The sequence below is a fragment of the Amycolatopsis sp. cg9 genome, from assembly GCF_041346945.1.
GTDB lineage: Bacteria > Actinomycetota > Actinomycetes > Mycobacteriales > Pseudonocardiaceae > Amycolatopsis.
Window position 1 is genome coordinate 8,161,922 of record NZ_CP166850.1, and the last position, 54,788, is coordinate 8,216,709.

Genomic DNA, 54,788 nt, shown 5'->3' on the forward strand with positions numbered 1-54,788 from the left:
TGGCCGGTTCCAGGTACGCGGCCTGCGCCGCGACCGTCGGGTGCTCCAGCAGGCCGAGCAGCGGAACGTCCACGCCGGACTCCGCGGACAGCCGTTGCTGGACCCGGCCCAGCAGCAGGGAGTGCCCGCCGACGTCGAAGAAGGCGTCCTCGGTGCCGAACCCGTCGTACCCCAGCACGGCGGACCAGATCGCGTGCACCCGCCGCTGCGCCGCGGTCATCGGCCCGGCCGGGACGGGCGCGGGCGGGCGCGGATCCGGAAGCGCTTCCTCGTCGAGTTTTCCGGTGACGGTGAGCGGGAACGCCGGGACGGCGACGACCGCGGACGGTACCGAATGCCCGGGCAGCACGTCGGCCAGCGCGGCCCGCAGCGCCGCACCGTCGGTTTCCCCGGCCGGCACGACGTAGGCGAGCAGCTCGCCGTCCCGCACGACGGCGCGGGCTTCCGCGACCCCCGGCTGTTCGCCGAGGCGGGCTTCGACCTCGGTCAGCTCGACCCGGAACCCGCGCACCTTCACCTGCCGGTCGAGGCGGCCCAGGCAGACGGTGTTCCCGTCCGGCCGGACTTCGCCGAGGTCGCCGGTGCGGTAGCTGCGGACGCCGTCGCCGGTGGTGCCGAACGCCGGGCCCGGCTGGTCGAAGTAGCCGTCGACCAGGTACTCGCCGCTGACTTCGAGCTCGCCGCCGTCGAGCACGGTGAGCGCGTAGCCGGGCAGCGCGGTGCCGATCGGCAGCGGGCCGGTGGCGTCGGCGGGAACGTCGGCGGCGGTCAGCCGGTACTGCGCGGCGAAGGTCACCTCGGTCGCGCCGTACCCGTTGACGTACACGCAGCCGGCGGCGAAGCGGCCGCGGCGGACGTCGGCGTAGGTGGCCTGCTCGCCGCCCAGCAGGACGGTCCGCACCGACGGCAGGTCGCCGTCGAGCGCGTCCAGGAGGTAGCGGTAGACCGTCGGTGTCGAGTGGTAGACGGTGACCTGGTGCCGCGCGAGCTCGCGCGCGGCGTGGGCGACGCCGTGGGCGCGGACGTCCACCGGCACCACGGCGGCGCCGGTCAGCAGCGCCGGGTAGAGGTCCGGGATCGCGGCGTCGAAGCCGAAGGAAGCCAGCAGGCTGAGCCGGTCGGCGGCGGTGATGCCGAGCGTCGCGATCTGGTTGTCGACCACGTGCAGCAGGTTGCGGTGGGTCTGCGCGACCGCCTTCGGCGTGCCGGTCGACCCGGAGGTGAACAGCACGTAGGCCGGCGCGCCCGGATCCGGGTCGGGCACCGGCAACGGCGCGGTGTCCGGACCGGACCGCACGACCCGCGCGGAAGCGGTGCGGCACAACGCTTCCGCCAGGTCGAGGTGCCCGGGATCGGCGAGCACGGCCGACACGCGGGCCGCCGCGACCTGGTGGGCGAGGCGGTCCCGCGGGAACGTCGGGTCGAGCGGGACGTACGCGCAGCCCGCGGCCAGGGTGCCGAGGATCGCGGCGATCGCGGCGGTCCCGTGCCCGGTGAGCACGCCGACGAACTCACCCGGCCGGACCCCGGCGTCGAGCAGCCGGGCGGCGTGCCCGCCGGCCAGCCCGGCCAGCCGCGCGTAGCTCACCGCCGAGTCGTGCTCGACGACCGCGATCCGGTCGGGCGACTGCCCCGCGATTCCCGCGAAACGTCTGATGCAGCCGTCTTGCGTCATCGCCGGGTGTCGGCTCCCGACGGCGAATGGGCGCGCGGAAACCACGGCGGTGACGTCGACTTCATCTCACTCCCCAGTGCGATTCATGGCGAAGAATCACGCAAGGTTAAGGCTCAAGTCGCCGCGTGGGGATACGCAATCCGCAGAGTTCAGCCGAATGACCTATCGATCCTGGACCAGACGCAGGAGTTTTCCACGCGATCCACGCTCGGCGCGAGCCCACCCGCCACTGTGGACACCTGATCCACTACTGCACGTAACCACTGGCGAATTGTTCCCTTTGCCGGTCGGATATTCACCGACAATCCATTTCACGAAATCGATCCAGAATCGAGCGCACGCGCGACGCGGGCCGCGGTGTCCACACTGGACTGCGGGTTCTGTCCGGTGACGAGGTTCCGGTCGGCGACGACCGTGCTCGACCACGGCGCGCCGGGCGTCACGTCGGCTCCCTGCGCGCGCAGCCGGGCCTCGACGAAGAACGGCGCCCGCTCCCCCAGGCCGCCTTGGCGCTCTTCCTCGTCGCTGAAGGAGGTGATCGCGCGCCCGGCGAAGGCGAACGTCCCGTCGGGCCGGCGGGCGGCGAGGAGCCCGGCGACGCCGTGGCACAGCGCCGCGACGAGCTTGCCCTCGTCGTCCGCGGCGGTCAGCAGCCGGCCGAGCGCGGGATCCGCCACCAGGTCGGCCATCGGCCCGTGGCCGCCGGGCAGGTAGAGCGCGTCGTAGCCGTCGACGGTCGCGTCGGCCAGCTTCAGCGGCGAAACCAGGCCTTCGAGCGCGTCGAGGTGGGCGCGGTACCTCGCGCCGGCCGCGGGATCGACGCCGCCGCGTTCGTCGAAGCTGATCGGGTCGGCGACCGGCCGCCGCCCGGCCGGGGTGGCGATGTCGACGCGGTGCCCGGCCTCGGTGAGCACCCGGTGCGACTCGGCGACCTCCTCGGCCCAGAAGCCGGTCGGGTGGTCGGTGCCGTCGGCCAAGCGCAGCCGGTCGGCGGCCGAAACGATCATGAGAATCCGTGCCATGTCCGGGTTCCTTGTCCGCGGGACCCGGTGCCCCGCACGCCGGGAACAACCGCGCCGGCCCGGCGGGTAGTCCGTACCATCCATAACGACGCTTATGGAAGGTGGCTTGCGTGCCAAGTCTGGATCTGCTCAGCACGTTCCTCGCGGTCTACCGCCGCGGCTCGCTCTCGGCCGCCGCGGCGGAGCTGGGCCTGACCCAGCCCGCCGTCACCGGCCAGCTGTCCCGGCTGGAGAAGGAGCTGGGCGAGCCGCTGTTCACCCGGTCCCGCCACGGGGCCGCGCCGACCGTCCGCGCGGTCGAGCTGGCCGCGCGCATCGGCACCCGGATCGACGAACTGCGGGGCGCGCTCACGGCGGGCCCGGAGGACGCGGTCCCGCTCGACCGGGTGGCGCTCGGCGGCGCGAGCGACGCGATGGCGACCCGGGTGCTGCCCGCGCTCACCCCGCTCACCACGCGCGGGCTGCAGCTGTCGGTGACGCTCGGCCTCGCCGAGGAACTGCTGGCCGCGCTCACCGCGGCCCGCCTCGACCTGGTGGTCTCGTCGGTCCGGCCCCGCGACCGCGCGCTGACCGCGACGCCGATGATCGACGAGGAGTTCGTCCTGGTCGCCGCCCCGGCGCTGGCCAGCGGCATCGACCCGGCGCGCCTGGCCGCCGACCCGGTCGGCGCGCTGGCCCAGCTGCCCCTCGTCGCCTACGCCGACGAGCTGCCGATCATCCGCCGCTACTGGCGCAGCGAATTCGGCAGGCGCCCCCCGAACCGGGTCGCGGTGGTGGTCCCGGACCTCCGCGCGATCCTGGCGGTGGTCGTCGCGGGCGCGGGCGCGACGGTCCTCCCCCGCTACCTCGCGACGGCGGCGCTGGAGGCGGGCTCGGTGGAGCTGGTCCACGAACCCGAGACACCCCCGCTGAACACGTGGTACCTGGTCACCCGCACCACCCCACCCCGGCCGGCGGTCAGCCTGGTCCGCGACCGCCTGCTCCAGCGCGCCCAGGCCTGGGGCTCGCTCTAGCCCGCCGCGCTCCGCTCCCGCTGCCTGCTCCCGATTGCCCTGCCGCGCTCGCTCTCGCCGCCCGTCCGGGTTGCTCCCGGTTGCCCTGCGCTCGCTCCCGCGGGGCTCGCTCCCGCTGCCTGCTCCCGGTTGCCCTGCGCTCGCTCCCGCCGCGCTGCCGCGAATGACTCATTCGCGGCGCCGGAAGTCCCCGATGAGTCGTTCGCGACCTTCCACTCGCAGTCCGGCCGCAGCCGCGCTCGCTCCTGGCCGCCCGCCAGGCTCAGCCGGAAAGCCGTGAATGCCACGTCGAGAGCCGTTACGTCTCTCGATGTGGCATTCACGGACCGCGGGGCCGGCGCGGCTCAGCCCGCGTTGGCCAGGAAGTTTCCGCCCGCCGGAGCGCTCGCCATCAGGCACGCGTGGCAGGGCATGCCGCGCAGGCCGTCGAGCACCTCGGCCTCGCCGGGGAAGATCGACTCGCCGCACAGCGCCGTCAGGTGCGCCGGAACCGGGCCGGCGGGGACGGGGATCAGGTGGCAGACGCGTCTGCTCTCGCCGACGACACCTCGGCGAAGCCGCACCAGCGCGAGCATCCCACCGTTCTCACCCATAGCGGAAAGGTAGGCCGAACGGCCGATCACGGCTTCGTGCTCGCGACCCAACGATCATCGCCACCGGTGGTCCGCGGCACCAAAGTCACGCCGGGGACAGCACCGCCGCGCCGAGCCGCTGGCACAGGTTGAGCGCCAGCTCGACGTCCAGCCGTCCCTCGCCGAGCCCGCGCGGCAGCAGCTCCTGGGCCTTGCGGACGCGGTACTGGACGGAGTTCTTGTGCATCGTCAGCTCGGCGGCCGCCGCGGTGTAGCTGCCGCCCGAGGCGAGGAACACCCGCAGCGTCTCGCGCAGCCGGCCGCAGTTCTCGTCGTCGGCCGACATCGGCCCGAGCGTGCTCGCGACCCACAGGCGCGCCGCGTTGAGGTCGCTCGTCATCAGCGCCACCGTGCCGACCTCCCGGAAGGTCAGCACGCGGTCGCAGTGGTCGCCGGCGGCGAGCGCCAGCGCGTGCACGCGGCGGGCCTGCTGGTGGGTGTCGCGGAAGCCGTCGACGCCGGTGCCGGGGTCGCCGACGGTCATCCTTACGCCCGGGTCGGCGTCCGCGAGCGCCGCGTCGAGGTGCTCGCGGCGGACCGACGCGACCGGCAGCCACGCCCACGCGCCGGCTTCGTCGCGGGGCACGAACAGCGGGCGGCCCGCACCGCCGGCGCGTTCCAGCACCGCGACGGCGACCGACTCCAGGTGCGACAGCACGTCGTGGGCCTCGGATGCGTGCCAGACGACCAGCCCGACGTGCGTGCCGCGCAAGCGGTAGCCGATCACCGCCTCGGCCGCGTCGACGTCGGGCGAGCCGCCGTTCTCGCCGAGCAGGTCCAGCACCTTGGCCGCCCGCGCGGCACTCCGGTTGAGCAGCCAGCTGTCACGTTCGTCCTGGTAGACGCCGACGAGCTGGCGGACCACCCGGGTGATGAACTCGTAGGCGACCTTGAGCAGCCGCCGCATCATCGCCCCGAGCAGGGCCGCGTCGTCGACCACGCGGATGCACTCCTGGAACCCGAAGTCGAGCATCGCGGCCTGGCCGAGGTCGTACGCGCGGATCAGGTCGAACACCGGTGTGCCGCGCTGCGCCAGCCGCCGCGCGTACTCCATCGCCGCGGCCGGCGGCTCGACGGTCGCCGGGTCGATGCCGTGCCGGAAGATCTGCAGGGCGGTCTCGATGTTCTGGTAGACGCTCGCCGAGAGCAGGCTGACCATCCGCTCGTCGTCGTTGACCAGCTGCGGCAGGTCGGCGGCGTACAGCTGGACCAGTTCCCCGGTGAGATCGCCCGCGCGGTCCGCGAGGGTGGCGGCGATCTGCCGGATGCGCTCCGAGACGACTTCTTCGTCCACCATGGAGCCACTCTACGGGGTCGTGGATCAAGCTAATCGAGGAACACGTCGATCAAGTCGAACGTCGCACCGGGAGCCTGCAGCGCCGGCATGTGCCCGGCGCCCGGCACGACCTCGAACCGCGCGTCGGCGAACGCGGCCGCGTAGGCCTTTCCGAAGGCCGGCGGCACGACGGTGTCGTCCTCGCCCCAGATGAGCAGTGCCGGGGTCCGGACCCGGGCCAGCCGGCGCAGCAGCTTCGGGTCGGCCAGGCCGGGGCCGGCGTAGGTCCGCAACGCGGCCAGGTCGGCCGGGTCCGGCCCCGGCGCGCCGGGCGGCGGCTGCGGCATCCGCACCGGGACGCCCTCGACCTCGGGGCCGATGGCGTCGAGCAGGACCAGCTTGCCGAGCCGCCGGCCGCGGTCGCGCACGGCCAGCTCGGCCGCGACCCAGCCGCCGAAGGAGCTGGCCACCACGGTGACACCGGCGAGGTCTTCGTCCTCGAGGAGGTCGAGGTAGGCCAGTGCGAGGTCGTCGACGCCGGTGCACCAGTCCGGACGCGGGGTGCCCGACCAGCCCGGGTGCGTCGGGGCGAGCACGCGGGCGCGGGGCGCGAAGTGCTCGACGACCGGGGCGACGCCACGGGGCCCGGCGCCGCCGTGCAGCACCAGCACGGTCCGGTCGCCGGCACCGGTGTCGAGGAGGTCGAAGACCATGGCCGTTCCTTTCGTCAGTGACCTGCGGCGAACCGGGTCATCTGCTCGACCATCGCGGCGGGCGCGCCGGGGGCGAAGCAGGCTTCGAGGTTGTCCGCCGAGTCCCGGGCGGCCGATTCCGCGCGGGGGAACATCGCGGCTTCGTAGGCCGAGAGAGCGCTTTCGACGTCGTCGTGGTCCGCCAGCGCCAGGGCCAGTTCGGCGGCGTCGAGCATGGCGAGGTTCGCACCCTCACCGGCGAAGGGCGACATCACGTGTGCGGCATCGCCCAGGAGTGTCACACCCGGGACGCGGGCCCAGCGGTGCCCCACCGGCAGCGCGTGGATCGGCCGCGGGATGAGGCCGGCGTCGGCTTCCGCGACGAGCGCCCGGAGCCCGGCGTCGAAGTCCGCGAAGACGTCGAGCAGCCGATCCCGCTCGGCCAGGTCCGCGGCCGCGGCGGGATCCCCGGTCTCGACGGCGGCGTACACCCGGATCCACCCGCCGCCGGTGCGCTGGGCGATCAGCCCCTTCCCCGCGGCGAGCGCGAACATCGACCCGGACCCGACCAGCTCCGCCACCGCCGGGTGCCGTTCGTCCACATCGGACAGCCGGGCTTCCACGAAGGACAGCCCGGAGTAGGCGGGCACGGCGTCCGACAGCAGGGGCCGGACCTTCGACCAGGCACCGTCCGCGCCGACGACCAGGCCGGCCTCGACGACCTCGCCGGTGCCGAGGGTGAGCTTCCCCGGCGACACCGCGGTCACCTTGGCGCCCCAGCGGACGACGCCGGCCGGCAAGGACTCGGCGAGGAGCCGTTTCAGGGCACCGCGGTCGACCTCGGGCCGGGTGCCGCCGCTCGCTTCGGCGGTCTCTTCGAACCGGACGACGCCGTCGCGGTCGAGGATCCGCAGGGCTTCGCCTTCTTCCCTGGCGATCGCGCGGAACCCGTCGAGCAGGCCGGCTTCGGCCAGCGCGCGCAGCCCGGACTCCTCGTGCAGGTCGAGGGTGCCGCCTTGGTCGCGGCTGACGGGCGTGGCGTCCAGCTCGTACACGGTCGCGGCGATGCCGCGGGTGTGCAGGACGCGGGCCAGGGTGAGGCCACCCAGGCCCCCGCCGGCGATGGCGATCTCGGGCATCAGGACTCCTCGGGGTCGGGGCGCGGGGTGGCGAGCGCGCCGTTGAGCAGCGCGTCGAACGCCCACCTGGCGCGGACGGGGCCGGGGCCGGACACCAGGTCGGCGGCCAGCGCGGCGATGTGCGGGTGGGTCCGCGGCGACGCCGCCGCGACGGACTCGACCATGACCTCGTGCTCGCGGGCGGCGCCGGGCTTCTCCCGGCGGCTGCCGTGTTCGACGGCGGCCGCGGTGGCGCTCAGCAGGAGCACGTCGACGGCCCACGCGGCCTGCCCCGGGGCCATGCCGCCCTCGTCGAGCAGCGCCAGCACGGCCTCGACGAGCGCGAAGTAGTTCGGCCCGCTCAGCCGCGTCACCAGCGCGACCCGGGCCAGGCTGGGGTGCGCGAACAGCACCGCCCGGTAGGACTCCAGCACCGCCCACAGCCGTTCGCGCCAGTCCCCGGCACCGTCGAGCTCGACCTCGGCGAGCAGTTCGTCGAGCACCGCGGCGTGCAGCTCCTCGGTGTCCTTGACGTAGACGTAGAGCGACGCGGCGCCGGTGTCGAGCTCCTTGGCGAGCCGCCGCATGGTGACGCGCTCGACGCCCTCGGCGCGCAGCACCGCGACCGCCGCCGCCACGATGCCTTCGCGCGTCAACGCCGGTTTCGCCGGGCGCTCCCGCCGGTTGTAAGTGCTGTCCGGAGCCATGCCACCACCATAACGAACATGTTCGTGACGAACACGTTCGGGTGAGGTGGATCACGGTCAGGCTACGGTGCGCTCCTCAGAAACTTCTCAGAACAATGGCGGTAACCCGATTAATTCCGAAACATTCCCGAAACACGGAACGGACCACTTCGCAAACTGGTCTGGACCATTGGGCCACGATCACCCTGACGGCGGTTTTACGTTGCCCACAGCCGGAAACTCCAGTGAATCACTTTACTTAAATGTGCTTAACCGACCTTAGTACCTTGTGACGAGTGACGGACGGACGGTATATCTGAGCGAACCGAATTCGCAGCGGCCGGTCCCTCCCCCGGCCGGTTCGATGCCGCCCGCACCGACACCGGAGGCACCATGCACCGCCTGAACCCGGCCCGCGAGCACGTCATCGGGCTGTACCGCATCGTCATCGGCTTCCTGTTCGCCTGTCACGGCCTCAAGACCCTGTTCGGCCTGTTCGGCGCGAAGGCCCCCGCGGCCGTCGGCGCCTGGCCGGGCTGGTGGGCCGCGCTGATCCAGCTCGTCTGCGGCGTGCTCGTCTGCGTCGGCTTCGGCACGCGGGTCGCCGCCGTGCTCGGCTCCGGCTCGATGGCCTACGCCTACTTCACCTCGCACGCCCCCGACGGCCTGTTCCCGATCCAGAACGGCGGCGAAGCGGCGACGCTGTTCTGCTGGTCGCTGCTCATCGTCGCGTTCGTCGGCCCCGGCCGCTTCGCGCTCGGCAACCTCAAGACCCGGCAGCGGGAAGCCCAGCCGGAACGGGCCGGCGTCACGGCCTGACGCACGAGCACCCGGCGGCGCCGCCCGCCGCCGGGTCGCTCAGCGGGAGATCCCCACGCCGCTGCGCGCGTCCGGACCGTACTTCGCCAGCTCGCCCGCGAGGTCGAGCCGGCCGATGGCCGCGCTCTTCGCGCGGTCGTCGTCGGTCAGCAGCTCGCGCGGGATGATCCAGACCACCTCGAACTCGATGCCGCTGGGGTCCTTGGCGTACAACGACTTCGTGGTGCCGTGGTCCGACGACCCGACCAGCGCGCCCGCCTCGCGGAGCCGGCCGGCGACCCGCTCGAGGTCGCCGAGGGTGTCGACCTCCCACGCGAGGTGGTACAGGCCCACCGACGTCTGGCCCGCGCCGGAATCCTCGGCGTGGGCACCGATTTCGAAGAGCCCGAGGTCGTGGTCGTTGGTCGAGCCGGGCGCCCGCAGGAAGGCCGCGCCGCGGTGGGCGTCGCCGCCCTCGATGTAGCCGAAGCCCAGCACGTCCCGGTAGAACGCGACGCTTTCCGCCAGGTCCCGGACGTAGAGCACGGCGTGGTTCAGGCGAAAGATCGACATCGGGACTCCCGCGCGCGGCACGCAATAGATTGAAGTTTCAACTTCAGGCTACCACGAACGGCGTCACCCGGAACCGGCCGAGCCAGGCCGCGCAGCGCCCGCCGGCCCACTCTCAGTAGGTCCGGTGACCGACCGGGCGACAAACCTTCGACACCGCATCGAGGCCCTGGTCAGGTGCCCCCGCGGTTCGTAGGGTGATTCCACCGCAGGACACCGTGTCAGCTGTCCCGCGGGCGGTGGCACCCCCGGATCCGACCTTTCCCCGAAGCCAAGTCCGGGGGCCCACCGCGCTCCTCAGCTGATCGTGCCGCTCTCCCACCACCAGCTCTGCGAGCCGTAGGCGTACTCGACGCGGCTGTCGACGTGCTGGTGCGCGTCCGAGAGCGTGTAGCGCTCCAGCCCGGAGAAGCCGCAGGCCTCGGCCAGCACGTAGACCTGGCGGGTGCTGAGCCCGCTGACGTAGATGTCGGCCGCGACGCCGTAGAGGTGCATGCTGTTCGACGCGCCGCCGACGGACTGGTTGTGCGCGATGCTGCGGAAGCCGGACGAGATCGTGATCGCGCGCCCGCCCGCCTTGAGCCGCAGGGCTTCCAGCTTGTACATCAGCCGCCGGACGTTCTCCTGCACCGTGGCCGAGCCGACCTTTCCGCCACCGAAGCCGGCACCGTCCTTCGAGGTGAACTCGCCGAATTCGAAGTGGGCGGTCGAGCCGTCGGCCGACTCGAGGGCGTTGAGCGCGGCGAAGTCGTCGGCGTCCGCGATCCCGTTGGCGGGCAGGTGGTTCGCGGCCTGGAAGCGCGTCAGCGCGGCCGCCGTCCCGGGCCCGAAGTCGCCGTCGACGGCGACGCAGGTCTGCTTCGGACCGTCGGCGGCCCAGCCGGCGACGCGGATCTGCAGTTCCGTGACCGCGGCCCCGGTCGAGCCCGACCGCAGTGACGACGGCCACGAGTAGGCCGAGGCGACGCCGGGGAAAGCCGCCGTCGCGGCGATGCCGCCGGCGAGGACGATCCCGGTCTTGAGCAGGGTGCGGCGGTCGAACGTGGTCACGAAGGCCTCCGGGTGGTCGGCGACGGGGCCCGCAGCAGACACCGGGCGCCCAAAGATCCGCCAACCACCGGCCCGGCGCCCCATCCCGGCAGACGGCCAGGTGGTGAATTCTCCACCTCCCCTTGCGCACCGTTAGCTTAGCTCTAAGCTATCATTCTTAGCGCTAAGCAATCTGATCGAAGGAGCACCATGCGCATCACCGTGTTCGGCGCCGCCGGCACCGTCGGCCGCCGGGTCGTCGCCGAAGCCGTCACCCGAGGACACGAAGTCACCGCGATCGCGCGAAACCCGCGGCGCGCCGAGGGATTGCCCGTCCCCGTGCGCCCCGGCGACGCCGCGAACCCCGGGGACGTGGCCGCGCTGAGCCGCGGCCAGGACCTCGTGATCACGGCGACCCGCCCGGCGCCCGGCCGGGAGGACGAGCTCGTCGAGGCCACCCGCGGCCTGCTGAACGGCTTGACCGGGACCGGCGTGCGCCTGCTGGCCGTCGGCGGCGCGGCCACCCTGATCACCCCGGCCGGCACGACGGTGCTCGACGCCCCGGACTTCCCCGCGGAGCTGCGCCCGATCGCCGCGGCGTGCCGGGCGCAGCACGACGTGTACCGCGCCGACACCGCCGTCGACTGGACCTACGCCAGCCCGCCCGCGCTCCTGGAGCCGGGCGAGCGGACCGGCCGCTACCGGCTGGGCGGCGACGAGCTGCTCGTGGACGCGGACGGCCGGTCGGCGATCTCGGCGGAGGACTTCGCGGTCGCACTACTGGACGAGGCGGAGCGGCCGCGCCACCACCGGACCCGCTTCACGGTCGCGTACTGAGCCACCGCGCCGGCTCATTTACATACATACACCATGTATGTAACCTGGTCTCATGACGAAGCGGAGTGAAACCCTGGGTCAGGAGCGCCGCGTCCGGCTGCCCGCCGGCGAGGTGCGGTACTTCGAACGGGGCTCGGGCGCCCCGGTGGTGTTCGTCCACGGGGTGCTGACGAACGCGGAACTCTGGCGGAAGGTGGTCCCCGACATCGCCGCGGCCGGGTTCCGGTGCCTCGCTCCGGACCTGCCGCTCGGCTCGCACGACCTGCCGATGCGCGCGGACGCCGACCTCTCCCCCGCCGGGAACGCCGACGTCATCGCCGACTTCCTCGAGGCGCTCGAGCTCCGCGACGTCACGCTCGTCGCGAACGACACCGGCGGCGCGCTGACGCAGATCATGCTCAGCCGCCGTCCGGAGCGGGTCGGGCGGGTGGTGCTCACGCCGTCCGACTGCTTCGAGTACTTCTTCCCGCCGATCTTCAAGCCGCTGCCGCGGATCGCGCGGGTGCCCGGGTCGATGGCCGTACTCGGGCAGCTGCTGCGGATCCGGGCCCTCTACCGGCTTCCGCTGCTGTTCGGGTGGGTGACCAAGCGGCCGCTGCCGGACGCCGTCGCGCAGGCCTACCTCGGGAAGCTGCGGAAGTCGGCCGGGGTGCGGCGGGACCTGCGCAAGCTGCTCGAGGAGGTCCACCCCCGGCACACGCTGGAAGCGGCCGAGAAGCTGCGCACCTTCGACCGCCCGGTCCTGCTGGCGTGGGCGCCCGAGGACAAGCTGTTCCCGATCCGGCTGGCCCACCGGCTCGCCGCGCTGCTGCCGGACGCGAAACTCGTCGAGGTGCCGGACTCCTACACCTTCATCGCCGAGGACCAGCCCGCCGCGCTGGCCCGCCACATCGTCGAGTTCGCGGGCGTCATGGCAGATTAGGCGGGTGCGACGTACCCAGCAGGACCGTTCCGCCGGCACGAAGGCCGCCTTGGTCGGCGCCGCGCGCGAACTGTTCGCCGCGCGCGGCTACCAGGCCGTGCCGGCGGACGAGATCACCCGCGCGGCCGGGGTCACCCGGGGCGCGCTGTACCACCACTACGGCGACAAGCAGGGCTTGTTCCGCGCCGTCGTCGAGGAAATCGAACGCGAGCTGACCGAAGAGGTCGAAGTGGCGTTCGACGGCGCCGCGGACCCGCTGAGCGGGATGCTGCAGGCACTCGGCGTCTTCCTCGACGCCTGCCTGCGCGAGGAGGTCCGCCGCATCTCGCTCACCGACGCCCCGGCGGTGCTGGGGTGGGAGGTCTGGCGCGAGATCGAGGCGGAGTACGGCCTCGGCCTGCTCGTCACCGTGCTGGAGCAGGCCAGGGCGGACGGGCTGATCGTCGACCAGCCCGTCCGCGCCCTGGCCCAGCTCGTGCTCAGCGCCGTGATGGAAGCGGCGCGGATGATCGCCGCGGCGGACGACCCGGCGCTGACCCGCGAAGAGGTCCAGCGGGTGCTGGGCGGCTGGCTCGGGAGCCTGCTGCGGACCTAGCGCGTCCGGTAGGTGCTCAGCACCGCGGGACCGACCGCCGTGCTGGAGACCAGCCGCAGGTCCGCGGGCGCCGCACCGTCGAAGAGCCGCCGGCCCGTGCCCACCAGGCTCGGGAACACGAGCAGCCGGTACTCGTCGACCAGCGCACGCCGGCCGAGCTCCCGCGCGATCCCGATCGAGCCGATGACGATCAGGTCCCCCTCGTGGCGCTCGGCCGTCCCGTCGAGATCTCCCCGCAGCAGCGAGGAGTTCTGCCACGCCGACACGTCGGTCAGCGTCCGCGAGACGACCAGCTTCCGGGCCGCGTTGAGCCGGGCGGAGAACGGGTCCGTGCGGCCGGGCCAGAGCTTCGAGAACAACTCCCAGGTGGTGCGGCCGAGCAGCAGCGTGCCGGTTTCGAGCAGCGAGCCGAGCCGGAACTTGTCCCCGGCCACCGCCTCGGGCCCGTGCCGGAACGCCCAGCCGCCGGTGGCCGTGCCGCCGGAGCCGTCCGGGTCCTCCACGACCCCGTCCAGGGTGACGAACTCGGTCACGATCACGCTCATGGCTGCTCCCGGTGGTTCCCGCCGCGCCCCCTTGGCGCGGCCTCACCGGTACTTACCGGCGGCGGCCGCCTGATTCATCGGCCGCCGCCGGAAGACTTTCCTACGCCGTGACGAGCGACAGGCCGTAGGTCTGCAGGATCTCGTTCACCGGCTGGAACCACGTCTCGCCGCCCGAGCTGCAGTTGCCCCAGCCGCCCGAGGTGACGCCCTGGGCCTGGTCACCGGTGATGAACGAGCCGCCGGAGTCGCCGGGCTCGGCGCAGACGTTGGTCCGGGTCATCTGGTAGACCGCGCCCTGGGAGTAGTTGACGGTCTCGTTGAGGCCGAGCACCGTGCCGCAGTGCCAGTGCGTGGTCGAGCCCGAGCGGCACACCGACGTGCCGACCGGCGCGACCCAGGAGCCGCGGACGAGCGCGTCGCTGACGGTGCCCCAGCCGAGCACGACCGGCGCGGTCCACCAGCCGTTGCCGATGCGGATGAACGAATAGTCGTTGCCGGGGAAGGAAGAGCCGGCGAAGCTGCCCATCGCCGAGCCGTCCCAGCCGACGACCGAGCTGCCCGCGCCGCCGCAGTGGCCGGCGCTGACGAAGCCGCCCTGCACCGAGAACCCGATGGAGCAGCGGGTGTTGCCGTTGATGTAGTAGGGGTCGCCGCCGACGGTGCCCGCCGAGAACGGCTGGGCGGCCGGCGCGCTCGCCACGGTCACCGGGCCCGCCTTCGCGGCGCGGGCCAGGAAGGCGTCGACGTCGGCGCCGCGCGCGCCCGGCCGCACGGTGACCACGACGCTGCCGGCCCGCGGGTCGACGCGCCAGCCGCTGACGGCAGCCGGGGCGGGGTCGGCCTTGGCGGACGCGTCGATCGCGGCCTTGGCGGCGTCGAGCTTCGCCGCGCTGACCCGGGCGGTGGTGGGTTCGGCGCCGGCTTTCCGGACGGCGTCGGCGGCGGCCGGGTCGGTCACGCCGACGACGAGCTTGCCGAGCGCGGGGTCGAACCACGCGCCGCCGAACGCGGCACCGGCGGCCTGCTGCGCGGCGGGCATGATCCGCGCGGCGGACGTTTCCTGGCCGAGCCGGGTTTCGGCCTGGGCGGCGGTCAGGCCGAAGTCCCGCTGCATGGCGGCGATCAGCCCGGGCGACGCGACGGCCGGGCTCAGCGAAGCGGAGGCGAGGGAAGCGGTCAGGACGGCGGCGCCGCCGAGGGCGATGGCGATTCTTCGACGCATGGGGACTCCTCCAGGGCCGGGGGAAAGAAACACACCGTCCGCCGAGTGTGCGGGGCGCTGCGCGGCCGGTCCAGATTTGTCCGGTCTTCTGTCCGGAATTCGCGGGAGCGAACGTCTGTCCATTGCGGACAGAATGGATAGTTCTCCTGCGGTACAACAACTTCCGGGCACGCGAAGAAGCACGAACCGGGCTCACCCGTCCGCGCCGACGAAGGTCTGGACCAAGTACAGCACGGCGGGACGGGCACCGGCGCGAACCGGAGACCGCGGGGCAGCGAACGTGCACGACCGTCCCCCGCCGTTGACAGCTCACACACTCACGACCAGAATCGTATTTCCTATAGGATTCTGCGCCAGGGGGATCGTTGACTGTCGTCACGCACGCCGAGGCCTTCCTCGTCGACGTCGCGGTCGAGCAGGTCCGGACCGACGCCGTGCAGGCGTTCGCGTCCCAGGAGACCGTGTTCGTCGAGCTGACCACGGCCGACGGCGGCCGCGGGCTCGGCTACTCCTACACGATCGGCACCGGCGGCAGCTCGGTCGTCGCGCTGCTGCGCGACCACCTGCTCCCCCGGCTCGCCGGCCGGGACTCGCGGCTGGTCGAAGCGATCTGGCGGGACCTGTTCGCCGCCACCCGCGCGACGACCGTCGGCGCGATCACCTCGCTCGCGCTGGCCGCCGTCGACACCGCGTTGTGGGACCTCAAGTGCCGGCGCGCCGGCGAACCGCTGTGGCGCGTCGCCGGCGGGTACTCCCCGCGCGTTCCGTTGTACGACACCGAAGGCGGGTGGCTGCACCTGAGCACCGAGGAACTGGCCGCGGGCGCGAAGGCCGCCGAAGCCGCGGGCTGGGGCGGGGTGAAGGTCAAGATCGGGAAACCGGGCGGGCGCGAGGACCTCGACCGCCTCACCGCCGTGCGCGAAGCCGTCGGCCCGCGGTTCGACCTGATGGTGGACGCGAACCAGTCGATGACGGCCGCCGAAGCCGTCCGCCGGGCGGCGGCGTTCGCCCCTTTGGACCTCTTCTGGCTGGAAGAGCCGCTGCCCGCCGACGACGTCGCCGGGCACGCCCGGCTCGCCGCGTCGACCCCCGTGCCGATCGCCGTCGGGGAGTCGCTGTACTCGCTCGGGCAGTTCCGCGACTACCTGCACCGCGGCGCGGCGTCGATCGTGCAGCCGGACGTCGCCCGGATCGGCGGGATCACGCCGTGGCTCAAGGTCGCCCACCTCGCCGAGGCGTGCCACGTCGAGGTCTGCCCGCACTTCCTGATGGAACTGCACGTCAGCCTGACCGCGGCCGTCCCGAACGGCCGCTACGTCGAGCACATCCCGCAGCTGCGCGCGATCACCCGCACCGAAATGACCGTCGAGAACGGGCACGCGGTCGCACCGGAAACGCCCGGGCTCGGAATCGACTGGGACCGCGACGCGATGGACGACCGCCGCACCGTGTGAAATCCCGGAACCGCGCGCACGACACCGTCCGGCCACCCGGGAAAATGGGTGACCGGACGGTTCCGTGCCCGAATCAGATTTCGTCGACCTGGTAGGTGACCACCCGCGCCGGCACCAGCAGCGCGCCCGAACATTCCGCGACCGCCGGGCCGAACCCGTACGGCACGAATTCCCCGGCCACGAACCAGAAGGCGGAGCCGTTCGCGCAGTGCGCGATCACGCGGTAGCCGTACCCCTCACCGGGGAAGCAGCTGACCGAAACGCCCTGCCCGAAGAGGGTTCCGTAGCGCTCGCCGAAGCAGCCGGGTGGCGCGAAGTCGCCGCCGGCCGCGGCCGCGGGCACGACCGTCAGACCGAACAGCGAAAACAAAGCGACCCCGAGAACCGCCAATTTCCTTCGCATGACCACTCCTCAGCGCGGAGAAACCCGACGTTAAAGAGCGTAGAAGTGCGGAAGAATTACCGGCAATTCATCGGGCCGGTGAATCCGCGCGCAGCGGAAAGTCACGACGCTGCTCCATCCGGGCTAGCCCGCGACCCTGGACGGATGGCGCAATTCCCCGGCGGCCGGCCGGGAAGTTCAGCGCGCGAACGCCGTCAGGAAGCGGTCGCGGAACGAATCCATCTTCCACACCGGGGCCTGCGCGGCCGGGCGCAGGCCGTCCGTCCAGCCCCAGCCGGCGATCCGGTCCAGCACCTTCGGGTCCTTCGCCACGATCGTGATCGGCACGTCGTGCACCGCGCCCTGCGGGGTCACCACCGGCGGCTGGTGGTCGCCGAGGAACACCAGCACCGTGTCGTCGCCGCCGTAGTGCTGCACGAACGAGATGAGCGTCTTCAGCGAGTAGTCGGTGGCGTCCCGGTACGCGTCGCGGATCTTCGCGGGGTCCTTCCAGACCGACTCCGGGGCCTCGCCCGCCGCGGGCATCGGGGCGAACACCGAGCCGTCGCCGACCTGGTTCCAGTCGACGAGCCACGGGCGGGGTGACCACGGGGCGTGGCTGGACACGAGGTCGACCTCGGCCATCACCGGGCCGCCCCTGGCGAGTTCCTTGCGCTGCAGCATCGAGAGCGTGAACTGGTCGGGCATGGTCGCGTAGGCGAAGCCCGGGCCGTGGTAGCCGATGCCGCGGGCGTCGTAGTAGGCGTCCGGGTGGTAGAACTTCTGCCCCTCCGGCCAGTCCTTGGTGTGCGCGGGCACGTCCCAGACGGTCCGCCAGCCCGCGCGCTGGAACGCGCCGCCGAGGGTGAGCCGGTCGCTGGCGAGGAGGTCGTTGTAGCGCTGCTGGTTGTCGATCCACATGCCCGACTGCACCGTCGAGTGGGCCAGCCAGCTGCCCCCGCCGAACGTCGAAGACGATAGGAACGCGCTCTTCGCGCCGATTCCGGCCGCGCGCAGCTCGGCGGTGCCCGTGTCGAGCGTCGCGCCGATCTTCGGGCCGAACGCCGGGTCGTCGAGCGCGATCCGGCCGTAGCTCTCGACGAAGGTGAGCACGACGTTCTTGCCGCGCAGCCCGTTCAGCAACTGGTCACCGGGCGTGCCGCGGAACGCGTCCGCCGCGGCCACCTCGCCGAACGGGCGCTGTTCGCGCAGGTCGGCGCCCACCTGCCGCAGGTCGCCGTAGGCCAGCGCGGCGGCGCTCTGCGCGGCCACCGGCTGCCCCGGCGCGATCTCGACGCCGAACACCGAGCTCACGATCCAGACGACCCCGAGCACCGCCACGACCCGGGTCGCCGCGGTCCGGCGCCCGGCGGCGACCCGCGACAGCCGCAACGCGGCCAGTACCGTGAGCACCACGACGACCACCGCGAGCACGCCGGCGCCGATGAGCGCGCCGACGGTGGCCGCGTCCCCGATCTGGCCGGCGAGGAACTCGACCCCGGCGTGGAAGAAGCTCCAGTCGTAGACGGGGTCGAACGGCTTCTCGAGAGTGGCGTAGAACCCGGTGTCGAGCGCCTTCATCAGGGTCAGGAGCCCCAGCACCAGACCGAAGAGGACGGCGACGGCACTCCGCGCCCGCGGCGGCAGCACCAGCACGAACGCGGCGACGACGACGCCTTCCACCGGCACCCGCACGAGCGCCTCGGCCGAGAACGCGGTGAGGTCGTCCGGCGCGAGGAGCGCGAACAGCACGAGCAGCGCGGCCAGCGTCGTGAGCACCCCGCCCGCGACGGCGTGCCGGCGGCCGAGCCGGGGCAAGCCGAAGTCGGGCAGGGGTGCGGGGGCGGTTCGTCCGAGCATGCGGGCCTCACGTCGTCGTTCGCGGCGGTGACCGCCCGGCCCGTGCGGCGGGACCGGCGATCCTCACCCGGTATACGGACCGGGGCCCCGGCTGGTTCACGCGCCGCCCGCGGGCGGCCACACGTACACCTTTTCCGGGATGATCCGGACGGCGACCCGCCGCGCGCCGGGTTCGGGCGGCGGCGTCGCCCCGCCCATGTGACGCGCGTACATTTCGTGCAGCAGTACCTTTTCCGGGTCCTCGGCGACTTCGGCGCGCCCCCGGATTTCGACGTACCGGCCGGGCGCGCTCGCGACCAGCAGGCTGACCCGCGGGTCGCGCCGCATGTTGCGGGTCTTCAGCCGCCCGTGGACCGTGCTGAAGACGACGGAGTCGCCGTCGCGCTTGACGAAGATCACCGACGACTGCGGCCGGCCGTCGGCGTTCGCGGTCGCGAGCACCGCCGTGTGCGGTCCGTCGAGGACTTCGCGGGCGGCCTCGCTCAGGGGGAGATCACTCATGCCGGTACCGACCGGCGCCGGCCCGCGAAGGAATCGCCCCCTACCCCGAAGCCCGCGGCGCAAACCCCGCGCACCGGCTTTCACCCGCGAAAACACCGGAAATCCCCGCGACGGGTGCCTGGCTGTTGCGGGTCCCGGGAGCCGGTGTTCTCCTCGGGACGACCGATGATCGAATTCCGGACGGAGGCACGACGGATGAACCTGTTCGACAAGGCCAAGGAAGCGCTCGGGCAGCACCCGGAGCAGGCCGACCAGGGTGTCGACAAGGCCGCCGAGGCCGCCAAGCAGCGGTTCGGCGAGCACTCCGACAAGATCGACCAGGGCTCCGACAAGGTGAAGGACTTCCTGCACAAGCAGGGCGGCGGGCAGCAGGACGCCCCGCCGCAGTGACCGGCCGCCGGTGAAACCCAGCCGTCCGGGGGAAGCACGCTTCACCCCCCGCACGGCTGGGTACCACCGGCTCCGTGGTCGCCACCTACCTCGTCCCCGTCCGCACCGCCCTCCTTCTCTTCCCGCTCGTCGCGCTGGCCGTCATGCTGCCGGCCGCGTTCGTCAGCTACCGCCGGCGCGGCCGTGCCGGCGGCTGGCCGACCTTCGTCTTCTACGCGTTCCTCTTCTACCTGCTGGCGATCGCGACGCAGACGGTGCTGCCGTTGCCCGCCGATCCGGCGTACTGCGCGGGGCACACCTACGCGAGTTCTCCGCAGTTGCGGCCTTTCTACTTCGTCGAAGTGGTCTCGCAGCGCGCCCGCGGGCACTGGAGCCCCGGCGCAGTGCTGCACAACCCGGCGGTCTGGACCACGGCGCTCAACGTCGTGATGCTCGCGCCGCTCGGCTTCTACGTCCGGTACGCGCAGCGGATGCGCCTGGTGCCCGCGGCCCTGATCGGCTTCGGCGTCTCCCTGTTCTTCGAGCTGACCCAGCTGACCGGCTTGTGGTTCGTCTACCCGTGCCCGTACCGGCTGTTCAGCGTCGACGACCTCATCCTCAACACGGCGGGCGTGGTCGCCGGCTGGCTGCTCGCCGGTCCGCTCGGCCGCCTGCTGCCCACCCCCGAGCCGGAGCACGACCGGCGCCGCTACGCCGCGAAGGTGACCTTCACCCGGCGGCTCTTCGCGCTGGTCAGCGACCTGCTCGGGTTCGCCGCGCTGCTCGGGTTCCTCTTCGGCCTGCTCACGCTGTTCGGCGAGGACCTGCGCCACCGCGACACGCCGGTGGTGATCCTCGCCGTCGTCTGGTTCGTGGTGCTGCCCGCGGTGACCGGCTCGACCCCCGGCAAGCGCGCCATGCTGCTGCGGGTGACCCGCCGGGGCGGCCGCCGCGCCGGGCCGGTCTCGCTGCTGGTCCGCAACGGCGTCCTGCTCTCCCCGCTGTGGCTCGCGTGGTGGCTGCTGGACCTCGACCGCTGGGACCTCGGCAACCACCCCGAGCAGCTGCTCCTGCCCGTCGCGCTGGCCGCGTCGGTGTTCGTGGTGGGGGTCTGGACGCCGCTGGCGGTGCTGCTCGACGACGAGCACCGCGCACCCTACGAACGGCTGACCCGCACGGTGAACACCGCCATCGTGCCGCCCGGGGCCGAGGCCCCCGAACCGGCGGCCGGCCCGCCGCCCCGCCAGCCAGTCCTTAAAGGACGGTGAAGGGACACGGCGCTGCCCGCGGCGAGCGGCTTTGGTAGATTGCGACGGGAACGGGTTGAGCCGCCAGCCCCTGTCCCGATCCCCGACCAGGAGTTTTCATGACCACCGACGCAGCGCGGCCCCGGCAGCGGTTCTCCGGCGACGGCTGGTCCCTGGAAAGCTCCGAAGACGGGGACCTGAGCGTGTACACCCTGCGCGGCGAGTTCGACTTCGCCGTGTCCGCCAAGCTCGCGGACCTGGTGCCGGCCGACCCCGGCGCCGCGCGGATCGTCGTCGACATGGCCGAAGTCGAGTACTGCGACTCCAGCTGCCTGCAGGTCCTGCTGCGCCTCGGCCGGCAGCTGCACCGGGCGGGCGGCCGCTTCGCCGTCGTGACGACCGCGCCCGTCGTGACCCGGCCGATCGCACTGCTGGGGCTCGGCGACGTGATGCCGGTGCACCCGACGCTCGAAGCGGCCCGTTCTTCCTGGGGCGAAGCATGACGACCTCCGATACCCGTGTGGGCGGCCCCGGATCCGGGCATGAAGAAGGGGACGGCCTCCCCGGGGGTCCCGGCACGGCGAAGGAGGCGGTTGTGAAGCTCCGCGATGTGCGGCACGAGCTCGGCATCTCCGCCGAGCTCTCCGAACTGGCCAGGGTCCGCCACTGGGTGCGCTCGGTGCTGTGCGGCCTGCCGGCCAACGTCGTCAGCACCGCCGTCATGGTGGTGGACGAGCTGACGTCCAACGCGCTGCGCCACGGCCGCGCGCCCTACCACGTCCGGCTGCTGCCCGGTGCCGCCAAGCTGCGGATCGAGGTCGACGACGGCGGTGGCGAGGCCGCCCGCCGCCGGGAACCGTCCGACCACGGCGGCCGCGGGCTCCTGCTCGTGGAGCGCTGCGCCGCGGCGTGGGGCCAGCTGCGCCGGCCCACCGGCAAGACCCTGTGGGCCGAGCTGGTCACCGATCCGGATCCGGCCGGAGCCCGTGGCTGACCGCGCGCGCACGACGCCCGCCACGCCGGTCGACGACGGCCGGGAGTGGGCCGCCGCCCCGATCGCGGCCCTGGTGGCCGACGGTGCCGGGGTGCTCCGGTCGCTCAACGAGGCCGCCCGCCTGCTCTTCCCGGCGGCCAAGCCCGGCCGTCCCCTCGACGGCACGGTCGCCGACTGGCTCGCCGCCGCCCACGGCCCCGACGGCATCGCCCGCGGCGAGGTCGGCGCCCAGTCGTTCGCGGCGCACCCGATCCCGCACGGCGACGCCGTGACGTGGTGGCTCATCGACGAGACCGACGCCCGTTCGGCCCGCGAGGCGCTGGCCAAGGAGCAGGAGCGGACCGCCTTCTTGAGCGATGCTTCGGCCGCCCTGCTGGGCTCGCTCAACCTCGAACGCTGCATGGAGGTCGCCGCGCGGCTGGCCGCCGAGCACCTCGCGGACGCCGCGCTGGTGCTGGCCCCCACCCACGGCGGGTCCTTCCCCGCCGTCACGTGCGTGCGCGGCGGCGACCCGGTCCGGTCCCGGCTGGAGATCGACCCGGACGAGCTGCCCGGCCTCGGCGAGGCCCTGCAGGGCTTCCCGCCGGTGCCGTCGCGCTGGCTCGACCCGGACGCGGCACCCGGCTGGGTGCTGCCGGCCGGCTTCGGGCCGGTCGGGTCGATCGTCGTGACGCCCCTGCCCGGGCACGGCGTCCCGGCCGGCGCGCTGGTGCTGCTGCGCCGCGGCGACCGGACGTCGTTCACCGACCAGGAGGAGCTCTTCGCGCGGCTGTTCGCGGCCCGCGCGGGCGCGGCGATGTCGGCGGCCCGGGTGTTCGCGCTGCAGGCGTCCATCACCGACACGCTGATGCGCGAGCTGCTGCCGCCCACCCTCGAGCAGCTCGGCGGGGTCGAGTTCGCCGGCCGCTACCGCCCGGCCCGCGACGGCGAGCGGATCGGCGGCGACTTCTACGACGTCCACTCGGCGATCACCGGCGACGGCGACGAGTCGCTGGCCGTGCTCGGCGACGTCTGCGGCAAGGGCCTCGACGCGGCCGTGCTGACCGGCAAGATCCGCACGACGCTGCGGGCGCTGCTGCCGATGGCCGGCGACCACCACCGGCTGCTCGACCTGCTGAACCGCACGCTCGGCGACAACGCCGACGCCCGGTTCGTCACGCTGGTGCTCGCCTCCGCGCGCCGCGAGGGCGCGACCGTCCGGCTGCGCGTCACCAGCGCGGGCCACCCGCCGCCGCTGATCGTGCGCGCGAACGGCCGGGTCGAGGAGGCCGACACGCAGGGCAGCCTGATCGGCGTGCTGCCCGAGATCGAGTCGGTGACCGCCGACGTCACGCTCAACCCGGGCGAGACGTGCCTGCTCTACACCGACGGGATCGTCGAGGCGAAGGGCGGCCCGCTCGGGGACGCCATGTTCGGCGAGGACCGGCTCCGCCAGGCCCTCGCCGAGTGCGCGAACATGCCCGCCGACGCCGTCGTCGAGCGGGTGCAGATGCTCGCTTCGCAGTGGATCGGGCGCGGCGCCCACGACGACATGGCCGTGCTGGCGATCACCGCGCCGCGCGGGCAGCACCTGGCCGCCGTCGGCGGTCACGGCCGGGGGAGGTACACCGCATGAGCACCGCTACCCGCAGCACCGGGGTGGCCGAACACGCCGAGCGGCTCTGGGACGCCGTCACGACGGGCGACGAGTACACCGCCGGGGACGTCGTCGTCCAGGCACTGGGCGCCGGGACCGACCCGGAAAGCGTGCTGCTCGACGTGATCGGGGCGGTGCAGCGGCGGGTCGGGCAGGAGTGGGCGGCCAACCGCTTGACCGTCGCCCAGGAGCACGCGGCGACCGCGATCAACGACCGCGTCATCGCGACCTTCGGCTACGTGCTGAAGCGCCCGGAACCGCACCTCGGCCGCGTCACGGTCGCGTGCGTCGACGGCGAATGGCACGCGATGCCGGCCCGGCTGCTCAGCGAAGTGCTGCGCCTGCGCGGTTTCCAGGTCGACTACCTCGGCGCGCAGGTACCCGCCCCGCACCTGGTGGCCCACCTGCACCGGACCGGGCCGGACGCGGTGGCGCTGTCCGGCTCGCTCGCGACCCGCCTGCCGACCGCGCACGCCACGATCACCGCGTGCCAGGCGGCGGCGACCCCGGTCATCGCGGGCGGTGCGGCCTTCGGCCCCGACGGCCGCTACGCACGCCTGCTGGGCGCCGAAGCGTGGGCGCCGGACGCGCGGACGGCGGCCGACCGGCTGGCCCGGCCGCTCCCCCGCCCGCACACCGCGCACCAGCCGCTCGACGACCTGCCGCACCTGGCCGACCAGGAGTACACGCTGGTCACGCGCAGCTCCGGCCGGCTCGTGAAGGCGGTACTGGCCGCGCTGGAGGAGCGGATCCCGGCCATGCGGAACTACACCGACCTGCAGCGCCAGTACACCGCGGAAGACCTCGCGCACATCGTGGAGTACCTGGCGACGGCGCTCTACGTCGGCGACGAAGAGCTGTTCACCGGGTTCCTGACCTGGACCGCCGGGATCCTCACCGCGCGCGGCGTCCCGGCCGCCTCGCTGGTCCCCGCCCTCGAACTGTTCGAGGCGGAGCTGCGCGACTTCCCGCGGGCCACCGGCCTGCTCCGCGCCGCGCGGACGCACCTCGCGGAACCGGCCACCGGATCGGAGCTCTCGGCATGACCAACGGGCTGACCTGCACCTGGAGCACCCCGGAAGCCGACATCGCCACCGTCGCGGTCGTCGGCGACCTCGAGTTCGCCACGGCCGGCTTGCTCCTGAACCTGGTCACCGACCGGCTCGCCGACCACCCCGGCGTGCGGGAGGTGCGCCTCGACTGCGGCGAAATCGGCTTCTGCGACTCCTCCGGGCTGTCGGAGCTGCTGAAGGTGCACCGCGCGGTGGCCGGCACGGGCCGGCGGCTGCGCCTGGACAACCGGACACCCGCCCTCGACCGCCTGCTCGTCCTCACCGGCACGGCGAAGTACCTGACCGGCGAGACGGCCGACTCCCGCGCCCTCCGCGACTCCTAGGGCGTCTCCGACCAAGGCTTCGGCGGGGCTGACGGCACCTGGGACACCGTGCCGCGACGGCTGCTCGCCGAAGCCGCCCCGGACAGGTCGGCGCCGCGGCTCCCGCCCTGATGCGACCATCCGCGAAACCGCCGGAACGCTCCCCGGGCCGTACGCCTAGCCCCGGAGGCGGGCCAGCTCCCACGGGTCGTGGGCGCTGAACACCGTCACCTCGTCCCCGTGCCGCCGGACGAGTTCGCGCAGCCGCGCCTGCGTGCCCAGCCGGAGGTCGTGGTGGATCTCCGAGCGCGTCTGCACGACGTCCAGGACCGGGTGCGGCTGCGGCTCCACGTCCAGCTCCCGGTGGAAGTAGTAGGCGTCCCCGCAGTGCAGCAGCCACCGCGTCCCGTCGTGGACCGCCACCCCCGCGTGGCCCGCCGTGTGGCCGCCGAGCGGCACCAGCCGGATGTCGGCCGCCACCCCGGTCAGCGGCGCGGACGCGAAGCCGAACCAGTCGTCGGCGGCCGGGGCCGCGTAGGTCGCCCACTTCGGGCCGTGCGCCCAGTGCGCGGGCCGGTAGCGGAAGCTCGGTGCCTCGGCGACGGCCGCGTCGAGCTCGGCGGCGAGGACGTGCACCGTCGCGGCCGGGAAGTCGGGCAGGCCGCCGCAGTGGTCGACGTCGAGGTGCGTGACGACGACGTGCCGCACGTCCGACGGCGCGAACCCGAGCCGGGCCAGCTGCCGGACGGCGGTTTCCTCCTCCGCGAGGTGGGGCTGGGCCATCGCGACCCAGTCGTCGCCGAGCGTCCCGCCGGGATCGCGGACGTCGGCCAGGCCGAGCCCGGTTTCGACGAGGACGAGCCCGTCGGCGGTTTCGGCGAGCAGGCAGTGGTTGACCGCGGGCGCGGCGGGCAGGCCGGGAGCGTCGATCGCCCGCACGGACCCGCAGTTGAGGTGGTGGATCTTCATGCCGGCCATCGTCCGACTTGAACTATGATTCAAGTCAAGCTCGAGCCGGGAGGTCACGATGCAGCTGCTCGACATCGCCGAGGTCGCCGAGCGGACCGGGCTCGCGCCGTCGGCCCTGCGGTTCTACGAGAAGCGCGGGCTCGTCGAACCGGCGGGCCGCAACGGCCTCCGGCGCACCTACCACCCGGACGTCCTGCAGCGGCTGGAGCTGGTCGCGTGCGCCCGCGGCGCCGGCTTCACCATCGCGGAGATCGCCCGGTTCCTCGTCGCCACCCCGACCGACGCGGCGCTGCGCGAGCGGATGGCGCGCAAGGCGGCCGAGCTCGACGAGAGCATCGACCGCCTCACCCGCATGCGCGACAGCCTCCGCCACGCGGCGACGTGCGAGCACGTGCCGCTGGTCGAGTGCCCCGACTTCAAGCAGGCGATCTCCTAGGCGTCCGCGCGCGCCAGCTTCGACGGCCACCAGATGCGGCGCCCGACGTCCACGGTCAGCGCGGGCACCAGCAGCGACCGCACCAGCAGGGTGTCGAGCAGGACGCCGAAGGCCACGATGAACGCGATCTGGGCGAGGAACAGGATCGGGATGACGGCGAGCGCGGAGAAGGTCGCCGCGAGCACGACCCCGGCCGACGTGATCACCCCACCGGTCAGGGACAGCCCGCGCAACGTGCCTTCGTGCGTTCCCCGGGCCAGCGCCTCTTCGCGGACACGGGTCATCAGGAAGATGTTGTAGTCGATCCCCAGCGCCACCAGGAAGACGAACCCGAACAGCGGCACGACCGGGTCCGCGCCCGGGAAACCGAAGATGTGGTTGAACACGATGGCCGACACGCCCATCGTCGCCGCGAACGACAGCACCACCGTGGCGATCAGCAGCAGAGGTGCGAGCAGCGAGCGCAGCAGCAGGGCCAGCACCAGGAAGATCACCAGCAGCACGATCGGGATGATCAGCGCGCGGTCGTGTTCGGACGTCTGCTGCGTGTCCAGCTGGATCGCGGTCGGGCCGCCGACCTTCGCGTTCGCGCCGGGGATCGCGTGGACCGCGTCGCGCAGCTTGCCGACGGTCGCGACCGCCGCCTCCGAGTCCGCCGGGTCGTTCAGCACGGACAGGACCTGCACCCGGCCGCCGACCACCTTGGGCCGCCCGTCCGGGCCGGGCAGCGGGAACGACTGCGCGATTCCGTCCATTGTGGACGCCTGCAGCACCGCCGGCAGCGCGCCGGCGTCGGCGATCGTGATCGCGGGGGCGCCGAGGCCGCCCGGGAAGTGGCGGCCGAGGATCTCCTGCCCCGTCCCGGATTCGACCTCGGTGAGGAACACGTCGGACTGCGCGGTGCCGGACGCCTTGAGCTGCGGCAGGAACGCGACACCGACGCCGAGCACCAGCGCCGTCACCACCCAGACCACCCGCGGCCGGCGGCCGACCAGCCGGGCGACCCGGCCCCAGATGCCGGACGTCTCCGGGTGCGGCGAGCCGAACGCCGGCCTGAACGGCCAGAACGCGCCGCGGCCGCACAGTGCCAGCACCGCAGGCAGGAACGTCGTCGACGCGAGCAGCGCGGCGCCGATGCCGATCGCCGCGACCGGGCCGAGTCCCTTGTTGGAGTTGAGGTCGCTGAAGAGCAGGCACAGCACGCCGAGCACGACGGTCCCCGCCGACGCGGCGATCGGTTCGAGAGTCGCGCGCCAGGCCAGCTTCAGCGCGTCGAAGCGGCTCTGGGTGTCGCGCAGCTGTTCGCGGAACCGCGCGACGAGCAGGAGCGCGTAGTCGGTGGCCGCGCCGAAGACGAGGATCGAGAGGATGCCCTGGCTCTGGCCGTTGAGCGCGAGGACGTCGTTCTCGGCCAGCAGGTAGACGACGAGGCTGGCGAGCCCGAGTGCGAACACCGCCGACAGCAGGACCAGGAACGGCAGCAGGGGGCTGCGGTAGACGGCGATGAGGATCAGCGCGACCACCCCGCCCGCGACGAGCAGCAGGATGCCGTCGATGCCGCCGAACGCCTTGACCAGGTCGGCGATCTGCCCGGCGGGCCCGGTGACGAGCACGGTGAGCCCGTCGGGGGCACCGGTGAGCTTCGCGCGGACCTCCTTGACGACGTCACCGGGGTTGCCGTCGGCGAGGATCGGCACGCTGAGCTGCACGGCCTGGTCGTCCCGCGGCGCCTTTTCGGGCGCCCCGAGCGGGCCGGCGACGCCGGGCACGCTGCCGAGCTCCCGCGCTTTGGCGTCGAGGAACTGCCGGTCCGCGGCGGTCAGGCCGGCCGGGCGCTCGGCGACGACGGTCGCGGGCAGCACCTGGCGCGGGGTGAACGCCTTCTGCTCGTCGGCGACCTCGGTGGCCTCGGCCGAGCTCGGCAGGAACGCGGCGTTGTCGTTCTTCGCGACCTCGCTGAGCTTCCCCGCGAACGGGCCGCCGAACCCGCCCAGCCCGAGCCAGGCGACCACGAGCAGTGCGGGGAGCAGCCAGCGGAGGCGGCGCGGTGAGTCGTTCATGGTCGCTAAGGTCCTTTCGAGGGCGAACACGCCCTATTGTTCAGCAGGCTGAACATTTTGCACGACGACCCGGAGTGACGGTGAGCACAGCCCCCGAACCCGACCTCAGCACGTGGCCCACCGGCCGGCTGCTGGCTGCCGCCGCCCGGCTGGTGGAGCAACGCTGGGTGACCGTCCTCGCCGGCATGGGACTCACCCACGCGGGGCTGATCGCGCTGCACTCGTTGCGCGACGGGCCGCTCCCCCAGCGCACGCTGGCCCAGCACTGCCAGGTGACCGACCAGACGATGAGCCGCACGCTCGACCGCCTCGCGAAGGCGGGTTTCGTGACGCGCACCCCGGATCCGGCCGACGCCCGTCGTCACCTGACCCGGATGACTTCACCCGGACGGGCGATCCTCGACCGCGCGGTGCGCGCCGAACCCGCCCTGCTCGGCGGACTCGGCGAGGACCCGGCTTTCCGGGGCCGGCTGCTGGAGCTGATCGCGGGACTTTCGGCGGGCGATTGAGAGCCCGCGCGCTTGGGTAGCTCTTCAGGCATGTGGATCGCGGTGAGCACCCCAGTGGCCGTCCTGATCGCTACCGTCCTCATGGAGCGGTTCGAACGACGATGCCGCCTGGTGCCGACCGCGGAGACCGAGCACCCTCCGGTCGCGCGCTGACCCTTCTCATGTGATCCACGTCTCACTCTCCTCCGATGAGAACCCTGGGCCCGTCCCCCGGCGACTGACTGGTCGGATCCGGCGGACCGAGCCCGGGTTCCAGGAGGAGAAAATCCATGCGCGGCAACCCGAAAACCACCCGCACGGTGCTCGGCCTGGCCCTCGCGGCCGGCCTGGTCACGGCGGCGAGCATCGGATTGGCCGGCGGCGCGACCGCGCAGCCGGGCAGCACGGAGGGGACGATGACGAACGCGAACCAGCCCCCGAAGGGGGCGCGGGCCACCGTGCAGGTGAGCCCCAACCCGACCACCCGGCGCGGCCAAGAGGTGACGATCACCGGGAACTGCGGCGGCGGCACCGGCTTGAAGTCCGTGCTCGGCGGCTTCCCGGAGCGGCAGGCACTGGAGAACATCCGGATCCTGTCGGCCGGCCCGGACCACTTCGTGGCCAAGGCGAACCTGGTCCAGACCATCGGCAACGGCGTGGGCCCGGTCTTCGTGGACTGCGGCGGCGAAGCGGGCGTAACCCTGCTGGTCACCCACGTCTGACCGTCGTGAACGACTCGTTCAGGTCGCCTGGCGACCTGAACGAGTCGTTCACCGCATCCGCACCCCGGAGAATCCCGGTGAGCGGTCCACATTTTCCGGCGAGGACCGCGGAATTCAGCAGGTCTTCCACGCGAAGTGGTAAATGGTGTCCACGCTCGCGTGTTCGGAATCCATTTCAATGAAAGACGTGCCGGCGGAGCCACCCGCGTCGGCCCGCAGTTCCGCGTTGATGTTCAGGTTTCGGCTCTCCCCGCACGGGGCGAACACCAGCTCCGCGACTTCGGTCACGTCCGAGGCCCGCCACACACCGTGGAACGGGCCGGGGAAGGTGTGGCGAAGCCGCGCGGTCGGCGACGTCCCCGCGAAGTAGTAGTTGGCCTGCTCGAGCGCGCTCGCGCCGCTCTCGATGTGCGCGAAGCCGCGGTACTCGGCTTCGGCGATCGCGTACGTGAATCCTTGCGGCACATGGACGAGCACGTTGATCTGGCAGTTCTTCCGGGCGTCGAGGGCCGGTGCGCCCCCACCGGCCTTGGCGGTGAAGTTCGTGTAGTGCACCGTGAAGGACGTGTTGTCGGACGCGACGTCCGCGGACGCCGTTGCCGTACCGGCCGGGCAGCCGGAACCGTTGATGGTCTTGATGTCGAGCGTGATCTTTTCGGTCGGAGCCGAAGCGGCCGAGGAATCGACGGGAACGGCGAGCGCGGACAGAATCATTCCGGCGACGACCGACATAACGAGCATGACGCTCCTCCAAACGGGCCACGGTGCCTGGTGATCATGATGATCGCGCGCGGAGCAGATCGTAGCGCGATCGCAACCATTTCGACGGCCACTGAACGGAGTAACACGACCGCGAAGAGTACGGGAAATCCATTTCCCGCAATTTCACGTTCGAAAGCTTTCGATATTCGGATAAACGAAGGTCAAGACTGGTCCGGACCACTGCCGTGCCGGAGCGAGTGCGGCGGGGTGGCGCCGCCGAGGAGCGCGTCGGCGTCCAGCGTCGCCGCTTCGCTCCCCCGCTCCGCGAACCGCCGGGCCACCAGCGCGGCCGGGTCGCCGACGTGGTCCGCGCGGCCGGACAGGAACGCCCACTCGTGCTCGTCGGACCCGAAGTACAGCACCGTGGGGAACACCTCTCGGAACCGGCGCCACGACGCCCGTAGCGTTTCGTTGCGCCACAGGGTCGGGCAGCCCGCCTGGCAGGTGACCACCCCGCCCGGCGCCAGCACCCGCACGCAGCGGCCGAGGAAGTCCTTGCCGTACAAGCGGTTGTGCTGCGCATCCGGATCGTCGTTCTCGTCCGGCAGGTCGATCACGACCACGTCGTAGCTGTCGCCCCGGGCTTCGGCCGCGGCCAGGAAGGCCCAGCCGTCCTCGAAGGACACCCGGATCGGGCCGTCGCCGCGCGCGAGGTCCGCGGGTGTGTAGCCGTAGGGCAGGTGCTCGGCGCAGGCGCGCACGGCTTCTTCGTCGATGTCGACGTGGTCGACGCGGGTGGCCCCGACGGCCACCGCCAGCTGCGAGGCGACCCCTTCGCTCGACCCGATGATCAGCACCCGCCGCACCTGCTCGGCCAGCAGCAGCGCGGGCACCACCAGGGCCTCGTGGTAGACGAGCTGGCTCGCCTCGGTGCTCTGGCGCTCGCCGTCGCAGAACAGCGAAACCCCTTGCGCGGTCTTGCCGATCAGCACGTGCTGGTACGGCGTGCGCCCGTCGAACACGACGTCGCCGACCTCCCACACGCGGGTGAGGCCGGGGCCGACCGGTTCGTGGATCTGGGGCATCAGCGTTCTCCGCGGTGCAGGACGGACAGGTGGACCGAAGCGGCGTCCAGCGACTTCGCCAGCACCCGCAGCGCGTGCTCGGGGTCGGCGCGCTCGCCGCAGGTGAACACGTCCGCGAACAGCGAGCCGTGCTCGGGGTAGGTGTGCACGGAGGCGTGCGACTCGGCCAGCAGCGCGATCACCGTGGCGCCCTGCGGCGCGAACCGCTTGGCCACGACGTCGACGACCGTCGCGCCCGCCTCGGTCACCGCGGCCCGCAGCAGCTCCCCCAGCCGCTCGGGGTCGTCGAGCAGGCCGGGGTCGACGCCGTGCAGCTCGGCCAGGGCGTGGCGCCCGGTGAACCGGCCGACCTCAGGCATCCCCCCACCGCCCGACGCAGTACGTGCGCAGCGGCTCGATGCCGTTGAAGCCGACCGACGCGTAGCTCGCGGTGTAGGCGCCGGTGCCCGGCAGGTCGAGCCGGTCGCCGGTCCGCAGCGCCAGCGGCAGCTCGTAGGGCGTCCGCTGGTAGAGCACGTCGTCGCCGTCGCAGGTCGGCCCGGCGAGCACCACCGGGCCGCTCGGGCCGCCGGGCGGGCGCACCGGCTCGAACCGGTAGGCGATCGCCTCGTTCTCGGCCTCGGCGAGGCCGTTGTAGCGGCCGATGTCGAGGTACACCCAGCGCCGTCCGCCCCGGTGCGCGACCAGCACGACCTCGGTCCGCAGCAGTCCCGCGTCCGCGACGAGCACCCGGCCCGGTTCCAGCAGCAGCTCGGGCGGCTGGCCGGGGAAATGCGTCTCGAGGGCCGACGCGATCGTGCTCGCGTACGCGTCCAGCGACGGCACACGCGCCCGGTGCGCGGTCGCGAAGCCGCCACCGAGGTTCAGCCGCGTCATCGCGACCCCCTGGGCCTCGGCTTCGGCGAACAGCTTCGCGGCCGTGGCGATCCCGATCTCCCACGCGGCGACGTCCGGCTGCTGCGAACCGACGTGGAACGCGATACCGGGGCGCAGCCCGTGCGCGGCCGCGCGCAGCACCAGGTCCAGCGCCTCGCCCGGCTCGCAGCCGAACTTCCGGCCGAACGGCGTCGCCGAGTCGGGCCCGTCGAGCACGACGCGGATCGACACGGCCGAGCCGGGCGCGTGCCGGCCCAGGTGGTCGACGTCGTCCGGCGCGTCCGAAGTGAACTCCCGGACCCCGCGCTCGAACGCGGACGCGCTGTCCCGCGGCTTCTTGATCGGGTTGCCGTAGGCGATGTCCGCCGGATCGGCGCCGCGCTCCAGGCACAGCGCCAGCTCGGCCGGTCCGGCCACGTCGAAGCCGACCCCGGCCGCCACCAGCGCGTCGAGCACCGGTGGCGCCGGGTTGGCCTTGACCGCGTACCGGATCAGCGCACCGGGGAAGGCCGCCCGGAGCTCCCGCGCCCGGGCGGCGACGACGTCGGTGTCGACGACCAGGCACGGGGTCGGCGGGTCCTGCTCGGCCAGGAACCGGCGGATGGGGTCGGCGCGCACGGCGCCAGTGTCGCAAACGGCGTCAGACGAACCGCCACAGGTGGTCCGGTGTCCCGTTGTCGTCCCACTGGGTCACCTGGGCGCCGTCCGCCGTGGACTGCTGGTCGACCGCCATGACCTTGCCGCTGCGGACGTTGACGAGCTTGGACCAGCCGCCGCCCGCGTCGACGATCCGCCAGTTGTGGTCGGGCGTGCCGTTGTCCTGGTACTGCTGCACGTGGGCGCCGTTGTCGAGGCTCTGGTCGTGCACCGCGAGGACCTTGCCGCTGTTGCGGTTGACGATCCGGACGGTGCCGTCGCCGTTCTCGACGACCGCCCAGAGGTGGTCGGCGGTGCCGTTGTCCGTCCACTGCGTGACCTCCGCGGTGTCGGCCAGCGACATGTTCGACACGGCGAGCACCTTGCCCGAGCGCTGGTTCTGCAGCTTGCGCCAGACCGTCGTCGACGCCGCCGGGCGGGTCAGCAGGGCGAGGTAGCCGCCGGCGACCGGGCGGGCCTGGAACCCGCGCTGGGTCCCGTCGGCGACGACGTACCAGTCGCTGAACGGCACCCGCTGCGGCGTGGTGTTCGCGTAGCTGTAGACGCCTTCGACCAGCGTGGTCCGGATGTTCGGCTGGTCGGTGAGCCACGCCGCGGTCCACAGTTCCCAGTCGGCCTTCGTGTAGTTGTTGCGCGGGTCGAGCAGGACGCCGTGGGCGCCCGCGCGGCCCTGGTACCAGGCGGCCTCCTGCGCGGCGACGCCGAGCGGGACGAGGTCGAGCCCGAGCACGCGGTCGGCGAAGCCGTTGTACTTCAGGCTCCACGTGCCGGGCTGGTCGTAGGCGAGCTTGAGGTGCTGGTTCGAGGAGTCCTGCGCGAGCGTCACCCACTGGCTGACGTAGCTGCGCGAGGTCGAGCGGTAGCGCTGGGCGTCGGCCGTGTTGCCGGCCGCGGCGGCGATGACGCCCATCGCGCCGACGCCGATGATGCCCTTGAGCGCGAGGTTGGCGCTGTGCGCGATGAACCCGGTGAAGTCGTCGGTCTGGTTCTGGAAGCCGGGGTCCAGGGTGGTGCCGACCAGGTACTCGGCCCACTGCCGCAGGATCCGGTAGTGGGTGTTCGCGAAGGCCACGGCGTCGGCCGACGGGAGCCGCTGCACGAGCGCGGCGGCCATGATCAGCATGTTGGCCGACTCCTCGACCGGCATGCTCTCTTCGTTGCCGTCGTTGTGCCCGGTCGCGTCCGGGTAGTGGGTGCCGAGGTCGTGCTCGGCGAACTGCATCGGCCAGCCGCCGCGCTCGGCGTAGTCGAGCAGCGGTTCCAGGACCAGCCGCAGGTAGGCCGGGGACAGGTGGAGGTAGGCGGGGAACGCCGGGTAGGTGACGTCCACTGTGGACATGTTGCCGTTGGAGGAGATCTCCTTGAGGAAGGCCCACGGCGCGCCGCCGCGGTCGACGAGTTCGGTGCCGCCGAACGCCTGGCGCAGCGCGAGCGCGCAGATCCCGGCGTAGTGCTCGCCGGTGGTGCCGCCGCCGGCCGCCGCGACGGCGTCGTCGTGCAGGCGCTGGTCGATCGCGGTCGCGGCGGACAGCGCGCTCGCGTAGTCGTTGCCGAACCAGACGGCCATGTCCGGCCAGCTGCCCCAGTAGTGCGTCCACCAGGGGTTCAGCGGGGTGCCGAGGTACCGGACGGCGGGTGTGCGGACGTGGCCGATCGAGAGCGTGAAGGGGGCCGAGGTGCCACCGGCCGGGATCGTGCCGAAGTTCTTGTTGAAGGCGAGCACCGGCCAGCGGTCGCTGATCGCCCGCGGCTGGGCGGTGTCGCTGGTGTTGTTCAGGGCGCCCTGCCCCGCCGAGGCGGCGCGCACGACGGTGTCCTGCCCGATCTGCCAGCTGGTCCCGGACGTCGGCGCGGCGAGCACGAGCGATCCCCAGCTTGCCTGGTCGCCGTTCTCCTGGAGGACGCCCGGAGCCGCCGGGGTGCAGCTGAGCAGCGTGTAGCCGCCGGCTTGCTGCTGCGTCCAGGTGACCGGGGTCGAGGTGTTCCCGTGCACCCACTCGGCGGAGGTGTCGAAGTGCAGGTCGACGACGTGCGCGCGGCCGTCGGCACTGGCGGCCTGGAGGGTCACGTAGCCGAAGGGCACGCACTGGCGTTGCAGGTTCGCGGGGTCGACCGGCGAGAAGAACGTGACGGTGAGGTTCACGCCCCCGCCGGTGAGGACGTAGGTCGAGCGGGTGCCGGTGACCTGCAGGCTGACCTGTGTCATCGGGGTGAGGGCGGGCCCGGACGGCAGGGCGGGCGAGCCGGCGAAGACGTACGCGGCGCCGTCGATGCGGGCGAGGCCGCACAGCGCGGTGACGTGCCCGGTCCAGAAGCTCGACCAGGTGCCGGCCAGGTTGTCGGCGGGCTGCCAGGTGGACAGGTAGGGCGACCGCACGATGAGCGGCGTGGCGGGCGGCCGGATCGGGCTGAAGGTACCCGCGACGGCGGTTCCGGGCAGCCAGAGCGCGGCGGCAACGGCGGCGGCCGTTCCCCCGGCGAGCCGGAGCAGGTCGCGGCGGGTGAGGTGAGCACGGGCAGGCGAGGACATCGGTGACCCCTTCGACGGCGTGCGAACAGCGCGGACCAACTTTTACATCGTTGGTACAACGTTGTAAATCCGCCGAAGGTCGGCGTGCGGGCGGGAGGCGGACCACGGGAGCCGCAGGTCCGGTGCGCTCTCGGGAGCGGGTCCCTCCGCGACCCGAAGGCCGCGGAGGGACGCGGTCACCGACGGCCGGTGCGTCCCCTGGCCGCCGCGGCCGGTTCGGGCTCGACGCTCACCCGCGGGCGGAGCGGCAGGTTCTCCAGCCCTTCGACGTCGAGCACCAGGAACCAGTGCGCGTTGGCGGGGATGTGGATCTTGAACATCGGTGCGGTGGCCACCCCGCCGTGCATCCGGTAGTACTGCCGGCGCCGGTATGCCTGGAAGTTGACCTCCGTCAGGAGCCTGACGTTGGCCATCGCGTCCAGGCGGACGGTGACCACCGCGTCTCTTCGCACCTTCCCGAGGTCGAACACGTTCGCTTCCATTACGTCCCTCTTCCACGCGTGGTTGTTCGGTTCGAGTTCTGGTCGCGGGCAGCGCGGAACGCGCCGCGGAGCGCACGACGGAGCGGAAGGTCGGGACGGGCCTAGCCGGGACCGGTGCCCGGTTTGCAGGGCCGGAAGAGCGGCACGAAGTCCTCGGACGCCCGCGCGCCGGGCCGCGGGTCGCGGGTCCCGTTGGTGAAGGTCAGCAACGCGGGCGGAATGGTGCTGCCGGAGCCACCGGCGAGATCGGACGGCGCGGGCGCCCTGGGAGCAACGGGCACCGGAGGCGCCTGGGCGGGCGCGCGACGAGCTTGGGACGTCGGGTGCGACCGGTGCGCGGGACGTGCCTGGTGCGCCTTCGGCGAGGATCGCTGAAGGTCCACTTTGTACAGTCTCGCGGGATCCGGCGCGGTGGCGGTCACCGGCGCGGAGAGCAGGGCTTTCCGCGACGGCTGCGAGGTTTTCGCCGGCAGCGCGGGCGGCTCGACGACGTCGGGATCGGTCCCGGGCCCGGCGCCGTCGGTGCTGGGGTCGACCGTGCGCACGACGGGTTCGACCACCGCGCCGGCGGTGTCGACGATCGGCTTCGCCACCGCCTGCACGACATCGGTCACCGGCGCCAGGACGGTTTTGGTGACGGGGGCCAGCACGGGTTCGGCGGAACGCACCACCGGCTGCACCACCGCGCCGACCGCGCTGGTCAGCGGGGCCACGACCGGTGCGACCGCCTGCACGACAGGCCGAACCACCGCGGCGGCCGTGGTGGTGACCGGCTTCGCGACGGCTTGCACGACGTCGGTGACCGGCTCGAGCACGGGAGCGACACCGGCACCGGCGGCGTTGGTGACCGGCTCGAGGGCGTGGGTAACCGACTCGACCACGGGCCCGGCGACGGTGGCAACGGGCGCCACCACGGCGGCGGCTGCCTCGGTCAGCGGTTCGGCCGAGCGCACTGGCCGGGCCACCGGCCGGACGACCGGCGCGAGGGTCTTGGCAGTAGCGGAGACCGGGCGTACCAGCGGCGAAATCGCTGCATCGGCTACCGGCTCGGCCGAGCGCACGGCCTGCGCCACCGGCCCCGCCGAACGCACCACCGGCTCAGTCGCCTTTGTCGCCGACGCAGCGGGTACCGCGGGCATGGCGGGTACCGCGGAACGCACCCCTGGCGCAGTCGTCTTGACCGGCGCAGCGAGAGCCTCGGGCACGGATCGCACCGCAGGCCCCGCCGAGCGCGCCACCCGCGCGGCCACCGACGCAGCAGGAACCTCAGGCACAGCTGGCACCGCGGGCTCGACCGACCGCCCCGGCCCACTCACCCCAGGCACCGGGCGCACCACCTGGGCAACCGCCCCCACCCCACCCGGGCCATCCTCCGGCGTGGCCGCGTCGGCGTCACCCGACGTCAGCCACAGCACCAGCCACAAACCCGCTATCGCTCCGGCCACTACCACTAGCCGGCGCGTGGCGACCGAGGGGCCGGCCGCGTCGCGAGCCCGGGTCACGTCGGGGAACCTCCAGGGGCGGATGCGCTGGACTGGGGACGTACCCTCCAACGCACGGCGCCACACCCGTGCTACGCGCCACTCGTCGCTTCCACTCGTCCGGACTAATCCGCAAGTGTCAGCATGCCTGAGTAAAGACTCCAGTCGGCCGCCGCGGATCGTCCAGTCGCCACTAACCACACTCGTCGGCGAAAAATCAGGCTTCCTGAGAGCGGCGGAGCTCTGACAGCGCTCCCAACGCCGTCACGCCGTGCTGCAGGCCCTCGCGGAACGTCGCGCGCTGGCCGGGGCTGAGGTCGGCCAGCAGGGCGTGCTCCACCTCCGCGACCGCGGGTGCGCAGCCGGCCAGCAGGGCCTGCCCGGCGTCCGTCAGGCCGGCCAGCAGGACGCGCTTGTTGCCCGCCTTCGGGGTTCGCGCGATCAGGCCGCGGTTCTCCAGCGCCAGCACCATCTCGTGCATCGTCTGCGGCCGGAGGAACGACCGGCGGGCCAGCTGCGCCGACGACAGCGGGCCGCTGGCCTGCAGCACCGTCAGCGCCGTGTACTGCAGGGTCGTGAGCCCGAGCGGGCGCAGCGCGTCGTCGAGCAGCGCCCGGATCACCAGCTCGAGCCGTTTGACCAGGTAGAGGGTCAACGGCGCGCCGGCGGGGTGCTGCTCCGCGGAGGTGCTCACGCGCCCATCATGACACGCGCCGGCCGCTATGCTCCGATCATGGACCTCGGCCGGCAGACCCGCGTGCGCCAGGCGTTCGACACCTTCTTCGCTCCCCCGGAACCCGCCTCCGCGCAGCACGTCCTCGACCTCTTCCGCCGCACCGCCGAAACCGTGCCCGCGTACCGGAAGTTCCTCCGGGAGCACGGGATCGCGCCGGACGACGTCGCGACGATGGCCGACTTCGCGGCCCTGCCGCTGGTCGACAAGGCCGGCTACCACGGGAAGTACCCGCTGCCCGAGCTGTGCCGCGGCGGCACCTTCGACGAGCTCGACATGATCGCCGTCTCCTCCGGGTCCAGCGGCCACCCCGCCATCTGGCCGCGGGCGCTCGAAGACGAGCTGCACGTCGCCCGCCGCTTCGAACAGGTGCTGGTCGAGGGCTTCCACGCCGACCGCAAAAGCACTCTCGCCGTCGTCTGCTTCCCGCTCGGGACCTGGGTCGGCGGGCTGTTCACCACGGCGTGCGTGCGCCACCTCGCCGCCAAGGGCTGCCCGATCACCGTCGTGGCGCCGGGCAACAACAAGGCCGAGATCCTGCGCGTGCTGCCGGAGCTCGCGCCGCACTTCGAGCAGGTCGTGCTGCTGGGCTACCCGCCGTTCGTCAAGGACGTCGTCGACACCGGGCTGGCCGGCGGCATCGACTGGCCCGTGTACGCGATCAAGCTCGTCCTCGCCGGTGAGGTCTTCAGCGAGCAGTGGCGCGACCTCGTCGCCCGGCGTGCCGGCGTCGCCGATCCCGTGACCGGCGTCGCGTCGCTCTACGGCACGGCGGACGCGGGGGTGCTCGGCACCGAAACCCCGGTGTCCGTGGGCATCCGGCGGTTCTTCGCCGAGCACCCGGACCTCGCCCGCGAAGTCTTCGGCGACGCGCGGCTCCCGACCCTCGTGCAGTACGACCCCGCGAGCCGCTACTTCGAGGTGCACGACGGCACCCTCGTCTTCACCGCGGACGGCGGGATCCCGCTGATCCGATACCACATCGCCGACGACGGCGGCGTCCTGCCGCACGCCGAACTGCTCGCCTACTGCGCCCGGCACGGCTTCACGCCGCCGCCCGGGCCGGAGCTGCCGTTCGTGTACGTCTTCGGCCGGTCGCTGTTCACGGTGTCGTTCTTCGGCGCGAACGTCTACCCGGAGAACGTCACCGTCGGCCTGGAGCAGCCCGGCATCAGCGACACCGTCACCGGGAAGTTCGTCATCGAGGCGCACGAGGACGCCGACCGCGACCGGCGGTTGCGGATCACCGTCGAGACGGCGCCGGGCGCGAGCGCGGACGCCGGCCGGATCGCGGAATCCGTGCGCGCGCAGCTGGTCCGGCTCAACAGCGAGTTCGCGCACTACGTCCCCGCGGACCGGCAGCTGCCCGACGTCGTCCTGCGCCCGGCCGGGGATCCCGAGTACTTCCCGGCCGGGGTGAAGCACCGCTACACGCGGCCGGCCTAGGTGTGATGTCCAGAGAGGTTGGTCAGCCGGGTGACCGGCGGCTTGCCGCCGGTTGAGCTGTGGGGTCGATGATGATTGTAGAAGTGCAGCCAGCCCGGTAGCGCCGCCCGCCGCAGGGCCTCCGACGGGTAGAAGCAAGCGTAGGCCCACCCGTCGGCCAAGGTGCGGTGGAACCGCTCGACCTTGCCATTGGTCTGCGGCCGGTAAGGCCGGGTCCGCTTCGGGACGACGCCCAGCTCGGCGCAGGTGTCCCGCCAAGCGTGCGAGCGGTAGGCCGACCCGTTGTCCGACAGCACCCGCTCGACGATCACGCCCAGCTCGGCGAACCAGGCCACTGCCCGGCGCAGCACCGCGATGGCAGTCACTGCTGTCTCGTCGGCGTGGATTTCGGCGTAGGCGACACGGGAGTGATCATCGATGACGGTGTGCACGAACGCGGTGCCGGTGCGGGGCTTGTAGTCCGCGCCGCGGGCCAGGCCGGGCGTGGCTCGTTTGTTGATCTCGCCTTGAGCCCGGCCGACGTAGCGGTGTCCGCCGCCGTCGGGGATGTTGCCGAACTTGGTGACATCGACGTGGATCAGCGACCCGGGATGGTCGTGCTCGTAGCGGCGCAACGGCTCACCGGTGACCCGGTCGAGCCGGGACAGGCGGTTGATCCGGCAGCGAACGAGCACTGCGTGCACCGTGGATGCGGGCAGGTCGAGCCGGCCGCCGATCTGGACCGGGCCCAGCCGCTGCCGCCACCGCAGCCGCACGATCGCCCGGACCAGGTGTGCGGGGGTGCGGGCCGGGCTGCGGCGCGGGCGGCTGCTGCGATCAGCCATCCCGGCTTCGCCCTCGTCCTGGTAGCGCTGCGCCCACTTCGCGGCGGTTCTGGCGCGACCATGAACATCTTCGCTGCGGCAGTGCAGGTCCAGCCCTGCTCGACGATCAACCGGGCGAGCCGCAGGCGGGTGCGTGGGGTCAGGGTGGCGTTAGGGTGGGACACGAAGGCCTCCGGTGGGCGAAGCGGTTCCTAGACAGCTCCACTTCACAACCGGAGGCCTTCACCTGTCTGCACGACAGGCCGCGGCTGGTCACCTCAATCCGGGACAACGTCCCTGGACATCACACCTAGGTGCGGGCGAGCTTGCGGAACCGTTCGCGCCGCTCGCCCGCGGACGAGCCGTCGGCGATGTCGTCGTCGAACCACGAGCACAGCGCCGCCCACAGCTGGGCGCGCGCCGCGTGGTCGTCCTCCGCGACCAGGGTGTGCTCGAGTTCGGCGATGTCGGCGACCAGCTGGTCGAGCCGCTGGTCGCACAATCGCACGTACTCGCGGACGACGACGTTCGCGTCGAGGCCGGTCTTCCCGCGCCGGCCCGCCGCGCCGCGCAGCTGGGCGTGCAGGCCTTCCTCGCTGTAGAGCGGGAACCCCGAGATCGACCCCGGGTAGCCGGATTCGGCCGACCACTCGCGGAACGCGCAGATCGCCTGGTAGCGCGTGTACCAATCCTGTTTGCCGGTGGCCAGCGCGGTCAGCTTCCGCCAGGCGTCGCGGTCGGCGGCGCGCCAGCGGTCGACGGTCCGGCTGTCCGGCGCCGGCTCCGCGGGCCGGGTCCGCCAGAAGTGCGCGCGGCAGCCGGCGATCTCGGCGACGAGCTGCCGGACGTAGCCGACCTGTTCCCACACGTGGGCGCGCTGCGGCCGCAGCGGTGCCGCGCGGTCCGGGGAGAAGGTGACCATCTCGAAGACGCGGAACAGCTCGTGCCCGCGCAGCGCGGCGAGGTCCGGGTCCTCCCCCATCACCCACGAGCGGCGCTCCGGGAGCCGTCCGCTGTGGCTGATCGTCGCCGCGTGGTAGAGCTCGCGGACCGCCCGGCGGGCCACTTCGTCGCGCGCTTCGCCTTCCAGGCGGGGATTCCGGGCCCGGTCGCGCAGATCGCGTTCGCCGCGGGGACCGACTTCGAGCATCGCGACGGCGTACACGCTCGCCGCGTTGTAGCACTCCTCCCACGAGCTGCGGGGCCCGGCGGCTTCGACGGTCTCGTCGAGCGCCCGCGGGTCCGGCGGCCAGCGTCGGTCCGGGCAGACGTCGGCCAGCCGCTCGCGGCTGGCCGGGTAGGCCGGCTGCGGTTCGGGAACGGCGCCGCTGACCGGCTCGACGTCCGCCATCGCGCGCCGCAGCACCGCCCAGACCAGAGACAGGTCGAGCGCGCGGTTGGTCAGCTGCTGCCAGCTGCGGCGCCAGCGCCTGCCGAACCGGCGGTAGTCCTCGATGAGCCGTTCGATCTCGTACTGCGACAGCGCGGCGAAGTACGAGCGCATCTCCGCGGCGCGCTGGTTGTACTCGGCCAGCCGCGCCGGAGTCGCTTCCTGGACGAGGAGTTCCTCGACCGGCACGCGCAGCACGCGCCGGTGCAGCGCCAGCCGCTTCTCGCGCGGGGTCGGGTACCGCTGGGTCCGGACGTCCAGCTCGACGTAGCGGCGGAAGCGCAGCTCGATCGCGGCCCGCAGTTCGGTCCGGCGCCGCGCCCGCGCGTCGCCCGGGGCACCCGCGGTGGTGCGCCGGACCCACCAGGACCCGGCCACGGAGTCGCCGTGGCCGAGCACGAGCGCGTGCCGGTAGCGGGCGATCAGCAGGGCGACGTCGCGCCAGCGCGCGTCGCGGCGGGGCTGGCGCGCGAAGTCGGGGCCGATCCACCACCGGGCGAGGGCGGGGTGGCCCCGGCTGCAGACGGTGATCACGTCGTCGTAGGTGGCGAGCGCGTCGAGGTGGAGGTCGAGCTGCTCCTGGAGGGCGGCGATCTCGAGTCTGATGTAGACGTTGGCCGGATCGAGGCTGACCGCCCGGTAGTACTCGGCGAGCGCTTCGTCGTAGCGGCGGTAGGTGATGAAGTGGTTGGCGCGCTGGTAGGCGTCGAAGAGCTCGTAGGGGATCTTCGCGTCGCGCCAGGCGGCCCAGTGGATGTTCGTGCGGACGTACGCGCTGCGCGGGATGACCAGCGCGGCCACGGCGTTCGCCGCGCGGTGCAGCACGCGTGCCCAGTTCTCGTCCTCGATGACCAGCGGGCTGGCGGCGAAGCGCGGCACGCGGACGAGTTCCAGGATGAGCTGGTAGCGGCCGGTCGTGTTGCCCGGCCGGATCGTGCCGCTGACGGTGAAGGCGGCGGGCGGCTGCGCGAGCCGGATCAGCTTGGTGGCGGCCTTCCACCAGCCGTCGGCGGAATCGCCGGCGTGCTCGACGATCTGGATGAAGTCGTACGAGCTGCCGACGCCGGGCACCGGGGTCGGCGTGTAGAGCCGGGAATCGTTCAGGAACCGCTTGAAGGTGGCGGTCAGTTCGACGGCGGAGTCGATCTCGCGGTCGTGGCTGCCTTCGGGCCGTTCGTCGGCGAAGAGCCGGATGTCGATCTGGTTGGCCCGGTAGGCGGCGGCTTCGAGACGCGCCTTGCCGACGAAGTACAGCGTCAGGACGACGGAGACGAGGACGACGGAGGTCTGCAGGACGGTCCAGGTGATGACGCTCGCGACCTTCGGGTCCCGGACGAAGGTCCAGTTCTGGAAGAACGGCAGGTACGGCACGACCGCGAACCCGGCGGCGACGAGTCCCGCCGACACGGCCGCCAGCCACCACCTGATCCGGTGGGTCTCGGGCAGTTCGGCCTCGTCGAAGCCGCCGTGCCGCCGCGCGGACACCATCGATCACCCCCTCGTGTCAGGTTACTCGCGGAGGGGGTGCGTTTCGTTACCCCCCGTGATCTGCGAGTTCGGCGATGACCTGGGCGTGACACGCCTCGGGAACGCACCAGCACCCGAGGCGGCGGCCGCGGAGCGCGGGCAGCAGCGCGAGCAGGTCCGGCCGCGACAGCAGGTGTTCGCGGTACTTGGCGACGACCTCTTCACGCGACCCGTCCGGGCCGGGCCGGAAGGGACTGGCGAGCTTCGAGCCTTCGAGGTGCCAGCCACCGCGGTGCATCGCGCGCCCGACGTAGACGACGTCGGCGTAGTCCGGGTCGTCCCGGTGGCCCTTCAGGTTGACGACCGTGGTGGGCATGCGACCTCCTGGTGACCCGGTCTGCGACCCATGATGCCCCGGCCCCCGGCGCCGGGGTCGGTGGCCCACCTAGTGCACATGCACTATGCTGGAGGTTCACGGTTGAGCCGTCAGCCGCCTCCGGACGCTCCGCGCCCCGGGTCGGCAGCCTGCCTTTCCCCCGGTACCGCGTCCCGGACGTCCGGTTCGCCCCGCAGCCCGAGGAAAGGGTGTGCCGCGATGGTTCCCCAGCCCCGCTCGGCCGACCACGAGCTCATCTCCGCCGGCGGTCACATGTCCCTGCACCTGCGCCACCCCCGCTCGCGCACGGTGCTCGTCGAGGTGGGCGGCGAGGTCGACCTCTGCACCGCGCGCCGGTTGGACGAAGTCCTCCAGGCGCGCATCCACGACCGGGTCGACGAGGTCGTCATCGACCTCTCCGCGGTCACGTTCTTCTCCGTCGCCGGCCTGAACTCCCTGCTGCGGGCCCAGCTGCTCGCCGACGCGGCGGGCGCGCACCTGAGCGTCGACGCCGGGCAATCGCGCGCGGTCCGGCGGCTGTTCACGCTGCTCCCGGCGGACTTCGACGACGTCGCGGCGAACGTCCGGCCCTGACCGCTCACGGGGCCGGCTGACCGCCCAGCCGCCGGACGGCTTCGACGATGACCCGGTTGGGCGCGCCCTTCACCAGGTACTCGGTGACGCCGGCCGCCGCGAGCCCGGCGATCGAGGCCCGGTCGGCGTAGGCCGAGAAAGCCAAGATCGCGGTGCCCGGGCTGCACCGGGCGATCTCCCGCGCCGCCCGCGCCCCGCCGCCACCGGGCATCCGGACGTCGAGCACGGCGACGGCGGGCCGGTGCCGCTCGGCGAGGCGGATCGCCTCGTCGGCGTCGCCCGCCACCGCGACCACGGCGATGCCGGGCTCGTCCTCGAGGACCTCCTTGAGGACGTCGCGGATCATCGCGTCGTCGTCGGAGATCAGCACCCGCAGCTCGGTCATGGTTCGAGTCCCGTCACGTCGGGCAGCGCCGGCAGCCAGAACTCCACGGTCGTCCCCTCGCCGGGCGTGCTCGTCAGCGAAAGCCAGCCGTGCGCCGCTTCGGCCCGCTCACGCATTTCGACCAGCCCGAAGTGGCCGGCCCCGGCTTCACCGGTGGCCGTGCCGACGCCGTCGTCGGTGATCCGCACCCGCGTTCCGTTGTCCACTGTGGACAGGGTGAGGTCGATCCTGGTGGCCCGGGCGTGCTTGTGGACGTTGCTGAGCGCCTCCTGGCAGATGCGGTACGCGGTGATCGCCGCCTCCGGGGACGGCTCGGCGGTCAGCTCGTCGCGCACCGAGTGCGCCAGGTCCGCCCGGCCCGCGACGTCGTCGACGTAGGCGGAGACCGCTTCCACGAGACCGTGGCGGTCCAGCTCGGGCGGCCGCAGCCGGGACACCAGGCCGCGCAGCCGCGCGATGGCGGCCTGCACCGAATCGTCGAGCGCTTCGACCGCGGTCGCCGCCGGTTCCGGCAGCCGGGAAGCGAGCAGCTGCAGGCGCATGCCGACGGCGACCATGGACTGGATCGACTCGTCGTGGACGTCCCAGGCGATCCGGCGCCGCTCCACTTCCTGGGCCTCCACGAGGTGCCCGACCAGCCGGCCGCGGTCCCGCAGGGCCTGCTCGGCGGTGCGGCGCTCGGTCATGTCGCGGGTGACCTTGCCGAAGCCCTGCAGCCGGCCCCGGTCGTCCAGCAGCGCGGTGATCACGACGTTCGCCCAGAACCGGGTGCCGTCCTTGCGGACCCGCCACCCCTCGTCCTCCAACCGGCCCTCCGCGGCCGCCACTTCCAGTTCCCAGCCGGGTTTTCCCGCGGCCACGTCTTCGGCGGGGTAGAACACCGAAAAGTGCTGCCCGACGATCTCCTCCGCCGCATACCCCTTGATCCGCTCCGCCCCGGCGTTCCAGCTCGAAATCCGCCCCGCCGGGTCCAGCACGAAGATCGCGTAGTCGACCACGCTCTGCACGAGCAGGCGGAACCGTTCTTCGCTTTCCCGCAGGGCGACTTCGGCCGCCCGGCGGTCCGTCATGTCGCGGGTGACCTTCCCGAACCCCTTCAACTGACCCCGATCGTCGTACAGCGCCGTGATCACCACGTTCGCCCAGAACCGGGTGCCGTCCTTGCGCACCCGCCACCCCTCGTCCTCCAGCCGCCCCTCCGCGGCCGCCACTTCCAGTTCCCAGCCGGGTTTCCCGGCCGCGACGTCTTCCGCCGGGTAGAACACCGAAAAGTGCTGCCCGACGATCTCCTCCGCCGCATACCCCTTGATCCGCTCCGCCCCGGCGTTCCAGCTCGAAATCCGGCCCTCCGGCTCCAGCATGAAGATCGCGTAGTCGAGCACCCCCTGCACCAGCAGGCGGAACCGGTCGTCGTCCATGGGGCAACTCTGCCGGATCGCCGCGCGCCCGGCACGGCGCGTTCCCGGCCGCTCACCCGGCGAGTTCGGCCGAAGTCGCTGGCAGCGCGCACCAGACGACCTTCCCGCGGCCGTGGCGCCTGGTCCCCCACGCGGAGGAGAGGCGCTCCACCAGTGCGAGACCCCAGCCGCCGTCCGCGTCGGCGGGCCGCCGCACGGGCAGCGCCGGATCGTCGTCGAACACCTCGATGCGGATCTGCCCGCCGGTCACCACCAGCCGCAGCACCGGGCGGCCGCGACCGTGGCGCAGCGCGTTGGTCACGAGCTCGGTGACGAGCAGCTGCGCGTCGTCGGCCACGGCGCTGTTCGCCCACGCGCGCAGCGTCAGCCGCGTGAACCGGCGCACGAGGGCCAGTCCGCCCGCCAAGCCGGGCAGGGCGCACTCCGCGGTGAGCGGGGCCTGGGTGTCCACGCCGTCCAGCCTCGCCGACGGCGCGGTGCCGCACGAGATGCAACCGCCCGGCCGTGGACTGGTGCACCTGCATCAGCCGATGAGGCCCTCCCGCCGGGCCACGGCGACGGCTTCGAGCTTCGAGCGCGCGCCGAGCTTCTCCAGCACGCGCTGCACATGGTTGCGGGTGGTGTTGCGCGACACGCCCAGCCGCAGGGCGATCTCGTCGGTGGTCGCGCCTTCGCCCAGCAGGTCGAGGGTCTGGCGTTCCCGGGCGGTCAGCGCCGTGCCGACCGCGGGAACGCGGCCGGTGAGCCGGTCGAAGACGCCGGGCAGCAGTTCCGGCTCGAAGACCACACCGCCGGCGGCCACGTCACGGACGGCGGACTCCAGCACGCCCAGCTGCGACGACTTGAACAGCAGCCCGGCACCGCCCGCCTTCGCCACCTGCGCGGCGATCGCCGGGGTCGCGTCGCCGGTCAGCACCAGCACGCGGGCGCCGCCGGCCGAGAGGTCCGCGATGACGCCCAGCGCGTCGCCGTCGGAGAGCCGCCGGTCCAGCAGCACGACGTCCGGGTGGTGCTCGCGCGCGTCGGCGAGCGCCTCCGCCCGGGAGCGCGCGCGGGCGACCACGGTGATCCCGTCGGCGCGGTCGAGGGCCAGCTGCAACGCCTCGGCCACCATGTCGTGGTCCTCCACCAGGAGGACGCGGACGGGGTGGGGCTCATCGGCGGTCACGGGCTTCCTTCGGGGGAACGGGGCGCGGCCCGCTCATCCTAAGTGCCCGGCGGACTCCCGTCCTGCGATCACCAGGCCGTGGAGCTCGGCCGGAGCAAGCCCTCCGGGCCGGTGACCGGCAGCCGGTCGACCAGGTCTTCGTGGTGACCCGGCTGCCGGAACACTGGCGGCGGGAACGTGCCGGCGGGCGGCCCGGTGCACCGCAGCGCGTCGACGAACCCGGCGACCGCACGCGGGGGTGGCACGACTTCGGCGCCGCCGAGGTAGCCGAGGACCTCGGCCGCGCCGCCGCTCTCGGGTTCGACCTCCGCCGACCAGCCGTGCACCTCGTCCCAGATCAGGGCCAGGTCGTGCGCGGGCAGGTCCGGGAGCGTGCGGTCGAGCGCCACGTACCCGGAGCTGGGCACGTCGAGGTCGAGCGAACACGACTCGAACCCGACGCCGACCGCGCGGGCTACCCGGGCCAGGTAGGCCCGCAGCCCGCGGGCGAAGTGGTATTCGATGTCCTTGCCGAAGCCGATGAGCGCGTTCATGGTCCCGCCTTCCCGGCGCGGGATACCCCGCCGGGTGAACGACCACACTTTCGTGGTCATTCTTCGATGGCACCGCCGACGGCCCGCAGGTGCGCCCGGAACGTCAGGCCGGGGTCCGCTTCCCGCGCGGCGAGGAACTCCGCGAAGCGCACCTGTTGCCGCAGCGGCTCGCCGTCGCGGATCCGGTCGGCCTGGCGGCGCTCGGTGTCGCGGATCCCCTCGGCGAGCGCGAACAGCTCCCCGGCGCGGGTGAGCGGGACGAAGAGGACGCCGTCGTCGTCGCCCAGCACGAGGTCCGACGGCCCGATCCGCCAGGTGCCGACGACCGCTTCGGCCAGGCCGCCGTCGACGCGGGGGCCGACGGTGAGCGGGCCGGTCGGGAGGGAGCCGAGGCTGAACACCGGGAGCCCGATGGCCCGGATGTCCGCGGTGTCGCGGTGCAGGCCCCAGATCAGCACCCCGGAGAGCCCGGCGGCGCGCGCCTCCAGCACCACGAGGTCCCCGACGCAGGCTTCGTCGAGGCGGCCGCCGTTGTCCACGACCAGCACCCCACCGCCGGCCGCGGTTTCGAAGGCTTCCAGGAAGACATCGACGCTGCCGACGTGCCGGGCCGGGACCGCCGGCCCGAACAGGCGGTCACCGGGCACCACCGAGCGCGTCGGCGCCGGGGCGCAGCGCACCGGCAGCCCGGCCCGGATGCACGCGTCGGCGAGGTGGGCGGTGGTCAGCGCCGTGAAACGCTGCCTGAGTCCTTCGAGCTCCATTCCCTGACCTTAGTCAGGAAACAGGGTCCTGGCCACGGGTTTCGGCGGTCAGCCAGGCGAGGTACCCGGCGCTGCCGCCGACGATCGGCGTGGCGATCACCTCCGGCAGGTCGTAGCCGTGCAGCTGCCGAAGGCGCTCGGTCAGCGCCGGCACGCGGTCGGCGGTCGTCTTGATTTCGACGCGCCACTCCTGATCGGTCTGCACCTCGCCCTCCCACCGGTAGACGCTGGTGATCGGGCCGACGACCTGGGCGCAGGCCCCCAGCCGTCCCGCCACCGCCTGCACGGCGAGCTCCCGCGCCGCCGCTTCCGAGTCCGTCGTGGACGTCACGATCACGTGCTCCGCCGCCATGCCGCGAGGTTACCGGCGCAGGCGGTGCATCGCGGCGGCGCCGAGCGCGGGCCCGATCGCGAGCACGGGTACGGCGGCGCGCCAGCCGGCGGCGTCGGCCAGGAGCGGCAGCAGCTGGATGGTCGTGGCGCTGAGCAGGAACCCGAACGCCGTCATCGCGGTGAGCGCGGTGCCGACGTACCGCGGGTCGGCGGTTTCGGCGAGCGCGGCGGAGAACTGCCCCGAGTCCGCGATCACGGCGACGCCCCAGACCAGAAGCACGGGCAGCAGGAGGACGGTGCCGGAAACCGCGTAGGACAGCACGGCGCACCCCGCGCTGACGAGCATGGCCACCATCGCGACGACGGCCCGCCCGCAGCGGTCCGAGAGCGCGCCGCCCAGCAGGCACCCGGCGGCCCCGCAGACCCCGATGACGGCGAAGGCGGTCACCCCGCCCGGCCCACCGGTCGCGGCGAGGTAGGCGGGCAGCCAGGCCCACAGGGCGTAGAGCTCCCACATGTGCCCGAAGTAGCCGAGGCACACCAGCCGCTGCCGCCGGTCGGCCACCATCCGCACCAGGTACCGCGGCTCCCACGGCGGCGAAGGCGCCCGATCCGGGCCTTCGCGGACGAAGAGCGTCGACACCGCGGCGCCGACGGTCGCGAGCACGGCGGCGCAGAGCAGGACAGCCCGCCAGTCGAGCGGCGCCAGGAGCGTGGGCACGGCGGACCCGACGGTGAGGGCCGCGAGCAGCGTGCCCAGCGCGATGCCGCGCCGCCGCGGGAACCACGACACGACGACCTTCATCCCGACCGGGTAGACACCGGCGAGGGCGAAGCCGGTGGCGAACCGCAGGGGGACGACGAGCCCACGCACGTGCGCACACCACGGCAGCGCGGCGGTGCAGAGGGCGGCGAGCAGCGCACCGGCCGCGATGAGCGTCCGCGGCCGGATCCGGTCGGCGAGGTTGAAGGCGGCCGAAACCACCGCCCCGCAGGCGAAGCCGACCTGCACGGCGGCGGCCAGGAGGATCGCGTGCTCGCGGGAGAGCCCCCATTCGGCCCGCAGCGCGGGAACGACGGCGGAGGCGGAGAACCAGACGCTCATGGCACACACCTGCACGACGGCGAGCAAGGCGAGCTGCCGGGCGCCGGTGGTGGGCCGCGCCGGTGCGGACCGGAGGGAGATCACCCGCTCTACTTGCGGGTGGGGCACGCTCCTGGTCAACGGCGGGATGCGGGGCTTCACTCCATGGGCTGGAAAATCTCTCACATACTGGGCGGGTGGCGGGTGTCCGCGCGGGGTGGCTGGGCCGCACTGGGATGGCTGGGCCGCGGCGGGGCGGCGGACGATACCGCCGGCTGGCTGCAAGGGCTGGGCAGCCAGGGCGGCGGCCGGCCCGCCCGGCCAGGTCGCCGCGAGCGAGTCTTCGGCGGCGAGTCGCGGGCCAAGCCGCAGAGCCGGGCCCCTGGGCCAGGTCGCCGACGGCGCGCTCGGGCCAGCCCGCCCGCGGCGGATCGCAAGCAAGGCAGCCGGGCAGGCTTCAGCGCCGTAGCGCCAATGGAGGGTCGCCGGGCAGGCCGCGAGTCGGGTCGCCATAGCCGGACCCGTCGGATCGAACCGCCGGGTCGCCGCTTGGCCGACTCGCCATCAGTCGCCGCCGGGATCGCGCGGTCAGGTTGTCGGAGTTGTCGTCGTTGTCGGCGTAGTGGTCGTCGTCGGCGTGGTCGTCTTCGTCGGGGTCGTCGTCTTCGGTGCCGTCTTGCGGTGCGTCGTGACCGGTGCGTTCGTGCGCGGCGGGACCACCGTCGCGTGCGTCGTCTGCGGTGTCTCCGGTGGGGGCAGCGTCACCAGCGTCGGCGTCTCGCTCGCCGAACTCGTCGCCGGTGGGGTGTTGCCCGATGGGCTGCCGCCCGCGTTGCTGACCGCCACCGCCACCCCGCCGATCGCCACGACCGCCACCGCGCACAGGCCCACCACCACGCCGCGGCGGGAGGCACGGCGGCCTGGGCCTTCCGGCTTCGGGCGGCCGAGGGACGGCGGTGGGGCTCCCGCGCCGAACTCGGGTGTCGCCATCGTGCGGGTCTCCTCGCGCGGTGGCGGCAAGCGCGGCTCCCCGCGTGGCGACGGCACCCGCGGGATCTCGGGCGGCGGGCCGGCCGGGCGGGCCTCCGTCGCCTGCACCAGGCCGGAGCGGCCCGAGGCGAGTGCCGCCGCACCCAGGGCGACGCCGTACTTCGGGTGGATGTCGACCGCCGTCGGGCGGCCGAGCTCGGCCGAAACCAGCTGGGAGACCAGCGGGATCCGGGACGAGCCGCCGACCAGGAGGACCGCGCCGAGGTCGGCCGGGCGCAGGTTCGCCGAACGCAGCGCGCGGTGCAGTGACCCGAGCGTCGCCGCGATCGACGGGCGGATCATCTCCTCGAACTCGCCGCGGGTCAGCCGCACCTCGGTCTGCACCGACGGCAGCAGCACCGGGACCGCCACCTCGGTGTCCGCCGACAGGGCCTCCTTCGCCAGCACGCATTCCTGGCGCAGCCGCACGACCGCCGCCACCGCGCCCGGGTCGTCCGGGTCGATCTGCGACAGCTTCCCGTCCAGCGCCCGGTCGACGTGCCCGAACACGGCCTCGTCGAAGTCGACCCCGCCCAGGCCCTCGATGCCCTCGGGCGACCCGAGGATCTCGAAGCCGCCGTTGCGCTTCCGGAGCACGGTCGCGTCGAACGTGCCGCCGCCGAGGTCGTACACCGCGACGACGGCGCCCTCGTCGAGCCGCTCCTGGGCCGCGTAGTGCGCCGCCGCGGCTTCGGGCTCGGTGATCAGGCCGACGCGGTCGATCCCGGTCAGCTTCGGCACCTGCTCGAACAGCTCCCGCTTGTACGGTCCCCAGTTCGCCGGGTGGGTCAGCGTGATCCGGTCCGGCCGGCCGCCCTGCTGCCCGGCGACCGTCCGGACCACGTACCCGAGGAGGTGGGCCATCAGCGACGCCACCGAGTGCGGCGCGCCGCCGAGCAGCACCGGCGTCGGATCGCCGAGGCGCCGCTTGAACTCCCGCGTCACGCGGTCGGGTTCGACGGCCGCCCGCCGGCTCGCCGCGTCCCCGACCAGCACGCTGCCGTCGGGCCGCAGCAGCACCACCGACGGGATGGCCGCCGTGCGGTCGCCGAGCGACACCATTTCGACGTGGCCGGCGCGGTCGACGGCGGCGGCCGTGAAGGTCGTGCCGAGGTCGATGCCCAGTCCGTAGCCCATGTCAGCCTCCGCCGCCGGTGTGCGCGTGGTCGAAAATCGGGTGTTCCGCGGGAACCGGCTCCGGTTCCGCCAGGTGGTCTTCGTGCGGGTGGTCCTCGGGCGGGTCCGCCGGGGGCGGGTCGGGCGGCTCCGGGGGCGGGTCTTCCGGCACGTGGTCGGCGACCGGAACGGGGTCCGGCACGGGGTGGCGCGGCGGCTCGAACGGGTGCTCCCGCTCCACCGGATGCGGCCGGTTCCCGGTGACCTCGCCGGCGTCGTGGTGCGCCGGTTCGCGTTCGGTCGCGAAGCTGTGCCGCGGGGCCGGGTGCTCGGTGAGCGACGCCGACGCCGCCAGGGTCGTCTCCACGGCCATCGGCGCGGTGTCCACTGTGGATGGTGTCCGGCCGAACGTGACGACCGGCGGTGCCGGTGGCCCGGGCAGCGTCGGCGCCGGGGCGGTGACCTGCGCGGTCACCGTCGCGCCGCGGCCCTTGTCCGCGATCACCTCGGTCTGGTGGATGGTCGGCCCGGCCGGCTCGCCGAACGGGTCGTCGGCCCGCGCCTGCTCGTCCACGGTGACCTCGACGTCGATCCCGGGCGGCCCGGACTCGGCCTCGTCGAGGACGACCGTCTCCTCCTGGAAGATCTCGATGTCGCCGTGCCCGGGCGCGTCGGGGGTGAGCTCGTAGGTCAGCGAACCCTGGTGCTCCACGGTGATCGTGCCGTCCGGGTTCTCGTGGATGACGACATCGGCGTCCTGCACGATGTCGATGTCCGTGTCGCCGGGCGTCCCGTCGCCGGGTACGACGAGGTGCTGGTGGTCGGTGTAGACCTCGTCGCGGCCGTTGTTGTGCACCACGAACCGTTCGGTGGCGTCGATGATGAAGTTGCCGAACTCGTCTTCGCGGACCTCGATCTGCTCGAACTCCTCGACGGTGGGCAGATCCTTCAGCGGCAGTCCGTCCGCGGTCTCCGGGTGCCAGACGGTGCCGGTCTGCGCTTCCACGTGACCGTCTTCGCCGCGGGTGACCGTGCTGGTCTCCACCTCGGGGACGTACTCGTGCTCGGGCACGTCGTGCGCGGTCTCCGCGGCGGCCGGCTCCGGTTGCGGGGGCGGCGGGGTGGGGGTCGCGCCCGGGGTGAGCGCGTTGCCGACCACTTCCGACGCGACCGCGCCGGCGGCGGCCGTGACGGCCTTCCGGATCTTCCCCTTCGGCTGGTCGGTCACGACAGGACCTCCGCCCTGGCTTCGCTGAGCAGGATTCCTTCGCAGGTGCGCACCAGCACGCGCGCCGCGTCGCGGACGTCGCGCGGGGACGCCGGGTGCTCGGCGCGCCGCTGCCACCTCAGCAGCTGCGCGCCGAGCGCCTGCCGGACCGCGGCGCGGCCCGCGTTCCCCGGCAGGCCCAGCCGGCTCGGCACGTCCACCCCGGTCGCGCCGAGCAGCCGTTCCGCGTCGCGGGCCTCGTCGGTGGTGAACAGCACGACGCCGAGCCGGATCGAGTCGATCAGCTGGATCTCGGCGAACTCGTGCGCCCCGGCGACGATCCGCTCCCATTCGTGCAGCAGGCCGCCGGTGCGGTCCGGGTAGGCGCGCAGCACCAGTTCCGCCGCCTGCAGCGCCGAGCGCGCCTTGAGCACGTCGGCCCGCGCGGCGAACTGCGTGGTCAGGAGCGACCGGAGGCGGTGCAGGCCGCTGCGCGCCAGCAGCTCGCCCGACAGCGCCCGCGCGCCCGTCACCAGCTCGCCGCGGACCAGCTCGATCGCCAGCCGCACGCCGAAGAGGCCGTAGCGGGCCAGCAGCTCGGCGCGTTCCGCCGCCGGGACGTCCACTTCGGACTCGCCGGTGGCGAACCGGTCCGCTGACGTCAGCAGCCGCGCCACTTCGGCCTCCGGCGCGGCCGCGAGCCGCCGGAACGCGCGGAACTCCGACTCCTTGAGCGACGCCGCGGAGCTGGCCAGCAGGCCGGCCACCGGGACCACGGTCTGGCAGAGCCCGCGGACCCGCGGGTCCCGGGCGTAGCGGCCGGCGATCTTCACCGCCGAATCGAGCGCGTCCGCCCGGGCGTGCCCGACCTCGTCGGCCTTCGCCAGCACGCCGATGGTGTTCACCGGGCGCCGCTGCGCCGGGTCGTCGTGGAAGGCGTCCAGGAACCGGACGTCGTCGCCGTGCACGTGCCGCATCAGGTACACCACGGCGTCCGCGGTGCCCACGCCGTCGCCCTCGGGGACGAGCGCCGCTTCGGTGCGCCCGGAGACCTCGGCCCGCGCCGACCCCAGTCCGGGCGTGTCGATCAGCGTCATCGCGCGCAGGGCGGGCGACGGCCAGTCGACGACGAGCCGGTCGACGTCATCGGGCGCCATGCCGAGTTCGAGGCCGAGGGTGCCGGACAACCGGCCGAAGGGCAGCTGGCGGGGCATCCCGCGGACCGGGTGCAGCATGATCCGGTAGGTCGGGCCGTTGCGGTACCAGGTGACGACCCGGGTGCACTCCCCCGCGTCGGTTGCCGCGAGCTCCTGGCCGACGAGCGCGTTGAGCAGCGTGGACTTCCCGGCCTTGACGCGCCCGGCGATCGCGACGCGCAGCGGCTCGGCGAGCCGGCCGGCGATCTGCCGCAGCTGCGGCTCGGCGGGCGTGCCCGCGTAGCCGGCGCACGCGCGGGCGACGAACCCGCGGACCTGGAGGTGGAGCGGGGTCATCGGGCCACCGCCTTGGGCTTGGGCGCGCTGCGGAAGGTGAGCTCGTCGGCGCGGCGGCCGAGCACCTCGAGGGCTTCGATGTCGGCTTCGAGCCGTTTGAGCTCGGCCGCCTCGGCGTCGTCGGCGACGACCGCCTTCTTCGCGTTGGCGAGACCTTCGGTGAGGGACCGCTGGAGTTCTTCGACGCGCGCGCTGTAGGCGTCGCGGAGCTCTCGTTGGACGGTCCGCATCGCGTCGCGGGAGTCCTTGCCGACCTGGAGGTTGAACTCGTCGACGAACCGGCGCACCGCGGTCTTGGCCAGGCCGCGGCGTTTTTCCAGCTGCCGCTTGCGTTCGTCGAGGAAACCCGAGCGGCCCATGAGCAGGCCGGCGGCGACCCCGAACGGCGTCGGGATGGCCAGCGCGGCCATCTTGGTGAGCATGGAGAACATCAGGAACCCGCTGTAGGCCTTCTGGAACGCCGCCATGCCGGTGGTGCCGCGGGTCTTGACGCCGGTGAAGGAGGCGTCGA

56 protein-coding genes and 1 pseudogene (2 of these 57 running past the window's edge) are annotated in these 54,788 nt (G+C 73.0%); 18 read left to right on the forward strand and 39 right to left on the reverse strand.

The annotated features are described in order from the left end of the window. Both AB5J73_RS37810 and AB5J73_RS37815 read right to left on the reverse strand, forming a co-directional pair. Positions 1–1,675, reverse strand: the start of a protein-coding gene (locus AB5J73_RS37810) for a beta-ketoacyl synthase N-terminal-like domain-containing protein (protein ID WP_370963605.1). The gene continues 1,757 nt to the left of window position 1, outside the view; 1,675 of the gene's 3,432 nt are visible here — the first part of the coding sequence; the start codon lies at positions 1,673–1,675; its stop codon lies beyond the left edge, outside the window. A 311-nt stretch (positions 1,676–1,986) separates the two neighbouring features. Continuing rightward, the gene (locus AB5J73_RS37815) at positions 1,987–2,697 is read right to left on the reverse strand and encodes a type 1 glutamine amidotransferase domain-containing protein (protein WP_370963606.1); all 711 of its coding nucleotides are present in this window, start codon (positions 2,695–2,697) and stop codon (positions 1,987–1,989) included. A 110-nt stretch (positions 2,698–2,807) separates the two neighbouring features. Here AB5J73_RS37815 and AB5J73_RS37820 point away from each other — a divergent pair, with 110 nt between their 5' ends. Beyond that, complete coding sequence (locus AB5J73_RS37820; protein WP_370963607.1) at positions 2,808–3,710, forward strand: LysR family transcriptional regulator; 903 nt, start codon at positions 2,808–2,810, stop codon at positions 3,708–3,710. 344 nt (positions 3,711–4,054) lie between these two features. Here the strand turns inward: AB5J73_RS37820 and AB5J73_RS37825 are convergent, their stop codons facing one another. The 5 genes from AB5J73_RS37825 to AB5J73_RS37845 form a co-directional block, all read right to left on the reverse strand. Beyond that, a complete protein-coding gene (locus AB5J73_RS37825) occupies positions 4,055–4,303 on the reverse strand; it encodes a hypothetical protein (RefSeq protein ID WP_370963608.1) in 249 nt (82 codons plus the stop codon). A gap of 85 nt (positions 4,304–4,388) precedes the next feature. Continuing rightward, a complete protein-coding gene (locus AB5J73_RS37830) occupies positions 4,389–5,639 on the reverse strand; it encodes a PucR family transcriptional regulator (protein ID WP_370963609.1) in 1,251 nt (416 codons plus the stop codon). Between the two features lie 29 nt (positions 5,640–5,668). Further along, on the reverse strand, positions 5,669–6,331 hold the full coding sequence (locus AB5J73_RS37835) for an alpha/beta fold hydrolase (protein ID WP_370963610.1): 663 nt from the start codon (positions 6,329–6,331) through the stop codon (positions 5,669–5,671). Positions 6,332–6,345: 14 nt separating this feature from the next. After that, positions 6,346–7,449, reverse strand: coding sequence for an FAD-dependent oxidoreductase (locus tag AB5J73_RS37840; RefSeq protein ID WP_370963611.1), 1,104 nt, complete (start codon positions 7,447–7,449; stop codon positions 6,346–6,348). Continuing rightward, entirely contained in the window at positions 7,449–8,135 is a 687-nt protein-coding gene (locus tag AB5J73_RS37845) for a TetR/AcrR family transcriptional regulator C-terminal domain-containing protein (RefSeq protein WP_370963612.1), read from the reverse strand. Before AB5J73_RS37845 ends, AB5J73_RS37840 begins: the two co-directional genes overlap by 1 nt. Before the next feature lie 372 nt (positions 8,136–8,507). On the opposite strand from AB5J73_RS37845, the gene AB5J73_RS37850 reads away from it, so the two are divergent. Next, positions 8,508–8,933 carry a DoxX family protein gene (locus AB5J73_RS37850; protein WP_370963613.1) on the forward strand — a complete coding sequence of 142 codons (426 nt, stop codon included), beginning with the start codon at positions 8,508–8,510 and terminating at the stop codon, positions 8,931–8,933. Positions 8,934–8,972: 39 nt separating this feature from the next. On the opposite strand, the gene AB5J73_RS37855 is transcribed toward AB5J73_RS37850, so the two are convergent. Together AB5J73_RS37855 and AB5J73_RS37860 are read right to left on the reverse strand one after the other, a co-directional pair. After that, positions 8,973–9,485: a VOC family protein gene (locus tag AB5J73_RS37855; RefSeq protein WP_370963614.1), complete on the reverse strand. Its 513-nt coding sequence runs from the start codon at positions 9,483–9,485 to the stop codon at positions 8,973–8,975. Between the two features lie 294 nt (positions 9,486–9,779). Then, entirely contained in the window at positions 9,780–10,532 is a 753-nt protein-coding gene (locus tag AB5J73_RS37860; RefSeq protein WP_370963615.1) for a D-Ala-D-Ala carboxypeptidase family metallohydrolase, read from the reverse strand. 189 nt (positions 10,533–10,721) lie between these two features. On the opposite strand from AB5J73_RS37860, the gene AB5J73_RS37865 reads away from it, so the two are divergent. The 3 genes from AB5J73_RS37865 to AB5J73_RS37875 are packed head-to-tail and all read left to right on the forward strand — an operon-like array spanning position 10,722 to position 12,865. Continuing rightward, on the forward strand, positions 10,722–11,348 hold the full coding sequence (locus AB5J73_RS37865) for an NAD(P)-dependent oxidoreductase (protein WP_370963616.1): 627 nt from the start codon (positions 10,722–10,724) through the stop codon (positions 11,346–11,348). 52 nt (positions 11,349–11,400) lie between these two features. Beyond that, positions 11,401–12,270: an alpha/beta fold hydrolase gene (locus tag AB5J73_RS37870; protein ID WP_370963617.1), complete on the forward strand. Its 870-nt coding sequence runs from the start codon at positions 11,401–11,403 to the stop codon at positions 12,268–12,270. A gap of 4 nt (positions 12,271–12,274) precedes the next feature. Continuing rightward, a complete protein-coding gene (locus AB5J73_RS37875) occupies positions 12,275–12,865 on the forward strand; it encodes a TetR/AcrR family transcriptional regulator (protein WP_370963618.1) in 591 nt (196 codons plus the stop codon). Here AB5J73_RS37875 and AB5J73_RS37880 read toward each other — a convergent pair. Next, entirely contained in the window at positions 12,862–13,410 is a 549-nt protein-coding gene (locus AB5J73_RS37880; RefSeq protein ID WP_370963619.1) for a dihydrofolate reductase family protein, read from the reverse strand. The genes AB5J73_RS37875 and AB5J73_RS37880 overlap by 4 nt on opposite strands. Before the next feature lie 100 nt (positions 13,411–13,510). After that, a complete protein-coding gene (locus AB5J73_RS37885; protein WP_370963620.1) occupies positions 13,511–14,632 on the reverse strand; it encodes a S1 family peptidase in 1,122 nt (373 codons plus the stop codon). A gap of 365 nt (positions 14,633–14,997) precedes the next feature. Here AB5J73_RS37885 and AB5J73_RS37890 point away from each other — a divergent pair, with 365 nt between their 5' ends. After that, the gene (locus tag AB5J73_RS37890) at positions 14,998–16,086 is read left to right on the forward strand and encodes a mandelate racemase/muconate lactonizing enzyme family protein (RefSeq protein WP_370963621.1); all 1,089 of its coding nucleotides are present in this window, start codon (positions 14,998–15,000) and stop codon (positions 16,084–16,086) included. A gap of 73 nt (positions 16,087–16,159) precedes the next feature. On the opposite strand, the gene AB5J73_RS37895 is transcribed toward AB5J73_RS37890, so the two are convergent. The 3 genes from AB5J73_RS37895 to AB5J73_RS37905 form a co-directional block, all read right to left on the reverse strand. Continuing rightward, a complete protein-coding gene (locus AB5J73_RS37895; protein WP_370963622.1) occupies positions 16,160–16,489 on the reverse strand; it encodes a hypothetical protein in 330 nt (109 codons plus the stop codon). 177 nt (positions 16,490–16,666) lie between these two features. Then, the gene (locus AB5J73_RS37900) at positions 16,667–18,328 is read right to left on the reverse strand and encodes a sulfatase (RefSeq protein ID WP_370963623.1); all 1,662 of its coding nucleotides are present in this window, start codon (positions 18,326–18,328) and stop codon (positions 16,667–16,669) included. A 96-nt stretch (positions 18,329–18,424) separates the two neighbouring features. Further along, positions 18,425–18,829 (reverse strand): PPOX class F420-dependent oxidoreductase, encoded by a 405-nt coding sequence (locus AB5J73_RS37905; protein ID WP_370963624.1) that lies wholly within the window; start codon positions 18,827–18,829, stop codon positions 18,425–18,427. A gap of 195 nt (positions 18,830–19,024) precedes the next feature. On the opposite strand from AB5J73_RS37905, the gene AB5J73_RS37910 reads away from it, so the two are divergent. The 7 genes from AB5J73_RS37910 (at position 19,025) to AB5J73_RS37940 (ending at position 24,471) form a co-directional block, all read left to right on the forward strand. Then, on the forward strand, positions 19,025–19,219 hold the full coding sequence (locus AB5J73_RS37910) for an antitoxin (protein ID WP_086858228.1): 195 nt from the start codon (positions 19,025–19,027) through the stop codon (positions 19,217–19,219). Positions 19,220–19,293: 74 nt separating this feature from the next. After that, positions 19,294–20,466, forward strand: coding sequence for a VanZ family protein (locus tag AB5J73_RS37915; RefSeq protein ID WP_370963625.1), 1,173 nt, complete (start codon positions 19,294–19,296; stop codon positions 20,464–20,466). A 98-nt stretch (positions 20,467–20,564) separates the two neighbouring features. Beyond that, positions 20,565–20,948, forward strand: coding sequence for an STAS domain-containing protein (locus AB5J73_RS37920; RefSeq protein WP_370963626.1), 384 nt, complete (start codon positions 20,565–20,567; stop codon positions 20,946–20,948). A 92-nt stretch (positions 20,949–21,040) separates the two neighbouring features. Next, positions 21,041–21,439 (forward strand): ATP-binding protein, encoded by a 399-nt coding sequence (locus AB5J73_RS37925; RefSeq protein ID WP_370963627.1) that lies wholly within the window; start codon positions 21,041–21,043, stop codon positions 21,437–21,439. Further along, positions 21,432–23,054: a PP2C family protein-serine/threonine phosphatase gene (locus AB5J73_RS37930; protein WP_370963628.1), complete on the forward strand. Its 1,623-nt coding sequence runs from the start codon at positions 21,432–21,434 to the stop codon at positions 23,052–23,054. Before AB5J73_RS37925 ends, AB5J73_RS37930 begins: the two co-directional genes overlap by 8 nt. Then, positions 23,051–24,121, forward strand: coding sequence for a B12-binding domain-containing protein (locus AB5J73_RS37935; protein ID WP_370963629.1), 1,071 nt, complete (start codon positions 23,051–23,053; stop codon positions 24,119–24,121). Before AB5J73_RS37930 ends, AB5J73_RS37935 begins: the two co-directional genes overlap by 4 nt. After that, positions 24,118–24,471: an STAS domain-containing protein gene (locus tag AB5J73_RS37940; protein WP_370963630.1), complete on the forward strand. Its 354-nt coding sequence runs from the start codon at positions 24,118–24,120 to the stop codon at positions 24,469–24,471. The genes AB5J73_RS37935 and AB5J73_RS37940 overlap by 4 nt, the downstream gene beginning before the upstream one ends. Before the next feature lie 156 nt (positions 24,472–24,627). On the opposite strand, the gene AB5J73_RS37945 is transcribed toward AB5J73_RS37940, so the two are convergent. Further along, the gene (locus AB5J73_RS37945; protein ID WP_370963631.1) at positions 24,628–25,419 is read right to left on the reverse strand and encodes an MBL fold metallo-hydrolase; all 792 of its coding nucleotides are present in this window, start codon (positions 25,417–25,419) and stop codon (positions 24,628–24,630) included. 58 nt (positions 25,420–25,477) lie between these two features. On the opposite strand from AB5J73_RS37945, the gene AB5J73_RS37950 reads away from it, so the two are divergent. Beyond that, positions 25,478–25,855: a MerR family transcriptional regulator gene (locus tag AB5J73_RS37950; RefSeq protein WP_370963632.1), complete on the forward strand. Its 378-nt coding sequence runs from the start codon at positions 25,478–25,480 to the stop codon at positions 25,853–25,855. Here AB5J73_RS37950 and AB5J73_RS37955 read toward each other — a convergent pair. Beyond that, on the reverse strand, positions 25,852–27,915 hold the full coding sequence (locus AB5J73_RS37955) for an MMPL family transporter (protein ID WP_370963633.1): 2,064 nt from the start codon (positions 27,913–27,915) through the stop codon (positions 25,852–25,854). The genes AB5J73_RS37950 and AB5J73_RS37955 overlap by 4 nt on opposite strands. Positions 27,916–27,989: 74 nt before the next feature. Here AB5J73_RS37955 and AB5J73_RS37960 point away from each other — a divergent pair, with 74 nt between their 5' ends. After that, positions 27,990–28,424, forward strand: coding sequence for a MarR family winged helix-turn-helix transcriptional regulator (locus tag AB5J73_RS37960; RefSeq protein ID WP_370963634.1), 435 nt, complete (start codon positions 27,990–27,992; stop codon positions 28,422–28,424). Positions 28,425–28,693: 269 nt separating this feature from the next. Continuing rightward, a complete protein-coding gene (locus tag AB5J73_RS37965) occupies positions 28,694–29,125 on the forward strand; it encodes a hypothetical protein (protein WP_370963635.1) in 432 nt (143 codons plus the stop codon). Between the two features lie 114 nt (positions 29,126–29,239). Here the strand turns inward: AB5J73_RS37965 and AB5J73_RS37970 are convergent, their stop codons facing one another. The 8 genes from AB5J73_RS37970 to AB5J73_RS38005 form a co-directional block, all read right to left on the reverse strand. After that, positions 29,240–29,866 (reverse strand): DUF4360 domain-containing protein, encoded by a 627-nt coding sequence (locus AB5J73_RS37970; protein ID WP_370963636.1) that lies wholly within the window; start codon positions 29,864–29,866, stop codon positions 29,240–29,242. Positions 29,867–30,048: 182 nt separating this feature from the next. After that, positions 30,049–30,912, reverse strand: coding sequence for a spermidine synthase (locus AB5J73_RS37975; RefSeq protein WP_370963637.1), 864 nt, complete (start codon positions 30,910–30,912; stop codon positions 30,049–30,051). After that, positions 30,912–31,271, reverse strand: coding sequence for an adenosylmethionine decarboxylase (speD, locus tag AB5J73_RS37980; protein WP_370963638.1), 360 nt, complete (start codon positions 31,269–31,271; stop codon positions 30,912–30,914). Before speD ends, AB5J73_RS37975 begins: the two co-directional genes overlap by 1 nt. Next, a complete protein-coding gene (locus AB5J73_RS37985) occupies positions 31,264–32,406 on the reverse strand; it encodes a type III PLP-dependent enzyme (protein ID WP_370963639.1) in 1,143 nt (380 codons plus the stop codon). Before AB5J73_RS37985 ends, speD begins: the two co-directional genes overlap by 8 nt. A gap of 22 nt (positions 32,407–32,428) precedes the next feature. Further along, entirely contained in the window at positions 32,429–34,975 is a 2,547-nt protein-coding gene (locus tag AB5J73_RS37990; RefSeq protein WP_370963640.1) for a glutaminase domain-containing protein, read from the reverse strand. Between the two features lie 176 nt (positions 34,976–35,151). Beyond that, complete coding sequence (locus tag AB5J73_RS37995) at positions 35,152–35,457, reverse strand: DUF1883 domain-containing protein (protein WP_086858244.1); 306 nt, start codon at positions 35,455–35,457, stop codon at positions 35,152–35,154. Positions 35,458–35,558: 101 nt separating this feature from the next. Next, positions 35,559–36,872 carry a hypothetical protein gene (locus AB5J73_RS38000; RefSeq protein WP_370963641.1) on the reverse strand — a complete coding sequence of 438 codons (1,314 nt, stop codon included), beginning with the start codon at positions 36,870–36,872 and terminating at the stop codon, positions 35,559–35,561. 283 nt (positions 36,873–37,155) lie between these two features. Further along, entirely contained in the window at positions 37,156–37,632 is a 477-nt protein-coding gene (locus AB5J73_RS38005) for a MarR family winged helix-turn-helix transcriptional regulator (protein WP_370963642.1), read from the reverse strand. A gap of 39 nt (positions 37,633–37,671) precedes the next feature. Between AB5J73_RS38005 and AB5J73_RS38010 the strand changes: the two genes are divergently transcribed. Then, entirely contained in the window at positions 37,672–39,117 is a 1,446-nt protein-coding gene (locus tag AB5J73_RS38010) for a phenylacetate--CoA ligase family protein (protein WP_370963643.1), read from the forward strand. Here the strand turns inward: AB5J73_RS38010 and AB5J73_RS38015 are convergent. From AB5J73_RS38015 to AB5J73_RS38025, 3 genes and pseudogenes are all read right to left on the reverse strand, one after another. Continuing rightward, positions 39,114–40,105 (reverse strand): annotated as a pseudogene (locus AB5J73_RS38015) (IS481 family transposase). The gene AB5J73_RS38010 and the pseudogene AB5J73_RS38015 overlap by 4 nt on opposite strands. Before the next feature lie 125 nt (positions 40,106–40,230). Continuing rightward, on the reverse strand, positions 40,231–42,798 hold the full coding sequence (locus AB5J73_RS38020; protein ID WP_370963644.1) for a hypothetical protein: 2,568 nt from the start codon (positions 42,796–42,798) through the stop codon (positions 40,231–40,233). A 46-nt stretch (positions 42,799–42,844) separates the two neighbouring features. Continuing rightward, the gene (locus AB5J73_RS38025; protein ID WP_370963645.1) at positions 42,845–43,153 is read right to left on the reverse strand and encodes a DUF4326 domain-containing protein; all 309 of its coding nucleotides are present in this window, start codon (positions 43,151–43,153) and stop codon (positions 42,845–42,847) included. 219 nt (positions 43,154–43,372) lie between these two features. Here AB5J73_RS38025 and AB5J73_RS38030 point away from each other — a divergent pair, with 219 nt between their 5' ends. Continuing rightward, complete coding sequence (locus AB5J73_RS38030; protein ID WP_370963646.1) at positions 43,373–43,747, forward strand: STAS domain-containing protein; 375 nt, start codon at positions 43,373–43,375, stop codon at positions 43,745–43,747. A gap of 4 nt (positions 43,748–43,751) precedes the next feature. Here AB5J73_RS38030 and AB5J73_RS38035 read toward each other — a convergent pair whose 3' ends face one another. From AB5J73_RS38035 to AB5J73_RS38090, 12 genes are all read right to left on the reverse strand, one after another. Beyond that, positions 43,752–44,132 carry a response regulator transcription factor gene (locus AB5J73_RS38035; RefSeq protein WP_370963647.1) on the reverse strand — a complete coding sequence of 127 codons (381 nt, stop codon included), beginning with the start codon at positions 44,130–44,132 and terminating at the stop codon, positions 43,752–43,754. Next, positions 44,129–45,550 carry a PAS domain S-box protein gene (locus AB5J73_RS38040; RefSeq protein ID WP_370963648.1) on the reverse strand — a complete coding sequence of 474 codons (1,422 nt, stop codon included), beginning with the start codon at positions 45,548–45,550 and terminating at the stop codon, positions 44,129–44,131. Before AB5J73_RS38040 ends, AB5J73_RS38035 begins: the two co-directional genes overlap by 4 nt. 52 nt (positions 45,551–45,602) lie before the next feature. Further along, positions 45,603–46,001: an ATP-binding protein gene (locus AB5J73_RS38045; RefSeq protein WP_370963649.1), complete on the reverse strand. Its 399-nt coding sequence runs from the start codon at positions 45,999–46,001 to the stop codon at positions 45,603–45,605. Positions 46,002–46,073: 72 nt separating this feature from the next. Continuing rightward, positions 46,074–46,718, reverse strand: coding sequence for a response regulator transcription factor (locus tag AB5J73_RS38050; protein WP_370963650.1), 645 nt, complete (start codon positions 46,716–46,718; stop codon positions 46,074–46,076). A 68-nt stretch (positions 46,719–46,786) separates the two neighbouring features. Next, positions 46,787–47,251: a DUF6292 family protein gene (locus AB5J73_RS38055; protein WP_370973453.1), complete on the reverse strand. Its 465-nt coding sequence runs from the start codon at positions 47,249–47,251 to the stop codon at positions 46,787–46,789. A 56-nt stretch (positions 47,252–47,307) separates the two neighbouring features. Beyond that, positions 47,308–48,015 (reverse strand): RraA family protein, encoded by a 708-nt coding sequence (locus tag AB5J73_RS38060; RefSeq protein ID WP_370963651.1) that lies wholly within the window; start codon positions 48,013–48,015, stop codon positions 47,308–47,310. 13 nt (positions 48,016–48,028) lie between these two features. Then, positions 48,029–48,367, reverse strand: coding sequence for a divalent-cation tolerance protein CutA (gene cutA / locus AB5J73_RS38065; protein ID WP_370963652.1), 339 nt, complete (start codon positions 48,365–48,367; stop codon positions 48,029–48,031). 9 nt (positions 48,368–48,376) lie between these two features. Further along, a complete protein-coding gene (locus tag AB5J73_RS38070; RefSeq protein WP_370963653.1) occupies positions 48,377–49,537 on the reverse strand; it encodes an MFS transporter in 1,161 nt (386 codons plus the stop codon). A 483-nt stretch (positions 49,538–50,020) separates the two neighbouring features. Beyond that, the gene (locus AB5J73_RS38075) at positions 50,021–51,598 is read right to left on the reverse strand and encodes an Hsp70 family protein (RefSeq protein ID WP_370963654.1); all 1,578 of its coding nucleotides are present in this window, start codon (positions 51,596–51,598) and stop codon (positions 50,021–50,023) included. A 1-nt stretch (position 51,599) separates the two neighbouring features. Next, positions 51,600–52,805 (reverse strand): hypothetical protein, encoded by a 1,206-nt coding sequence (locus tag AB5J73_RS38080; protein ID WP_370963655.1) that lies wholly within the window; start codon positions 52,803–52,805, stop codon positions 51,600–51,602. Next, positions 52,802–54,277, reverse strand: coding sequence for a dynamin family protein (locus tag AB5J73_RS38085; protein WP_370963656.1), 1,476 nt, complete (start codon positions 54,275–54,277; stop codon positions 52,802–52,804). The genes AB5J73_RS38080 and AB5J73_RS38085 overlap by 4 nt, the downstream gene beginning before the upstream one ends. Then, positions 54,274–54,788: the final stretch of a dynamin family protein gene (locus tag AB5J73_RS38090; protein ID WP_370963657.1), read on the reverse strand. The gene runs 1,324 nt beyond the window's last position; only the last 515 of its 1,839 coding nucleotides appear in the window; its start codon lies off the right edge, out of view — the gene reads right to left on this strand; it ends in the stop codon at positions 54,274–54,276. Before AB5J73_RS38090 ends, AB5J73_RS38085 begins: the two co-directional genes overlap by 4 nt.

What these genes read in the sequence shown, in the direction of transcription:
- AB5J73_RS37905 (WP_370963624.1), bottom strand. Translation starts at nt 18,829, where the DNA reads ATGAGTGATCTCCCCCTGAGCGAGGCCGCCCGCGAAGTCCTCGACGGA.
- AB5J73_RS37940 (WP_370963630.1), top strand. Translation starts at nt 24,118, where the DNA reads ATGACCAACGGGCTGACCTGCACCTGGAGCACCCCGGAAGCCGACATC.
- AB5J73_RS37835 (WP_370963610.1), bottom strand. Translation starts at nt 6,331, where the DNA reads ATGGTCTTCGACCTCCTCGACACCGGTGCCGGCGACCGGACCGTGCTG.
- AB5J73_RS37895 (WP_370963622.1), bottom strand. Translation starts at nt 16,489, where the DNA reads ATGCGAAGGAAATTGGCGGTTCTCGGGGTCGCTTTGTTTTCGCTGTTC.
- AB5J73_RS38025 (WP_370963645.1), bottom strand. Translation starts at nt 43,153, where the DNA reads ATGCCCACCACGGTCGTCAACCTGAAGGGCCACCGGGACGACCCGGAC.
- AB5J73_RS37880 (WP_370963619.1), bottom strand. Translation starts at nt 13,410, where the DNA reads ATGAGCGTGATCGTGACCGAGTTCGTCACCCTGGACGGGGTCGTGGAG.
- AB5J73_RS37970 (WP_370963636.1), bottom strand. Translation starts at nt 29,866, where the DNA reads ATGCTCGTTATGTCGGTCGTCGCCGGAATGATTCTGTCCGCGCTCGCC.
- AB5J73_RS38020 (WP_370963644.1), bottom strand. Translation starts at nt 42,798, where the DNA reads ATGGTGTCCGCGCGGCGGCACGGCGGCTTCGACGAGGCCGAACTGCCC.
- AB5J73_RS37990 (WP_370963640.1), bottom strand. Translation starts at nt 34,975, where the DNA reads ATGTCCTCGCCTGCCCGTGCTCACCTCACCCGCCGCGACCTGCTCCGG.
- AB5J73_RS37910 (WP_086858228.1), top strand. Translation starts at nt 19,025, where the DNA reads ATGAACCTGTTCGACAAGGCCAAGGAAGCGCTCGGGCAGCACCCGGAG.
- AB5J73_RS37950 (WP_370963632.1), top strand. Translation starts at nt 25,478, where the DNA reads ATGCAGCTGCTCGACATCGCCGAGGTCGCCGAGCGGACCGGGCTCGCG.
- AB5J73_RS37955 (WP_370963633.1), bottom strand. Translation starts at nt 27,915, where the DNA reads ATGAACGACTCACCGCGCCGCCTCCGCTGGCTGCTCCCCGCACTGCTC.
- AB5J73_RS37995 (WP_086858244.1), bottom strand. Translation starts at nt 35,457, where the DNA reads ATGGAAGCGAACGTGTTCGACCTCGGGAAGGTGCGAAGAGACGCGGTG.
- AB5J73_RS38085 (WP_370963656.1), bottom strand. Translation starts at nt 54,277, where the DNA reads ATGACCCCGCTCCACCTCCAGGTCCGCGGGTTCGTCGCCCGCGCGTGC.
- AB5J73_RS38055 (WP_370973453.1), bottom strand. Translation starts at nt 47,251, where the DNA reads ATGAACGCGCTCATCGGCTTCGGCAAGGACATCGAATACCACTTCGCC.
- AB5J73_RS37975 (WP_370963637.1), bottom strand. Translation starts at nt 30,912, where the DNA reads ATGCCCCAGATCCACGAACCGGTCGGCCCCGGCCTCACCCGCGTGTGG.
- AB5J73_RS38040 (WP_370963648.1), bottom strand. Translation starts at nt 45,550, where the DNA reads ATGGACGACGACCGGTTCCGCCTGCTGGTGCAGGGGGTGCTCGACTAC.
- AB5J73_RS37815 (WP_370963606.1), bottom strand. Translation starts at nt 2,697, where the DNA reads ATGGCACGGATTCTCATGATCGTTTCGGCCGCCGACCGGCTGCGCTTG.
- AB5J73_RS38075 (WP_370963654.1), bottom strand. Translation starts at nt 51,598, where the DNA reads ATGGGCTACGGACTGGGCATCGACCTCGGCACGACCTTCACGGCCGCC.
- AB5J73_RS37865 (WP_370963616.1), top strand. Translation starts at nt 10,722, where the DNA reads ATGCGCATCACCGTGTTCGGCGCCGCCGGCACCGTCGGCCGCCGGGTC.
- AB5J73_RS37830 (WP_370963609.1), bottom strand. Translation starts at nt 5,639, where the DNA reads ATGGTGGACGAAGAAGTCGTCTCGGAGCGCATCCGGCAGATCGCCGCC.
- AB5J73_RS37885 (WP_370963620.1), bottom strand. Translation starts at nt 14,632, where the DNA reads ATGCGTCGAAGAATCGCCATCGCCCTCGGCGGCGCCGCCGTCCTGACC.
- AB5J73_RS37855 (WP_370963614.1), bottom strand. Translation starts at nt 9,485, where the DNA reads ATGTCGATCTTTCGCCTGAACCACGCCGTGCTCTACGTCCGGGACCTG.
- AB5J73_RS37935 (WP_370963629.1), top strand. Translation starts at nt 23,051, where the DNA reads ATGAGCACCGCTACCCGCAGCACCGGGGTGGCCGAACACGCCGAGCGG.
- AB5J73_RS38035 (WP_370963647.1), bottom strand. Translation starts at nt 44,132, where the DNA reads ATGACCGAGCTGCGGGTGCTGATCTCCGACGACGACGCGATGATCCGC.
- AB5J73_RS37900 (WP_370963623.1), bottom strand. Translation starts at nt 18,328, where the DNA reads ATGCTCGGACGAACCGCCCCCGCACCCCTGCCCGACTTCGGCTTGCCC.
- cutA (WP_370963652.1), bottom strand. Translation starts at nt 48,367, where the DNA reads ATGGCGGCGGAGCACGTGATCGTGACGTCCACGACGGACTCGGAAGCG.
- speD (WP_370963638.1), bottom strand. Translation starts at nt 31,271, where the DNA reads ATGCCTGAGGTCGGCCGGTTCACCGGGCGCCACGCCCTGGCCGAGCTG.
- AB5J73_RS38010 (WP_370963643.1), top strand. Translation starts at nt 37,672, where the DNA reads ATGGACCTCGGCCGGCAGACCCGCGTGCGCCAGGCGTTCGACACCTTC.
- AB5J73_RS37945 (WP_370963631.1), bottom strand. Translation starts at nt 25,419, where the DNA reads ATGAAGATCCACCACCTCAACTGCGGGTCCGTGCGGGCGATCGACGCT.
- AB5J73_RS37870 (WP_370963617.1), top strand. Translation starts at nt 11,401, where the DNA reads ATGACGAAGCGGAGTGAAACCCTGGGTCAGGAGCGCCGCGTCCGGCTG.
- AB5J73_RS37920 (WP_370963626.1), top strand. Translation starts at nt 20,565, where the DNA reads ATGACCACCGACGCAGCGCGGCCCCGGCAGCGGTTCTCCGGCGACGGC.
- AB5J73_RS37850 (WP_370963613.1), top strand. Translation starts at nt 8,508, where the DNA reads ATGCACCGCCTGAACCCGGCCCGCGAGCACGTCATCGGGCTGTACCGC.
- AB5J73_RS37965 (WP_370963635.1), top strand. Translation starts at nt 28,694, where the DNA reads ATGCGCGGCAACCCGAAAACCACCCGCACGGTGCTCGGCCTGGCCCTC.
- AB5J73_RS38060 (WP_370963651.1), bottom strand. Translation starts at nt 48,015, where the DNA reads ATGGAGCTCGAAGGACTCAGGCAGCGTTTCACGGCGCTGACCACCGCC.
- AB5J73_RS37845 (WP_370963612.1), bottom strand. Translation starts at nt 8,135, where the DNA reads ATGGCTCCGGACAGCACTTACAACCGGCGGGAGCGCCCGGCGAAACCG.
- AB5J73_RS37840 (WP_370963611.1), bottom strand. Translation starts at nt 7,449, where the DNA reads ATGCCCGAGATCGCCATCGCCGGCGGGGGCCTGGGTGGCCTCACCCTG.
- AB5J73_RS38030 (WP_370963646.1), top strand. Translation starts at nt 43,373, where the DNA reads ATGGTTCCCCAGCCCCGCTCGGCCGACCACGAGCTCATCTCCGCCGGC.
- AB5J73_RS37825 (WP_370963608.1), bottom strand. Translation starts at nt 4,303, where the DNA reads ATGGGTGAGAACGGTGGGATGCTCGCGCTGGTGCGGCTTCGCCGAGGT.